Origin of the sequence: Photorhabdus sp. RM322S, from assembly GCF_042879395.1 — a bacterium.
GTDB classification, from domain to species: domain Bacteria; phylum Pseudomonadota; class Gammaproteobacteria; order Enterobacterales; family Enterobacteriaceae; genus Photorhabdus; species Photorhabdus khanii.
In genome coordinates, this window is sequence record NZ_JBHFKW010000014.1 from 1 (window position 1) to 57,671 (window position 57,671).

The 57,671-nt window shown below is 42.4% G+C and carries 57 protein-coding genes, 1 tRNA gene and 1 other RNA gene (1 of these 59 running past the window's edge); 32 read left to right on the forward strand and 27 right to left on the reverse strand.

The features are described from left to right. On the forward strand, positions 1-275 hold a 275-nt coding region (locus tag ACGF63_RS10115), incomplete at its 5' end, for a hypothetical protein (RefSeq protein ID WP_387630480.1). A gap of 4 nt (positions 276-279) precedes the next feature. Beyond that, on the forward strand, positions 280-474 hold the full coding sequence (locus ACGF63_RS10120; RefSeq protein ID WP_112879693.1) for an AlpA family transcriptional regulator: 195 nt from the start codon (positions 280-282) through the stop codon (positions 472-474). 55 nt (positions 475-529) lie between these two features. On the opposite strand, the gene ACGF63_RS10125 is transcribed toward ACGF63_RS10120, so the two are convergent. Next, positions 530-606, reverse strand: a tRNA-Arg gene (locus ACGF63_RS10125). Positions 607-801: 195 nt separating this feature from the next. Between ACGF63_RS10125 and folD the strand changes: the two genes are divergently transcribed. Together folD and ybcJ are read left to right on the forward strand one after the other, a co-directional pair. Further along, positions 802-1,677, forward strand: coding sequence for a bifunctional methylenetetrahydrofolate dehydrogenase/methenyltetrahydrofolate cyclohydrolase FolD (gene folD, locus ACGF63_RS10130; protein WP_152962498.1), 876 nt, complete (start codon positions 802-804; stop codon positions 1,675-1,677). Further along, positions 1,677-1,889, forward strand: coding sequence for a ribosome-associated protein YbcJ (gene ybcJ, locus ACGF63_RS10135; RefSeq protein WP_036842558.1), 213 nt, complete (start codon positions 1,677-1,679; stop codon positions 1,887-1,889). Before folD ends, ybcJ begins: the two co-directional genes overlap by 1 nt. Before the next feature lie 69 nt (positions 1,890-1,958). Here the strand turns inward: ybcJ and cysS are convergent, their stop codons facing one another. Continuing rightward, positions 1,959-3,344: a cysteine--tRNA ligase gene (cysS, locus tag ACGF63_RS10140; protein WP_036842556.1), complete on the reverse strand. Its 1,386-nt coding sequence runs from the start codon at positions 3,342-3,344 to the stop codon at positions 1,959-1,961. Between the two features lie 269 nt (positions 3,345-3,613). Here cysS and ppiB point away from each other — a divergent pair, with 269 nt between their 5' ends. The 4 genes from ppiB to purK all read left to right on the forward strand — a co-directional run bounded on the left by ppiB (position 3,614) and on the right by purK (position 6,584). Next, positions 3,614-4,108, forward strand: coding sequence for a peptidylprolyl isomerase B (gene ppiB / locus ACGF63_RS10145; protein WP_036842553.1), 495 nt, complete (start codon positions 3,614-3,616; stop codon positions 4,106-4,108). A 10-nt stretch (positions 4,109-4,118) separates the two neighbouring features. Continuing rightward, entirely contained in the window at positions 4,119-4,841 is a 723-nt protein-coding gene (lpxH, locus tag ACGF63_RS10150) for a UDP-2,3-diacylglucosamine diphosphatase (protein ID WP_036842551.1), read from the forward strand. A 148-nt stretch (positions 4,842-4,989) separates the two neighbouring features. Continuing rightward, the gene (gene purE, locus ACGF63_RS10155; protein WP_152962502.1) at positions 4,990-5,520 is read left to right on the forward strand and encodes a 5-(carboxyamino)imidazole ribonucleotide mutase; all 531 of its coding nucleotides are present in this window, start codon (positions 4,990-4,992) and stop codon (positions 5,518-5,520) included. Then, the gene (gene purK / locus ACGF63_RS10160; RefSeq protein WP_036842547.1) at positions 5,517-6,584 is read left to right on the forward strand and encodes a 5-(carboxyamino)imidazole ribonucleotide synthase; all 1,068 of its coding nucleotides are present in this window, start codon (positions 5,517-5,519) and stop codon (positions 6,582-6,584) included. Before purE ends, purK begins: the two co-directional genes overlap by 4 nt. Before the next feature lie 105 nt (positions 6,585-6,689). Here purK and ACGF63_RS10165 read toward each other — a convergent pair whose 3' ends face one another. Beyond that, positions 6,690-7,310, reverse strand: a complete 621-nt coding sequence (locus ACGF63_RS10165; protein ID WP_152962503.1) for a riboflavin synthase subunit alpha — start codon at positions 7,308-7,310, stop codon at positions 6,690-6,692. Between the two features lie 731 nt (positions 7,311-8,041). Here ACGF63_RS10165 and ACGF63_RS10170 point away from each other — a divergent pair. From ACGF63_RS10170 to ACGF63_RS10180, 3 genes are all read left to right on the forward strand, one after another. Then, on the forward strand, positions 8,042-8,929 hold the full coding sequence (locus ACGF63_RS10170) for an outer membrane protein OmpK (protein ID WP_021323820.1): 888 nt from the start codon (positions 8,042-8,044) through the stop codon (positions 8,927-8,929). 55 nt (positions 8,930-8,984) lie between these two features. Beyond that, positions 8,985-10,259, forward strand: coding sequence for a CynX/NimT family MFS transporter (locus ACGF63_RS10175; RefSeq protein WP_203448922.1), 1,275 nt, complete (start codon positions 8,985-8,987; stop codon positions 10,257-10,259). Between the two features lie 61 nt (positions 10,260-10,320). Further along, positions 10,321-11,376 carry an LLM class flavin-dependent oxidoreductase gene (locus ACGF63_RS10180; protein ID WP_387630488.1) on the forward strand — a complete coding sequence of 352 codons (1,056 nt, stop codon included), beginning with the start codon at positions 10,321-10,323 and terminating at the stop codon, positions 11,374-11,376. Between the two features lie 108 nt (positions 11,377-11,484). Here the strand turns inward: ACGF63_RS10180 and ybbP are convergent, their stop codons facing one another. Beyond that, a complete protein-coding gene (gene ybbP, locus ACGF63_RS10185; protein ID WP_387630490.1) occupies positions 11,485-13,917 on the reverse strand; it encodes a putative ABC transporter permease subunit YbbP in 2,433 nt (810 codons plus the stop codon). Further along, positions 13,914-14,600, reverse strand: a complete 687-nt coding sequence (gene ybbA, locus ACGF63_RS10190) for a putative ABC transporter ATP-binding protein YbbA (RefSeq protein WP_132355832.1) — start codon at positions 14,598-14,600, stop codon at positions 13,914-13,916. Before ybbA ends, ybbP begins: the two co-directional genes overlap by 4 nt. On the opposite strand from ybbA, the gene tesA reads away from it, so the two are divergent. The 5 genes from tesA to ACGF63_RS10215 all read left to right on the forward strand — a co-directional run bounded on the left by tesA (position 14,571) and on the right by ACGF63_RS10215 (position 18,365). Then, positions 14,571-15,203, forward strand: a complete 633-nt coding sequence (tesA, locus tag ACGF63_RS10195; protein ID WP_192903230.1) for a multifunctional acyl-CoA thioesterase I/protease I/lysophospholipase L1 — start codon at positions 14,571-14,573, stop codon at positions 15,201-15,203. The genes ybbA and tesA overlap by 30 nt on opposite strands. 50 nt (positions 15,204-15,253) lie before the next feature. After that, the gene (locus ACGF63_RS10200) at positions 15,254-16,039 is read left to right on the forward strand and encodes an SDR family oxidoreductase (protein ID WP_036842528.1); all 786 of its coding nucleotides are present in this window, start codon (positions 15,254-15,256) and stop codon (positions 16,037-16,039) included. 67 nt (positions 16,040-16,106) lie between these two features. Next, positions 16,107-16,964 carry a co-chaperone YbbN gene (locus tag ACGF63_RS10205; protein WP_387630494.1) on the forward strand — a complete coding sequence of 286 codons (858 nt, stop codon included), beginning with the start codon at positions 16,107-16,109 and terminating at the stop codon, positions 16,962-16,964. A 22-nt stretch (positions 16,965-16,986) separates the two neighbouring features. Further along, positions 16,987-17,907 carry an SPFH domain-containing protein gene (locus ACGF63_RS10210; protein ID WP_036842526.1) on the forward strand — a complete coding sequence of 307 codons (921 nt, stop codon included), beginning with the start codon at positions 16,987-16,989 and terminating at the stop codon, positions 17,905-17,907. 2 nt (positions 17,908-17,909) lie between these two features. Further along, positions 17,910-18,365 carry an NfeD family protein gene (locus ACGF63_RS10215; protein ID WP_036842524.1) on the forward strand — a complete coding sequence of 152 codons (456 nt, stop codon included), beginning with the start codon at positions 17,910-17,912 and terminating at the stop codon, positions 18,363-18,365. On the opposite strand, the gene cueR is transcribed toward ACGF63_RS10215, so the two are convergent. Next, positions 18,359-18,757, reverse strand: coding sequence for a Cu(I)-responsive transcriptional regulator (gene cueR, locus ACGF63_RS10220; protein WP_036842522.1), 399 nt, complete (start codon positions 18,755-18,757; stop codon positions 18,359-18,361). The two genes, ACGF63_RS10215 and cueR, sit on opposite strands and share 7 nt — an antisense overlap. Before the next feature lie 142 nt (positions 18,758-18,899). Between cueR and copA the strand changes: the two genes are divergently transcribed. The 3 genes from copA (at position 18,900) to ybaK (ending at position 23,351) form a co-directional block, all read left to right on the forward strand. After that, complete coding sequence (gene copA, locus ACGF63_RS10225) at positions 18,900-21,644, forward strand: copper-exporting P-type ATPase CopA (RefSeq protein WP_387630499.1); 2,745 nt, start codon at positions 18,900-18,902, stop codon at positions 21,642-21,644. 232 nt (positions 21,645-21,876) lie between these two features. Further along, the gene (locus ACGF63_RS10230) at positions 21,877-22,692 is read left to right on the forward strand and encodes a TraB/GumN family protein (protein WP_387630502.1); all 816 of its coding nucleotides are present in this window, start codon (positions 21,877-21,879) and stop codon (positions 22,690-22,692) included. Positions 22,693-22,874: 182 nt separating this feature from the next. Next, positions 22,875-23,351: a Cys-tRNA(Pro)/Cys-tRNA(Cys) deacylase YbaK gene (gene ybaK, locus ACGF63_RS10235; protein ID WP_152962511.1), complete on the forward strand. Its 477-nt coding sequence runs from the start codon at positions 22,875-22,877 to the stop codon at positions 23,349-23,351. A gap of 59 nt (positions 23,352-23,410) precedes the next feature. Here the strand turns inward: ybaK and ushA are convergent, their stop codons facing one another. Then, positions 23,411-25,069, reverse strand: coding sequence for a bifunctional UDP-sugar hydrolase/5'-nucleotidase UshA (gene ushA, locus ACGF63_RS10240; RefSeq protein WP_387630506.1), 1,659 nt, complete (start codon positions 25,067-25,069; stop codon positions 23,411-23,413). A gap of 253 nt (positions 25,070-25,322) precedes the next feature. Between ushA and ACGF63_RS10245 the strand changes: the two genes are divergently transcribed. Further along, the gene (locus ACGF63_RS10245; protein WP_152962513.1) at positions 25,323-26,540 is read left to right on the forward strand and encodes an MFS transporter; all 1,218 of its coding nucleotides are present in this window, start codon (positions 25,323-25,325) and stop codon (positions 26,538-26,540) included. A 241-nt stretch (positions 26,541-26,781) separates the two neighbouring features. Beyond that, positions 26,782-28,488 (forward strand): YbaL family putative K(+) efflux transporter, encoded by a 1,707-nt coding sequence (ybaL, locus tag ACGF63_RS10250; protein WP_387630509.1) that lies wholly within the window; start codon positions 26,782-26,784, stop codon positions 28,486-28,488. 206 nt (positions 28,489-28,694) lie between these two features. Here the strand turns inward: ybaL and ACGF63_RS10255 are convergent, their stop codons facing one another. Beyond that, the gene (locus ACGF63_RS10255; protein WP_036842502.1) at positions 28,695-29,306 is read right to left on the reverse strand and encodes a LysE family translocator; all 612 of its coding nucleotides are present in this window, start codon (positions 29,304-29,306) and stop codon (positions 28,695-28,697) included. Positions 29,307-30,406: 1,100 nt separating this feature from the next. Here ACGF63_RS10255 and ACGF63_RS10260 point away from each other — a divergent pair. Together ACGF63_RS10260 and ACGF63_RS10265 are read left to right on the forward strand one after the other, a co-directional pair. After that, the gene (locus tag ACGF63_RS10260) at positions 30,407-31,282 is read left to right on the forward strand and encodes a LysR family transcriptional regulator (RefSeq protein ID WP_239002360.1); all 876 of its coding nucleotides are present in this window, start codon (positions 30,407-30,409) and stop codon (positions 31,280-31,282) included. Then, positions 31,215-31,550, forward strand: a complete 336-nt coding sequence (locus ACGF63_RS10265) for an EamA family transporter (RefSeq protein WP_387630513.1) — start codon at positions 31,215-31,217, stop codon at positions 31,548-31,550. Before ACGF63_RS10260 ends, ACGF63_RS10265 begins: the two co-directional genes overlap by 68 nt. A gap of 450 nt (positions 31,551-32,000) precedes the next feature. Here ACGF63_RS10265 and ACGF63_RS10270 read toward each other — a convergent pair whose 3' ends face one another. The 12 genes from ACGF63_RS10270 to apt all read right to left on the reverse strand — a co-directional run bounded on the left by ACGF63_RS10270 (position 32,001) and on the right by apt (position 44,047). Then, a complete protein-coding gene (locus ACGF63_RS10270; protein ID WP_239002362.1) occupies positions 32,001-32,348 on the reverse strand; it encodes an AfsA-related hotdog domain-containing protein in 348 nt (115 codons plus the stop codon). 51 nt (positions 32,349-32,399) lie between these two features. Beyond that, positions 32,400-32,591, reverse strand: a complete 192-nt coding sequence (locus ACGF63_RS10275; RefSeq protein ID WP_239002363.1) for a hypothetical protein — start codon at positions 32,589-32,591, stop codon at positions 32,400-32,402. 23 nt (positions 32,592-32,614) lie between these two features. Continuing rightward, complete coding sequence (locus tag ACGF63_RS10280) at positions 32,615-33,223, reverse strand: hypothetical protein (RefSeq protein WP_387630517.1); 609 nt, start codon at positions 33,221-33,223, stop codon at positions 32,615-32,617. A gap of 355 nt (positions 33,224-33,578) precedes the next feature. After that, a complete protein-coding gene (locus tag ACGF63_RS10285; protein ID WP_152962515.1) occupies positions 33,579-34,889 on the reverse strand; it encodes an inosine/guanosine kinase in 1,311 nt (436 codons plus the stop codon). 98 nt (positions 34,890-34,987) lie between these two features. Then, entirely contained in the window at positions 34,988-36,091 is a 1,104-nt protein-coding gene (wzz(fepE), locus tag ACGF63_RS10290) for an LPS O-antigen length regulator Wzz(fepE) (protein WP_036842496.1), read from the reverse strand. Between the two features lie 170 nt (positions 36,092-36,261). Then, positions 36,262-37,245, reverse strand: a complete 984-nt coding sequence (hemH, locus tag ACGF63_RS10295) for a ferrochelatase (RefSeq protein WP_036843446.1) — start codon at positions 37,243-37,245, stop codon at positions 36,262-36,264. A 177-nt stretch (positions 37,246-37,422) separates the two neighbouring features. Beyond that, a complete protein-coding gene (gene adk / locus ACGF63_RS10300; RefSeq protein WP_152962516.1) occupies positions 37,423-38,067 on the reverse strand; it encodes an adenylate kinase in 645 nt (214 codons plus the stop codon). A gap of 184 nt (positions 38,068-38,251) precedes the next feature. After that, positions 38,252-40,144, reverse strand: coding sequence for a molecular chaperone HtpG (gene htpG / locus ACGF63_RS10305; protein WP_387630580.1), 1,893 nt, complete (start codon positions 40,142-40,144; stop codon positions 38,252-38,254). 282 nt (positions 40,145-40,426) lie between these two features. Further along, positions 40,427-41,032, reverse strand: a complete 606-nt coding sequence (gene recR / locus ACGF63_RS10310) for a recombination mediator RecR (RefSeq protein WP_152962518.1) — start codon at positions 41,030-41,032, stop codon at positions 40,427-40,429. After that, positions 41,032-41,361, reverse strand: coding sequence for a YbaB/EbfC family nucleoid-associated protein (locus tag ACGF63_RS10315; protein WP_036842491.1), 330 nt, complete (start codon positions 41,359-41,361; stop codon positions 41,032-41,034). Before ACGF63_RS10315 ends, recR begins: the two co-directional genes overlap by 1 nt. Positions 41,362-41,416: 55 nt before the next feature. After that, a complete protein-coding gene (dnaX, locus tag ACGF63_RS10320; RefSeq protein WP_387630523.1) occupies positions 41,417-43,399 on the reverse strand; it encodes a DNA polymerase III subunit gamma/tau in 1,983 nt (660 codons plus the stop codon). Between the two features lie 96 nt (positions 43,400-43,495). Further along, the gene (apt, locus tag ACGF63_RS10325; RefSeq protein ID WP_387630526.1) at positions 43,496-44,047 is read right to left on the reverse strand and encodes an adenine phosphoribosyltransferase; all 552 of its coding nucleotides are present in this window, start codon (positions 44,045-44,047) and stop codon (positions 43,496-43,498) included. 144 nt (positions 44,048-44,191) lie between these two features. Here apt and priC point away from each other — a divergent pair, with 144 nt between their 5' ends. Further along, complete coding sequence (gene priC / locus ACGF63_RS10330) at positions 44,192-44,734, forward strand: primosomal replication protein PriC (protein ID WP_387630529.1); 543 nt, start codon at positions 44,192-44,194, stop codon at positions 44,732-44,734. Between the two features lie 21 nt (positions 44,735-44,755). Next, entirely contained in the window at positions 44,756-44,923 is a 168-nt protein-coding gene (gene rsmS / locus ACGF63_RS10335) for a pleiotropic regulatory protein RsmS (RefSeq protein WP_070974618.1), read from the forward strand. Positions 44,924-45,041: 118 nt separating this feature from the next. Here rsmS and ACGF63_RS10340 read toward each other — a convergent pair whose 3' ends face one another. Beyond that, positions 45,042-45,479 (reverse strand): DUF1284 domain-containing protein, encoded by a 438-nt coding sequence (locus ACGF63_RS10340; RefSeq protein WP_152962521.1) that lies wholly within the window; start codon positions 45,477-45,479, stop codon positions 45,042-45,044. A gap of 129 nt (positions 45,480-45,608) precedes the next feature. Between ACGF63_RS10340 and ACGF63_RS10345 the strand changes: the two genes are divergently transcribed. Then, positions 45,609-46,373, forward strand: coding sequence for a hypothetical protein (locus ACGF63_RS10345; RefSeq protein ID WP_387630532.1), 765 nt, complete (start codon positions 45,609-45,611; stop codon positions 46,371-46,373). 31 nt (positions 46,374-46,404) lie between these two features. Beyond that, the gene (locus ACGF63_RS10350) at positions 46,405-47,310 is read left to right on the forward strand and encodes a DMT family transporter (RefSeq protein ID WP_036842480.1); all 906 of its coding nucleotides are present in this window, start codon (positions 46,405-46,407) and stop codon (positions 47,308-47,310) included. Here the strand turns inward: ACGF63_RS10350 and ACGF63_RS10355 are convergent. The 4 genes from ACGF63_RS10355 to acrR all read right to left on the reverse strand — a co-directional run bounded on the left by ACGF63_RS10355 (position 47,307) and on the right by acrR (position 50,345). Next, complete coding sequence (locus ACGF63_RS10355) at positions 47,307-47,855, reverse strand: biotin transporter BioY (protein ID WP_036842477.1); 549 nt, start codon at positions 47,853-47,855, stop codon at positions 47,307-47,309. The genes ACGF63_RS10350 and ACGF63_RS10355 overlap by 4 nt on opposite strands. Before the next feature lie 38 nt (positions 47,856-47,893). Further along, positions 47,894-48,523, reverse strand: a complete 630-nt coding sequence (locus ACGF63_RS10360) for an energy-coupling factor transporter transmembrane protein EcfT (protein WP_036842475.1) — start codon at positions 48,521-48,523, stop codon at positions 47,894-47,896. Then, positions 48,520-49,194 (reverse strand): energy-coupling factor ABC transporter ATP-binding protein, encoded by a 675-nt coding sequence (locus ACGF63_RS10365; protein ID WP_036842473.1) that lies wholly within the window; start codon positions 49,192-49,194, stop codon positions 48,520-48,522. Before ACGF63_RS10365 ends, ACGF63_RS10360 begins: the two co-directional genes overlap by 4 nt. A gap of 509 nt (positions 49,195-49,703) precedes the next feature. Further along, positions 49,704-50,345 carry a multidrug efflux transporter transcriptional repressor AcrR gene (acrR, locus tag ACGF63_RS10370; RefSeq protein WP_036842471.1) on the reverse strand — a complete coding sequence of 214 codons (642 nt, stop codon included), beginning with the start codon at positions 50,343-50,345 and terminating at the stop codon, positions 49,704-49,706. 129 nt (positions 50,346-50,474) lie between these two features. On the opposite strand from acrR, the gene ACGF63_RS10375 reads away from it, so the two are divergent. From ACGF63_RS10375 to ACGF63_RS10390, 4 genes are all read left to right on the forward strand, one after another. Next, positions 50,475-51,668 (forward strand): efflux RND transporter periplasmic adaptor subunit, encoded by a 1,194-nt coding sequence (locus ACGF63_RS10375; protein ID WP_036842470.1) that lies wholly within the window; start codon positions 50,475-50,477, stop codon positions 51,666-51,668. Positions 51,669-51,686: 18 nt separating this feature from the next. Further along, entirely contained in the window at positions 51,687-54,836 is a 3,150-nt protein-coding gene (locus ACGF63_RS10380; protein WP_387630539.1) for an efflux RND transporter permease subunit, read from the forward strand. A gap of 770 nt (positions 54,837-55,606) precedes the next feature. Then, a complete protein-coding gene (locus tag ACGF63_RS10385; protein WP_239002405.1) occupies positions 55,607-55,681 on the forward strand; it encodes a hypothetical protein in 75 nt (24 codons plus the stop codon). Positions 55,682-55,884: 203 nt separating this feature from the next. Continuing rightward, the gene (locus ACGF63_RS10390) at positions 55,885-56,088 is read left to right on the forward strand and encodes an HHA domain-containing protein (RefSeq protein WP_011147992.1); all 204 of its coding nucleotides are present in this window, start codon (positions 55,885-55,887) and stop codon (positions 56,086-56,088) included. Between the two features lie 82 nt (positions 56,089-56,170). On the opposite strand, the gene ffs is transcribed toward ACGF63_RS10390, so the two are convergent. Together ffs and ACGF63_RS10400 are read right to left on the reverse strand one after the other, a co-directional pair. Further along, positions 56,171-56,267: signal recognition particle sRNA small type (gene ffs, locus ACGF63_RS10395), an RNA gene on the reverse strand. Between the two features lie 131 nt (positions 56,268-56,398). After that, entirely contained in the window at positions 56,399-56,845 is a 447-nt protein-coding gene (locus ACGF63_RS10400; protein ID WP_152962523.1) for a YbaY family lipoprotein, read from the reverse strand. A 251-nt stretch (positions 56,846-57,096) separates the two neighbouring features. Between ACGF63_RS10400 and tesB the strand changes: the two genes are divergently transcribed. After that, on the forward strand, positions 57,097-57,671 hold the 5' portion of the coding sequence (gene tesB, locus ACGF63_RS10405; RefSeq protein WP_036842466.1) for an acyl-CoA thioesterase II. The gene runs 289 nt beyond the window's last position; only the first 575 of its 864 coding nucleotides appear in the window; it begins with the start codon at positions 57,097-57,099; the stop codon falls past the right edge of the window.

The following is a 57,671-nucleotide window of genomic DNA, read 5'->3' on the forward strand; positions in this document are numbered from 1 at the left end:
CCTCAGTCTGGGGTGATCTATCTGACATTACAGACGCAGTGTTTGAAGCAGGCTATAGAAAACCCAAGATGAACATCGAAGAAGCGGTATTACTTACTATTGATGTGATGAACGGGGTACCTGATGAGGTACCCTACCCTGAAAGACCAAGAGATTTAAACGATATTCTCAGTACTGAACTGAGCAACATTATATTTGATGCGACATGGGACGACGCAGTAACTCCGGCATCAGTAGCTAAAGTGGTATTAGATGCTGGTTATAGAAAGGAATAAGTGAATGGCAACAAGATATATTGGACTTAAAGAAATGTGCCAGTTAACAGGAAAAAGCCACCCCACGTTGTGGAGAATGTGGGCGAAAAGGAAAGAATTCCCCAAGCCTGAAAAAACTTTAGGTGGAACATTCCTTGGATGGCCCGAAAATGTATACGAACAATGGGTAAGAGAGCAAAATTCTAACGACACCCGTTAGAACACCTACTTTTCTAACGACACCCGCAGGAATGCGGGTAACTCTTTGATTTTTCTGGTACGCCCTACAGGATTCGAACCTGTGACCTACGGCTTAGAAGGCCGTTGCTCTATCCAGCTGAGCTAAGGGCGCATCTTGGGAGATGAGCTGCATCAGTAATGCTCTGATGCGGGGTGAGATTATACGGGGACAAACCCTTGAGTCAATGGCTTTTCTGCTTATAAATTTCCATCTGGCTATTTTCTGATTATCAATAAAACTGACAGCACGCTCATGTTCTGACAAAATAGGCGTATCCCAATGTTTGATTTATGGATTTATTAGTACATGCCAGCAAAAATTATTGACGGGAAAACGATTGCGCAGACAATCAGAAGAGAAGTCGCAGAACGTGTTCAACAACGTGTCGCAGCGGGAAAACGTGCCCCCGGTCTTGCCGTTGTTTTAGTCGGGGAAAACCCCGCTTCTCAGATTTATGTCGCAAGCAAACGCCGTGCCTGTGAAGAAGTCGGGTTTATCTCCCGTTCTTATGATCTGCCAGATACTACCAGTGAAGCAGAGTTACTGAACCTTATCGATCAGCTTAATAACGATTCAGAAATTGATGGAATTCTGGTGCAGCTCCCTTTACCTGCCGGTATCGATAACGTCAAAGTTCTGGAGCATATCCAACCCGATAAGGATGTTGATGGCTTCCACCCCTATAATATTGGTCGTCTGTGTCAACGTGCTCCCAAGCTGCGCCCCTGTACTCCTCGCGGGATCGCAACGTTGCTTGAACGCTGCGAAATCAATACTTATGGTCTGAATGCCGTCATTATCAGTGCTTCAAATATTGTTGGTCGTCCAATGAGTCTGGAACTGCTACTGGCTGGCTGTACCACCACAGTTACTCACCGCTTTACCAAAGATTTACGTCACCATGTGGAACATGCGGATCTGCTCATTGTGGCTGTCGGTAAACCGAACTTTATCCCCGGCGAATGGATTAAACCAGGTGCTATCGTTATTGATGTAGGTATTAACCGTCTGGAAGACGGAAAGGTCATTGGAGATGTTGATTTTGAAACTGCATCAGAGCGGGCAAGCTGGATTTCGCCTGTTCCAGGGGGTGTTGGTCCAATGACAGTAGCCACGCTTATCCAGAATACCTTGCAAGCCTGCGAGGAACACCACAACGTGGAAAAAACTGAAGGTTGTTAATGGAAATTTTTCATTTAGAAGGCCATCCTCATGTGGAGCTGTGTGCTCTGCTGAAGTTTCAAGGATGGAGTGAAAGCGGTGCTACCGCCAAAGCAGTTATTGCTGAAGGTCTGATTGAAGTTAATGGTCAAACAGAAACGCGCAAACGCTGCAAAATTATTGCTGGGCAGGTTGTTACCTTCAACGGTGACTCTGTTTGCATCAAAGAATAACTAAAATAGGCTCCCAAAAAGGGAGCCTTAATCATGAAAGTCAGTTCAGTGACTCAAAATATATTTAACTTACTTACGACGCCAACTCGTTCCCTGTGGGCCGTCTTCCAGCTCAATTCCCATTTCATTCAACTGATTACGGGCAGAATCTGCCAGCGCCCAATCTTTGTTTTGACGGGCATCATTACGCTGCTTAATCAGAGCTTCAATTTTGGTAATTTCTTCATCATCAGCCTGAACGCCACTATGCAAAAATTGTTCCGGCTCTTGTTCCAACAAGCCTAAAATGCCTGCCAGTTTACGTAACTCAGCCGCCAGGCCATTCGCCGCAACCATATTTTCTGATTTCAACCGGTTGATTTCACGTGCTATATCAAACAGTACTGAATAAGCCTCTGGCGTATTGAAATCATCATCCATCGCTTCCTTGAAACGCGCCTCAAACACTTCACCCCCTGCCGGTTGTACAGAAGCATCCGTGCCACGCAAAGAAGTATATAGACGCTCAAGCGCAGTACGCGCCTGTTTCAGGTTTTCTTCAGTGTAGTTAAGCTGACTACGATAATGGCCTGACAGCAGGAAGTAACGTACCGTCTCCGCATCGTAATATTCCAGTATGTCACGGATAGTAAAGAAGTTGTTCAGCGATTTGGACATCTTCTCTTTATCCACCATCACCATGCCAGAATGCATCCAATAATTCACATACGGGCCATCATGGGCACAGGTAGACTGAGCAATTTCATTTTCATGATGCGGAAACATGAGATCAGCACCGCCACCATGAATATCAAAATGGTTGCCTAACTGTTTGTTGTTCATGGCAGAACATTCAATATGCCAACCAGGACGACCAGCTCCCCACGGCGATTCCCAGCTTGGTTCACCCGGCTTAGACATTTTCCACAATACGAAATCCATTGGGTTACGCTTGACATCAGCTACTTCTACTCGTGCACCTGCCTGTAACTGGCTGAGATCCTGACGGGAAAGTGATCCGTAATCCGGATCACTCTCGACGGAAAACATGACATCACCATTATCCGCCACATAAGCATGATCACGTTTTATCAACGATTCTGTCAGTTCAATAATCTCTGGAATATGACAGGTCGCACGTGGCTCCAAGTCAGGACGTAAAATATTCAGCACATCAAAATCTTTATGCATTTCTGCCAGCATACGGCTGGTCAGATCATCGCAACTTTCACAGTTTTCCGCCGCACGCTTGATGATTTTATCATCAACATCGGTCACGTTGCGCACATAGGTCAAATCGTATCCCAGATAGCGCAGGTAACGGGCAACCACATCAAAGGAAACAAATGTTCTACCGTGGCCAATATGGCACAGGTCATAAATCGTGATACCACACACGTACATCCCTACTTTTCCTGGATGGATTGGCTTAAATTCTTCTTTCTGGCGACTGAGGGTATTGAAAATTTTTAGCATCGGGATTTTCCGTAAATTCACTGTACGCGTGATTAAAAATAACGAATTGATAATTCTGGATTTATGTCCTTATCTCATAAATAAGTTCTCGATATGGCATAGTCCAATAAGATATTGAAACCTGATATTAAGCGCTTTGCAAGGTTGACGAGCAAGATAGCTTACTGAAATTAATAGGTACTGACTCATTATGGTAGATGTGATATAAAAGCCGCCTGGTCCAAATGCCCTAAACCGGGTTAATCAAAACTATTATTAGGATTTCAATTATGGTGACTTTCCATACCAATTTTGGCGATATCGTAATTAATACTTTCGCTGACAAAGCTCCTGTAACTGTTGAAAATTTCTTGAACTACTGCCGCAATAACTTCTACGATAACACTATCTTCCACCGTGTTATTAACGGTTTCATGATTCAAGGTGGTGGGTTTGAACCTGGTATGAAACAAAAATCGACTGACGCGGCTATCAAAAACGAAGCCAATAATGGTCTGAAAAACAATCGTGGCACTCTGGCTATGGCACGTACCAATGATCCACACTCCGCGACTGCACAGTTCTTCGTCAATGTTGTTGATAATGATTTCCTGAACTTCCGTTCTGAGCGTCCTGATGGCTGGGGTTACTGCGTATTTGCAGAAGTGGTCGAAGGTATGGATGTTGTTGATAAAATCAAAGGCGTATCTACCGGCCGCAGCGGTATGCACCAAGACGTACCACGCGAAGACGTTATCATCGAAAAAGTGACTGTCAGCGAGTAATTCACTACGTATGTGCACACTTTTTATCGCAGATTTACATCTCAGCGAACACGAACCGGCAATCACTGCCGGTTTTCTGCGCTTTCTGCATGAGGATGCTATTCAGGCGGATAGTCTCTATATTCTCGGTGATCTGTTCGATTACTGGATTGGCGATGATGATCACAACCCTCTCCACCATGAAATTGCTGCTGCATTAAAAATACTGAAAAAACAAGGTGTTACCTGTTATTTTATTCATGGTAACCGTGATTTTCTGATCGGTTCCCGCTTTGCTGAAGAAAGCGGAATGATACTGTTACCACAGGAAAAAATTGTGGAATTGTATGGTAAGCGAGTGCTTATCCTGCACGGAGATACTTTGTGTACTGATGACGAAGGTTATCAACAATATCGTAAACGGGTTCATACCCCGTGGATCCAGCGCCTATTTTTATTATTACCTCTGTTTATCCGTCAAAAAATCGCCAAAAAAATGCGGGCAAACAGCCAATCTGTCAACAGCAGAAAATCCGCAGCAATTATGGATGTCAACCAACAAGCCGTTATTGATGTTTTTGAGCAATATCAAGCTGACTGGGTGATTCATGGACATACTCACCGCCCGGCTGTACATAAAACTCTTCTGCATAACAAAATCATCTACCGTGGTGTGCTTGGTGCATGGCACCATCAAGGCTCAATGTTCAAAGTCACAGACAAATCAATCGATCTTATCTTTTTCCCATTCTGATTGATGGGGGAGCACTCACATCCAGGTAATACAATCAAAGTATAAAGCAACGCAATCGTTTTCCTTAGCTTGCGACCATGATATGATCCGCGGCCTTAAAGCGCTATTTTCGTTCTGGTGGACGTTAAAACACAGGAGCATTTGATTTATGATTGCCCGGCCTGATTCAGCAGGAACAACTCAACACAACGCCAAAATTGCCATCGTCATGGGGTCCAAAAGCGACTGGGCGACTATGCAGCACGCGGCGGATATTCTCACTGCCCTTGATGTCCCCTTTCATGTTGAAATTGTTTCTGCCCACCGTACACCAGATAAACTATTCAGGTTTGCCGAACAAGCTGAACAAAATGGTTTTGATGTCATTATCGCTGGCGCAGGTGGTGCTGCCCATTTACCCGGAATGCTGGCAGCTAAAACGCTGGTCCCGGTTCTGGGCGTACCCGTACAAAGTGCGGCACTTAATGGTGTAGACAGCCTTTATTCAATCGTACAGATGCCAAAAGGTATTCCCGTCGGCACTCTGGCGATTGGGAAAGCAGGTGCAGCAAACGCAGCCTTGCTGGCAACGCAGATTCTGGCTCGTCATGATAAAGATTTGCTGAAGCGTCTTACCTATTGGCGTGAAACACAAACTCAGGATGTACTCGATAATCCCGATCCACGGGAGGAAGCATGAAGCCAGTTTGTGTATTAGGTAACGGTCAGCTCGGCCGGATGTTACGTCAGGCGGGTGAGCCTTTAGGTATCACGGTTTATCCGGTTGGCCTGGATGCAGAACCCGAAGCTGTTCCTTACCAAAATAGTGTTATCACCGCCGAAATTGAGCGCTGGCCGGAAACCGCCCTCACCCAAGAACTCGCCCGCCATAAGGCTTTTGCTAATCGGGATATTTTCCCCCGCCTGGCAGATCGTCTGCCACAAAAGCAATTAATAGATAGCCTTGGGCTTGCAACTGCTCCGTGGCACTTACTGTCTGATATCCGCCAATGGCCACAACTATTTGCAGAACTCGGCCATTTCGTCATCGTTAAACGCCGTATCGGCGGTTACGATGGCCGTGGACAATGGCGCATCCACCCCGGAGATGAAACAGCGTTACCGACCGATATTTATGGTGAATGTATTGCCGAACAAGCGATTCCTTTCTCTGGTGAAGTGTCATTGGTAGGTGCACGCAATGAAAGTGGTGATTGTGTGTTCTATCCATTGACTCACAATCTGCATCAAGATGGCATTCTGCGGGCCAGTATTGCCTTTCCTCAGGAAAACTGCCATCTACAACAGCAGGCCCAGAACATGTTGTCAGCCATTATGCATGAGCTGAAATATGTCGGCGTAATGGCAATGGAGTGTTTTATCGTCGATGATCATTTACTGATTAATGAACTGGCGCCACGGGTTCACAATAGTGGTCACTGGACTCAGAACGGTGCTTCCATCAGCCAGTTCGAATTACATCTCCGCGCTATTCTGGATTTACCCATGCCTCAACCAGAAGTTACTGCGCCATCAGTCATGGTCAATTTGATTGGCACAGAGGTAAATAATCAATGGCTCAGTTTGCCATTAGTACACTTGCATTGGTATGAGAAAGAAGTTCGTCCGGCACGTAAGGTCGGTCACCTTAATCTTTCTCATTCAGATAAAAACAAATTAAAAAATACGTTGCAAAAACTAATCCCAATGCTGCCACCTGAATATCAGAGTGGTCTGGAATGGGTGCAGGAAAAATTAAATTAGTTGTTTATCAGCTAATAGCCCGGAGTTAAATGTGGAAGCGGAAGTAAAATAATTTACCGCTCCACACTTCCACTTTTTTATAATTATTTTATATTCCTTTAATTATTATGTTAATTTATTAGCATTAATAGCCCTGGATACAGTATCTACAATAGTTCTCGTTGTTTGATCTATTTCATAATTCAGTAAATCGCCAATTTTAATATCACTAAGATTAGTGGCTCTTAATGTTTCCGGAATTAAATTCAATTCTATAGTTTTATTTTCTTCATTTATGCCATTTATTGTTAAACTACAACCATGAAGACCAATAAAACCTTTATGGAAAAAATATTTGATATTATCTTCAGGAATACTAATAATTAATCGATAGGTTTCTCCAGTTTCGATAAAATCAACGACTTTTGCTACGCCCTCAATATGTCCATATAGACTATGCCCACCATTTTCTTTATGCATTTGATGTGATCTTTCAATATTAACTTTATCTCCCACATCTAAAAATTTTAATGTGGTCACGTCAGCAGTAAAATCAGAAATATCAAAAGAAACAATATCATTTTTAAATTGTGTCACAGTCAAGCATGTGCCATTAATAGCAACACTCGCACCCACAGCAACATCATCAAAGAAGTGGTTAATATTACTTACCGTTAATGTACTAAATCCATTTCTTTTATCAAGAGATAATACTGTTTCTTTTCCTTGTACAATTCCAGTATACATAATCACCCCATTATATTTAAGTAAAAAAACCATTGAATAATAACCTTCATGTTATCTTGAAATATATTTTTGGTAAAGGGTTATTAACGGTATTTTCACGACTTATTTTATCAAGTTTTTATATATTTATGATTTTAATATATAAAAATCTCACAAATAAAAATTTAATTACTTAATATAGTAATCTTTAATTATATTAAATTTATGCGCATTTATTGTTAAACAAACAACTAAATATAAAATAAGATTTGTAATTTAACTTAATGATAATTCTAAAATAGATAAATATTCCGCAAATAATAGCAGGCCACATCTTATAAAAGATTTCACATAGCAACTTACAATATTTAAATTATAATTCACTACTTGCCTTAATTCCACTATGATATAGAAAACATTAATTCATTGTTGTCATTTCTATGACTATCTATCATTATAAATAAAATCATAAAATTCAGTGACCTAAGTCACAATTGTACAAATATTTCCACACAACAATAAATTAACAATATTCTTTCCGATCTGGAACATAAAGTTAAACAAAAAAACATCGCTAACTAAATAATCAATATATTAGCGATACTAAAAAATAACTAAAGTTAGAATAATCTTATCTTTCTACACAGTTCGCCATTCATCAATAAAATCAAATCTTCCTTTGACAAAACCGACTCATTAGATCAATGCTATCGCTATTATTAGTTCGATAACGTATGAAAAGGGGAACCCTCGTGTTACTTGCCGGGAAAGCCCACCATCCTAAAAGCTGCCCACCGTTTTTTTTCACTTTAGGGCTCTCTTCTCCATTTTCTTGTGCTGCTTATCTGGCAATGGCCTGGTATTGGATCAGCACCAGATTAAAACAGAGAGAATTATCTTCAATATTGTTATTACTACCGGCAATCAATCAAGCTCAGGCAAGTGATTTTGTTAATTTTCAATCTGTTGATACCAGCCTTTATATGCAATTTGAAAACCGGGTCGATCCCAGAAAAACGATCTCACCCATTTTAGAGGCTTTCGGTGACTACAGTATCGGAGATATGTACGTCTACAGTATTTGGCAAAATTCACTGCAAAGCGATTATACCGGTGATAAAAGCACCTACTATTATAAATTTGTACCAAGAGTGAGTTTTAGTAAAGTGACTGGTCATGACATTTCTTTTGGGCCGTTAAAAGATATTCTGTTCGCTCAATGGGTTGCTAAAACCAAAGGTATGGATTACGACTACTTTCCAGGTATCAGCATTGACTGGCAAGCAGACTGGATTAGCTGGTTACGTACAATTTTTTATTTTGAGAATAATGACAAAGGGAGCTGGAATGATCAGCGAATCCATGTTGATTATGGAATTCCCTTCAATAATCGTTTAGGTGATTTCCGGGTTGTCGGGACTTTTGATTATACATTAGGCTTACATGGACAACCCGAAACTATCGATTTCAAACCCGAGTTGCACTATGATTTAGGAAAATTCCTAGGTAATCAACCAGGTCACTTATGGACTGGCATTGTCCTGAACCCAATAAAAAATAAATACAAAATAAAAGATACCCCTTATTATCGAACGGATCAATTTAGCTACGGGATCTTTATTCGATATAGTTTTTTCTGATACCGAAATAAAATATCAGAAATTTTTGATGACCTTTATCCATTATGGAGTCAAGATGCCCATTCAACACGACAGGTTCGGACGTACTTATCAGTGGCTTCTGCTGATACTTTTGGGTCTGGTTTATTTTCTGGTCACCGCAACGACATTTACCTCATTGGGCGTTGTGTTACCCAGCATGATCAAGGAATTACGCTGGAGTTGGACTGATGCAGGTTTGGGATTCACTTTACTTGGCCTGTCATGTGGGCTGTCCAGTTACCTTCCGGCGATGCTTATTCGTCATACGAGTGTCCGAGCCACTTTGCTGATCGGTACGCTAATCTTCATCACCGGTTTTTACATCCTCTACAACACCCACAGTATCACCGCCTATTTCACCGGCACAACACTGCTGGGGATCGGTTTTAGCCTTATGGCTACCGTTCCCGGAACTTATGTCATTAGCCGGCTTTTTGAAAAACAGTCGCTGGCCTTTGGTATCTATTTCACCATTGGTGGATTAGGTGGAGTGCTTGGCCCATGGATCTATTTCCTGGCAACCGCATTCTGGGGAAGCTGGCGTATGCACTGGGCGATTTCCGGGGTATTACTGACCCTGTTCAGCCTGTTGACTATTTTAGTGATGCGCGAAGGCAAAAAGGAAAGCGCCCATGCTGAACAAGTCAGTAAAAATCAACAAGATCAAACCCCTTCCAGCATCTATCGCACCAAGGAAATCTGGAATGCCCGGCAAGCACTGCAAACGTGGCAATTCTATGCCATTGCGGCAGCTTATACCTCTTTCTTACTGTGCGGAATAACCGTTAACAGTTTTGCTGTAGCCCACATCACCGAAAATGGATTCAGTGAGTCTGTTGCCGCTTCCTCGCTCAGTATTTTGGCTTTTATCAATGCGTTTTCAAGATTTGCCGGAGGAGCTGTTGGTGAATGGCTCGATCCCAAAAAGCTTCTTATCGGCAGTCTGTCAATAATTATCTGTGGTCTTATCGCACTAAGTGCTGCCTCTTCATGGACATTTTTAATCCTGTTTACTTTATGTATTGGCATCGGTTATGGCATGACCTTTCTGGCATCCAGCCTATTACTGTTCAATTACTTTGGGCGTAAGCCTTACCTAGAATTGTTCTCGGTGGTGAACCTGATCTCCACTATCGCGTGTTTCGCCCCTTTCTTAGTAGGAGCGATTAAAGATTATTCAGGTAGTTTTACACCCGCATTCTTCATTATTGCCATACCCGTGCTTACCATTCTGATTATCACATTCACGATGCAACCACCTTCACAAATAGTGAAAAAACACTCTGATAACAGTACCTTGCTTAACTGAATTTAAAAATAAAATGGACCTGAAAAGGTATTCCTTACAACATAAAAACAAGGAATTAATAATGGCAAAAAAAGAATTCGGTGTATTTCTGCCCATAGCTAAAGGTGGGTGGATTATTTCTAAAAATACACCACCACTAGATGCTTCTTATCAGCAAAACCGTGAAGCCGCTATTCTGGCTGATCAAATTGGCCTGGACTTCATTATGTCCATGAGCAAATGGCGTGGCTTCGGCGGTGAAACCGAACATTGGGGTTGTTCGCTGGAATCCGTCACGATGATGGCTGGTATCGCTGAAGTGACTCATCATGCCAAACTTATCGCGACCATGCACGCTGGACTGCATAATCCTGCCGTGACAGCTAAGATGATCGCCACATTGGATCAGATTAGTCATGGACGCGCCGGGTTGAATATTGTCTCCGGTTCATTCAAAGATGAATTTGAACAAATGGGAGAATGGGATAGTGATTTAGATCACGATCAGCGTTATGCAATGACTGAAGAATGGACCCAATTGATCAAACGGCTTTGGTGCGAGAAGCAGGTTAATCACCAAGGAGAGTTCTTTAATTTGAAGAATTGTGTTTCTGAACCTAAACCTGTTTCCGTTCCACGTCCTTATTTGGTCTGTGCCGGTCAATCAGAATGTGGGCTGCGCTTTAGTGTACGTAATACTGATGTGTGTTTCATTGGCGGTAAGGATGAAGAAGAGACACAGCAAATAAGCCTAATGGCCAAACGTATTGCGGCAGAATACGGTACAACCACCAAGACCTTTTGTATGTGTACGATTATCTGCGCCGAAACAGATGAAGAAGCTGAAACTCTGGCTCAGTTCTATCGAGATGGCCTGGATATCGGCGCAGTTAAGAACATGATGCATAGTTTCGGCGTCGATGTTGGTGAAAAAAGCAATGCTATGGTTGAACGATCCCAAAATGCCTTTATGACTCACACGGCTATCGGCAACCCAGAAACTTGTCGCAGGCAATTGTCAGATTTACTGCGTGAATGCGAGCTGGATGGCGTTATGTTGATCTTCCCTGATTATGTCGAAGGTCTCACGACTTTCAGCGCAAAAATCCTGCCACAACTTAGAGCCGAATTTGCTTAAACAACGATAAACAGATCAGCAAATTAATGTGGCTTCGACTCCCAGGAAGTGGGTTCACCACGTCTCGACGAGCTTACCCATTTCCTGGATGTTACAAATATCGCCTTTTTACCCCTGCACCCGACGGTGCAATCCCGTTCCCCGTAACAACCTGCCCCCTAACCAACTACCACACGACGAAAGTAACAGGCTACTAATGATTGGCAGTAAGAGCCACATTTGCCACTCTGGTTGCCATGGAAAATCAAACACTTTTGTCTGCAACAACCAAAGCGCCACTTCAGCACCTAATGCCGCGGTAAAACCCGCCATTAGCCCAAGCAAAGCGAATTCACTCCAGAGAGTACGACGCAGTAATGGCTTACTGGCACCCAAGGTACGGTAAACCACCAGCTCAAGTTGTCGTTGATGCATCCCTACCTGAACCTGAGCCAACAGGAGTAATGCGCCACATACCATAACCAGCCCAACCATGACCTCCAACGCCCTGCCTACCTGCTGCAAAATACCCTGAATTTGCTTAATCATCGCACCGGTATCAAGCAAGCTCAACGTTGGAAACTGGCGATTAAGACTGGTTAGCAATCGGCCATCCCCTTGATAATGGAAACTGGTCAACCAGGTTTGTTGCTGATTTTCCAATGCCCGTTTTGGGAAAATAAAGAAGAAATTTGGCCGAAAACTTTCCCAGTCCACCTGCCGGATGCTGCTTACTGTGGCGCTAAATTGCTGCGTATCGCCACTGAATGTCAGTTTATCGCCGATTTTGATTGCCAAACGTTCAGCAACCCCCTTCTCAATAGAAACTTCATCCTCTTTGGGTGGCCAATTGCCCTCTACCAGAGCATTAAATGGTGGCAATTCCTCTTTCCATGTCAGGTTCAATTCCCGTCGTACAGTGTTGCTGTCCGGTTCTCTGGCATCTGCCCACGTTATTGCTGACTGACCATTAATCTCCGTCAAGCGGGCTAATACCACCGGATAGAATTCCGCCGGTTTAACCTGATACTGAGCCAGCAAATTTTCCACTTGTGGAATTTGCTGTCCAGTCATATTAATCAGAAAATAGTTTGGACTGTCCGCTGGCAGTTGTTGTTGCCAGCGATCAAGCAAATCTCCCCTGACTACCAACAACAAAGCAAATAACATAAATGATAAAGAGAAAGCCGCCAATTGCGTTACCGTCTGCAATGGCTGCCGCAGTAATCGGTTAACCGCCAGACGAAAACTGAGCTGGCGGAATTTCAGATGACGTAATAGCCACAATCCCCCCCAACCGAGCACGGCCAGTGATACCGCAACAATCATCATGCCGGCAAGTAACGCCCATAACATAGGCTTAGTTTCAGCCAGCAGACTCAGCCCGCTAATCACCACCAGCGCCACCAACGGTAGGTAATAGCGCAACGGCCAGATGGGCGCGATAATATCATCACGCAGTACCCTTGATGGTTGGGTTGCCATTAACTGTTTGTACGGACGTATCCCCACCAGCAAAGCGATAACCGATAATGCCCCTAATGCCCATATCCACGGCCAGAATCCCGCTTGTGGTAACGTCTTCGGTAGCATAGCCGCCAGAATCTGCACCAGCAGATATTCAAACATCAATCCAAGAAGCGCCCCCACCAGTGCTGCCGCACTCAATATCACCAGCCATTGACCAATCACCCATTTACGTAACGCCCAACGTCCCGCACCCAGTGTTTTAAGCACCGCAATCAAGTCATAGCGGCTACGGCAATAGTGAGTCATTGATACGGCTACCGCCGCGACAGCAAGTAATAATGTGAGCAAAGCCGATAACAACAAGAATTGCTGCGCCCTATCAATAGATTTTGCCAGCGCGCCACTATCCTGCTTCAAGGTATTCCAGCGCTGATCAGCCTTAAGTTGGGGATCAATTAGCTGTTGATATTGATAAACCGCTTCTTTATCACCAGAAAACATATAACGGTAAGTCAGACGGCTGCCAGGCTGAATAGCGCCGGTAGATTGCGCATCATCAAGATTGATCAAAATCCGTGGCGCAATCTGGAATGGATTAAAACCACTGTCTGGCTCCTGAATTAATTCTCCACTCACCCTGAGCGTGGTATCCCCCACATCCAGATTATCGCCAACTTTAATTTTCAATAGTTCAAGCAAACGAGGTGCTACCAGCACCGTGCCTTTTTCTGCTTTCAAACCCGGAGGATGGGTTACCAGCTCACCATATAGCGGATAACGACTGTCCGCGGCTTTGACACTGGCAAGTTGAGGAATGTCCCCAGCATAGGTCATCGTGGAGAAAGAGAGCTGGCGGCTCAACTTTAGCCCAAGGTTTTTCGCCTGCTGTAACCACCCTTCATCTACTGGATAAGAGGCACGCAGAACTAAATCACCCGCCAGAAAATCCCGGCTCTGGTAATGAACACTTTGATCAATGCGATCACTGATCCTTCCCAATGCCAGCACACAAGCCACTGCCAGCGTCAGAGATAACCAGACAATCAATAAAGAAGGCGTGCGCCACTCACGCCAAAACCAGCGCCAAATCATTTTTCTTCCCTCAATTTGCCATCAACCAACCGCAAACAACGCTGGCAACGTGCCGCAAGCTGGCTATCATGAGTGACCAGAATTAATGTTGTGGCGTAATCACGATTGAGAGAAAACAGTAAATCAGCAATACGATCTCCCGTTTGCCGATCCAGATTCCCTGTTGGTTCGTCAGCAAACAAAATCTTAGGTTGGCTACTGAATGCCCGTGCCAACGCCACCCGCTGTTGTTCACCACCAGAAAGTTGTGCCGGCATATGTTTTAAGCGCTTCCCCAATCCGAGTTGCTCTAGTAATTCAACCGCCCGTTTCTTGCTGTTATTTTCAGACTCGCCACGTAATAGAGCCGGAAGCTGGACATTCTCCAATGCGTTTAACGTCGGAATTAACATAAATGACTGAAAAACAAAACCGACATTTTCAGCCCGCAGTTGTGCCCTTTGTTCTTCATTCATCCGGCTTAAATTATGCCCCAGCAGCCGAACCTCTCCGTCACTACCATCATCCAACCCGGCAATAATGCCAAGCAACGTGGATTTACCGGAACCCGATTCGCCCACCAGAGCAATCGTCTGTGCAGGCTCGACAACCAACCCGACTCCCTGCAATATAGTGATCCTATGTTCCCCCTGACCAACGTGCTTACTGAGATGCTGAACTTCAAGAATATTCCCCGTTACCATTTACTCTTCCTTTTACTGGTGGTGCTATTCAGCGCCAGAGCGACTGCCGCTGATACTCTTTTGATTCTGGGTGATAGCCTTAGCGCCGGTTACCATCTGCCAGTTGAACAGTCATGGCCTGTTTTGATGGACAAAAAGTGGCAGAAATCCGGCAATAAAATCACTGTTATCAACGGCAGCATCAGCGGTAATACCGCGGCTCAGGGCCTTGAAAGGCTGCCCGAATTACTTAAACAGCATAAACCCCGTTGGGTCCTGATAGAACTTGGCGCCAATGATGGATTACGCGGTTTTCCTCCACAACAAACAGAACAGGATCTGCAACAAATCATCACCTTAGTGAAACAAGCCAATATTCAGCCTTTATTGATGCAGATCCGTCTGCCACCAAACTATGGGCGACGTTATACCGAATCTTTTGCCGGGATTTACCCCAAACTGGCAGAACACAATCAAATTCCCCTGCTCCCGTTTTACATGGAACAAGTCGCTATTAAACCAGAATGGGTACAACAGGATGGATTACATCCCAATCTGGCTGCTCAACCGTTTATCGCCGACTGGATATCTGACATATTATTAGTACACCTTAATCATTCTTAAGTAGTAAACCATCAGTTTTTACAAATTGATGTATATAAGCAGGTAAAGTTATGCAAAAGTCAGTTCTTATCACCGGCTGTTCCAGTGGAATTGGTCTGGAGGCGGCCAAGACACTCCATCAACGGGGCTATCGAGTATTAGCCGCCTGCCGGAAACCCGAGGATTTACAACATATGCGCGAATTAGGGCTGGAACCTATCGCATTGGATCTTGATGATAAAATCAGTGTCGAACGTGCCGCTGCCGAAGTGATCCGATTAACCAATGGTCGCCTTTACGGACTGTTTAATAATGGCGGCTTTGGTATTTATGGTCCGCTAAATACTATCAGCCGTGAACAACTGGAACGCCAATTCTCTACCAATTTGTTTGGTACACATCAACTTACCTGTTTATTACTTCCAGCAATGCAACTGCATGGTGAAGGCCGTATTATCCAAACCAGTTCAGTCATGGGGCTGATTTCAACCCCAGGCCGCGGTGCTTATTCTGCCAGTAAATATGCTTTAGAAGCATGGTCAGACGCATTAAGAATGGAATTGGCGGGAACAGGAATTAAATCCTGCTTGATTGTACCTGGCCCGATAAAAACACGTTTTGCAGAAAATGTGAATCAGACTCAACGCGATAAACCCGTGGTAAATTCTAGAATTGCCCGCCATTTCACCCTGACTCCCGAAGCCGTTGTGCGCAAACTGATTCATGCTTTAGAAAGTCCGAATCCTAGATTACGTTATCCGGTTACTTGGATAACCCATGCTGTAACCATTATGCGCCGAATTTTGCCGGGAAGATTAATGGATAAAATACTGAGTAAACAGAGTGGTACAACTTGAAAGTCAGGAAAATAACCTCATCTGTTTAATAAGACCCTACGACAACCGAATTTAAGAGACTAATTATATGCTATCAACCACAACTGGAATTAACGTTAACGAAAGTAATCTGCAACAAACTGTTGAACAGTCTATGACTGTACCTGTTTTATTTTATTTTTGGTCTGAACATAGCCCCCACTGTCAAGAATTGGGCGTAATTCTGGATAAACTGGCAGCAGAATATGCAGATCAATTTATATTGGCAAAAGTAGATTGCGATAAAGAACAAATGGTCGCTTCACAGTTTGGCTTACGGGCCATTCCTACTGTCTATATGCTGCAACAAGGCCGACCAGTAGATGGTTTTCAGGGGCCACAACCTGAAAATGCGATCAGAGAGATGCTTTCCCGCGTATTGCCCAAGCCGGAAGAGTTGAAAGCCGCCCAAGCCGAAGAACTTATCGCGGAAGGAAAACTCCAAGAAGCACTGCCACTGTTAAAAGAAGCCTGGCAATTAGCCCCTAAAAACAGTGAAATTGCATTAATGTTGACCAAAGTGCAAATTATGCTCAATAATATAGAAGAAGCTCAGGAAATTCTGAATCTTATCCCATTACAGGATCAAGACACGCATTATCATAGTTTACTGGCTCAAATTGAGTTACAAAAGCAAGCAGCAGATACACCAGAGATCCAGCAATTGCAACAGGAATTCTCCACTCAACCGGAAAATGCAGATCTGGCTGTTAAGCTGGCTCTGAAATTGCATGAAGTAAGCCGTAATGAAGAAGCTCTGGAACTATTATTGGGCTTCCTGAAAAAGGATCTTTCTGCCGCTAATGGTGCAGTACGGAAAACAATGATGGATATTATGTCTGCAATGGGAACCGGTAACGCTCTGGCGTCGAAATACCGTCGCCAAGTTTATTCGCTGCTTTACTAATTTATTTGATTAAGGAATTGCTATGGACTTATTTGCTTTTGGTGCCGTCCCTATTCTGATATTCATTGCAGTGGTGGTTGTATTTACTTGCGTAAAAACAGTGCCACAGGGTTATCAATGGACGGTAGAACGCTTCGGCCGTTATACCCGGACTTTATTACCGGGCCTGCATATTATTATCCCTTTTATCGATCGCATTGGCCGTAAGATTAACATGATGGAACAAGTGCTGGATATTCCTTCACAGGAAGTTATTTCCCGCGATAACGCCAATGTGACTATTGATGCAGTCTGCTTTATTCAAGTTGTCGATCCTGTTCGGGCCGCCTATGAAGTCAGCAATCTTGAGCTCTCCATCATTAACCTGACTATGACGAACTTCCGTACCGTTTTGGGTTCAATGGAACTGGACGAAATGCTGTCGCAGCGTGATTCCATCAACAGCCGTCTATTGCATATTGTTGATGAAGCCACTAACCCGTGGGGCGTGAAAATTACCCGTATTGAAATCCGTGATGTGCGCCCACCGAAGGAATTAATTTCCGCCATGAACGCCCAGATGAAAGCAGAACGTACCAAACGTGCTGATATTCTGGAAGCGGAAGGTATCCGTCAGGCGGCGATTTTGAAAGCCGAAGGTGAAAAACAGTCTCAGATTCTGAAAGCCGAAGGGGAACGTCAGTCCGCGTTCCTTCAGGCAGAAGCGCGTGAGCGTGCCGCTGAAGCAGAAGCTCGCGCAACCAAAATGGTTTCTGACGCGATCTCTGACGGTAATATGCAAGCCATTAACTACTTTGTTGCCCAGAAATATACCGATGCACTGACCAGTATTGGCGCCTCCGGTAACAGCAAGGTGATTATGATGCCGCTGGAAGCCAGCAATCTTATGGGGGCTATTGGTGGTATTGCTGAACTGATTGGCGAGAGCAAAAAAGGTAAATAACCATGATTGCACAGATTGCGGCTCAAACAACCTGGCTTTGGTTCTCTTTCGGCGGTTTACTGTTAATCGCAGAGCTTCTGGGAACCGGCGGCTATCTGTTATGGACCGGTATAGCCGCTATCGTTGTTGCGTTTATCACCTGGTTACTACCTGGAATAGACTGGGAATTACAAGGTATTCTGTTTGCAACTCTGACGCTGCTCTCTGCGGTGCTATGGCGCTACTGGTTACGTAGCCGCCCGTCAAAAGGCAGCGATACGCTGAACCAGAAAGACCACCAGCTCATCGGTACCCGGGCTAAACTGATTGCGAATACCGAAAATGGTTACAGCCGGATCAGGCTTGCTGATGGAAGCTGGCGAGTTCATTGTAACAGTGAACTACCCGCCAATACCGAAGTAGAAGTCATCGCTGTTGATGGCATTACACTGAAAGTAAAACCCGTCGATTCTCAATGAGAACAGCAACCAGACAAATGATCTATGATGGGGCACGCCGCCCCATCATCTCCTGGGCACTCTTCCGCCAAAGCTAACAACTTACTTCTGATTTCCTGTAACTCTTTAATCGTCTTTTCTATCTGAGCCACTTTATGCAACGTTGCCGCTTTTACATCGGCACTGTGACGGTTGGGATTTCGAAATAACACTAAAAACTCACGACACTCCTCAAGCGTAAAACCGACCTGCTTCGCCTGACGCAACAGCGTTAACTCATCAATATGTTTCTGCTGATAATAACGGTAGCCATTATCACCTCTTTCCGGCGGTGTGATCAGATCCTTTTCTTCATAAAACCGAATAGCTTTACTGGTCAGGCCGGTTCTTTGGGCAATTTCACTGATGTTCATTTTTTCCCCTTGACCTTACCCTTGAGGGAAGGTTTAACCTTCGCAACAAGTCAGAAATTCACTTGAACTGTGTAGATATCATCATCAATTATCATACCGATGTGAAGAATAATTATATCACTATGTGTTAGGAGATTTTTTTATGTCACATACCACTATTTTAACATTACAGGGACTCTCCTGTATGCACTGTGTTAACCGTGTGAAAAAAGCACTGGAAAATCGTGCCGATGTAGAGCAAGCAGATATTACTATTGATTATGCCAAAGTAACCGGCGAAACCGCTCCTGAGTCTTTAATCGAAACGATTAAAGAAGCGGGTTACCAAGCCACCATTGCCAGCCAGCCTGATGTCGAACTAGAACTTTCTGGCCTGAGTTGTATGCATTGTGCAGGTACTGCACGTAAAGCACTGGAAGCCGTAGATGGCGTTATCGCCGCAAATGTGAATACTGAAACCGCTAAAGTTTATGGTAAAACCGATACCTATACGTTGATTGCCGCCATTGAGCAGGCGGGTTATCACGCAAAACTGGCTGCCGGTCAAAACCTCCCAAAATCTAAGCCGCTGACAATACCTGCTTCACCTGCTTCAAACAGACCGGAACCTTTGGCAGCGGCAACCTCTTCTATTCCGGTCGAAAAAACTGATGTATTTCTGGTCAGTGACAGAGATGACAGTATCCAGTTACTGCTGGATGGTATGACCTGTGCCAGCTGTGTGAACAAAGTTCAAAAAGCATTGCAAAGTGTCGATGGCGTGGAAAATGCCAGAGTGAACCTTGCTGAACGCAGTGCTTTGATTACTGGCAGCGCATTACCCGACACACTGATTCAAGCCGTGGAAAAAGCCGGATATGGTGCAGAGCTGATCCAGGACGAAACTGAACGTCGTGAGCGCCAGCAACAAGTTTCTGAAGCCAATATGCGCCGTTTCCGCTGGCAATCGGCATTAGCCTTGGTTGTCGGTATTCCAGCCATGGTATGGGGCATGATGGGCGACAATATGATGCTCACCCCGGCAAACCATAACATCTGGCTAACTATCGGGATTATCACGCTTGCCGTAATGATTTTTGCTGGTGGTCATTTCTATCGCAACGCGTGGCAAAGCCTGAAAAACGGTAGTGCCACAATGGACACCCTAGTGGCATTAGGAACAGGTGCCGCTTGGTTTTACTCTACCAGTGTCAATCTATGGCCGGATGTTTTTCCCCCACAAGCCCGTCACCTTTATTACGAAGCCAGTGCCATGATTATCGGTTTGATAAACCTGGGACATGCTCTGGAACAGCGTGCCCGCCAGCGCTCCTCAAAAGCACTGGAACGCCTGCTGGATCTGACACCACCCACCGCCCGTGTGGTGACAGAAAATGGTGAAAAAGAGATACCTTTGGCTGATGTTAAACCGGGAATGACATTGCGTTTGACGACGGGTGATCGTGTTCCGGTTGATGGCGAAATCATTCAGGGTGAAGTCTGGCTAGATGAGGCGATGCTGACCGGTGAGCCGATTCCACAACAGAAATCCAGAGGCGATAACGTTCACGCGGGTACAACTGTGCAGGATGGTACCGTACTGTTTACTGCCGCCGCAGTCGGCAGCCAGACGACATTAGCACGAATTATCAAACTGGTACGTCAGGCACAAAGTAGTAAACCCGAGATAGGTCAGTTAGCAGATAAAATCTCCTCCGTGTTTGTTCCGGTTGTTGTGGCGATTGCCATGATTGCAGGCGCCATTTGGTATTTCGTTGGTCCGGCACCACAAATTATGTATTCATTGGTCATTATTACCACGGTGCTGATTATTGCCTGTCCCTGTGCTCTTGGGCTGGCGACCCCTATGTCGATTATCTCGGGTGTTGGCCGCGCCGCAGAATTCGGGGTTCTGGTACGGGATGCCGATGCCCTGCAACAAGCAAGCGCACTGGACACCCTTGTTTTCGATAAGACCGGGACGCTGACTGAAGGTATGCCACAAGTTACTGATATCCATACTTTCAACGGATATAGTGAACAAAATGTATTGATTTGGGCAGGCGCTCTGGAAAGTGGTTCTAACCATCCATTAGCCAAAGCAGTTCTTGCCAAAGCCGAAGGACTGGAATTACCGCAAGTTGAACAATTCCGCACTCTGGCTGGACTGGGTATCAGCGGTGAAGTGAATGGTACAGCACTGTTGCTGGGTAATCAGGCATTACTGGAACAAAATCAAATTGATACACAGGAATTAAAACCGCTGATTGCTCAACAGGCAGAAAAAGGTATCACGCCAGTTATTCTGGCGGCAGGCGGCAAAGCGGCGGCAGTGCTGTCAATTCGTGACCCATTGCGTGAAGACACCCTTAGCGCACTGAAACGATTACATCATCAGGGCTACCGTTTAGTGATGCTGACTGGAGATAACCCGGTGACTGCCAATGCAATTGCCAAAGAAGCGAGTATTGATCAGGTGATCGCGGGTGTGTTACCAGATGGCAAGGCCGCAGCTATTCAGAAGCTTCAGGCAGCAGGCCACAAGGTTGCTATGGTGGGGGATGGTATTAACGATGCGCCCGCACTGGCACAAGCTGATGTTGGGATAGCAATGGGCGGCGGTAGTGATATCGCTATTGAAACCGCAGCAATAACACTGATGCGTCACAGTCTGCATGGTGTGGCTGATGCGGTTGAACTGTCCAAAGGAACGCTGCGTAATATGAAACAGAACCTGTTGGGCGCATTTATTTACAACACATTAGGGATTCCAATTGCCGCCGGTGTGCTCTATCCCTTTACCGGAACATTGTTAGATCCGGTGGTAGCAGGTGCAGCGATGGCGCTTTCTTCAATTACGGTGGTAAGTAACGCTAACCGATTACTGAGGTTTAAGCCTAAATTCTGAATCACCAGAGAAATGAGTCTGCTTTGATGATGTTAATCAAGGAATGCCCCAATAACAGGGTCTTCGTGCTCAGCCCCTGCGGCTGGCAAGGTAAATGAAGGAGGGAGAGAAAATTTCCTTGTATGCTGATAACAGTAAAGGAATATTCAATGAAGATACAGCAGAAGTACAGCTATAGTATTAGCCTGAAATAGAGTTAGCCTAAAAAAATAAATGCTGAACTGGAGTTCAAATGGGACGACTGATTAAATACCTTACCAATATGCTGGGGCTGAACTCATCATGCCGTTATCCTTATCCAGCTTGTGATATTACACTGACTGGAGGCCGATATCTGCATCTGGTAGGCAGTATTCATATGGGCACGGAAAACATGTTTCCACTTCCAGAAATATTAATGGAGCAGCTTAATCAATCCGATACATTAATCGTAGAAGCAGATATTACTCAGGCAGATTTCCCATTTCATGATGATGAGTTTCAATCGTATTCCCGTATTGAACAACGTCTATCCTCTGAAATGTATCAAGATTTTCAGCGCTGCTGCCATGAGATCCGGCAACACGAAGAATGGCTCAATTTATTACCCTCATGGCAAATCGCTTTAATTTTACAGGCTGAACAAGCGCAGAATCTTGGATTATCCCCTCACTATGGTATCGATTATCAGCTACTGAATGCAGCCAAAGCACGGGGGAAAACAATTATCGAACTGGAAGGTGCTGAATCACAGATTAAGTTACTCAATCAAATACCGAATAACGGCCTGCCACTACTGGAAGATACATTAGCCCATTGGTACGCCAATGCTCGCGCTTTACAAACGATGATAAGTTGGTGGATGGATTATCAGCCCGAACAGCAAAAACATGCTTTACCAACAACTTTCAGTGAAGAAATATATCAACTGCTGATGACTGAACGTAATAAGCAATGGAATCAGCGCTTACGGGAATTACCTGCCGGCCGGTATTTGATCGCTGTCGGAGCTTTGCACTTATATGGTGAGGGTAATTTGCCTCAGATGTTGATGGAAGAGCAGAGTTAAAAAAAGGCCAATATTTCTATTGGCCAGTCAAAAGAGGAATAACCTATTATTTTCGTTATTCTTATTATTCGGAGTATTACCCGTTTGTATAGCAGGCAACAGAGCCGAAATCAGAATATCAATTTCACAATTCTATTTCATCCGTTATCCTAGATTACAAAATTATCCTCTGTAATGAAATTATGACACCGGCGATCATTTTATTAGAAAAACAAAAAGTTAACTTTACTCTTCATACCTATGAACATGATACCAATGAGCATAACTTTGGTGATGAAGCGGCTAAGAAGTTAGGATTAAATGCCAGACAAGTGTTTAAAACGTTGCTGGTCGCACTTAATGGTGATGCTAAAAATTTAGTAGTCGCCATTACCCCCGTTTCAGGTCAACTGGATTTGAAAAAGGTCGCCAAAGTCTTTAAAGCCAAAAAAGCAGATATGGCTGATCCATACATAGCCCAAAAAATCACGGGTTATCTGGTCGGTGGGATCAGCCCGTTAGGACAGAAAAAACACTTACCAACAGTTATTGATAATCAGGCGCAGCAGTTCCCAACTATGTTTATCTCTGGCGGTAAACGGGGATTAGATATTGAACTGGCGCCTGCTGAGCTGTGTTGTTTGTTGAAGGGTACTTTTGCCGATATAGCAAAAGTTTAATCTCAATCCAAAAGGGCCGCCAGATTGGCAGCCCTTTCAATTCATCACCTTGTCAGGGATTATTGATAAACAATTTCACCTTTTGGCTCATAATCAGCCGCTTTCAGTGGTGAGTGCTTTTCGATATAGCCTTTCAGAACTTCTGCATCAACAAAACCGGTGTTGACATAGGTTGGGTAATTATCAATACGTGGGTAACCATCACCACCGATAGCGTTAAAATCAAGCATTGCTATGCGGTAAATTTTATTTGGCTCCAATGGCTTACCACCAACTTTTACCTCTTTAACACGTTTACCATCAGCAACCAGGCTGACATTCACGAACTGAGCATAAGCGCCAGAATCAACTTTCATATTCGCAATCGTCGCCAGATATTGTTCAACTTCGCTGCCTTTCATCTCAACGTAAACCAATGTGTTAGCAAATGGATGCACTTTCAACACATCTTTATAAGTGATGTCGCCTGATTCAATTGAATCACGAATACCACCACCACTCATAATCGCGAAATCAGCATCAGCGCGTTCCATCATGGCAGAAAGAACAACATGGGCCATATTAGTCTGAACAAAACGAACTTTGCTGCGATCTCCTTCCAATTTACCCTCAACAGAACCCACTTTTATACCAAGCTGTTTATCACCTTTATCCTGATAAGGCGTCAGCAACTTGATCATTTCCGGGTTTTGAGCAATTTCATGAGTGTAGTAAACACGTTCAGCAGAACCATCTTCCTTTTGCACTTTCTTCTTGAGATTAATGGGGATCAACTGATAGTGAGTCAGCTTTAATTCACCATTACGGAACTGGAAATCAGCACGACCAACATATTTGCCCCACTCGTGAGCCTGAACAATCCAGGTGCCATTCTGGCGATCAGGCGAACATGGTGTTCCTGGTACATAATCAATCTGTTTGTAGTTTTTATTTTCCGCAGACATACAGACCGGATCTTGTGAGTGACCACCGACAATCATATCCAGATAACTGGCAGGCAAACTACGCGCCATTTCAACATCACCCGGTGCATTGGAGCCATAATTACCATTGTCATAGTGTCCCATATGCGTTGCCGCAATAATGACATCTGGTTTTTCATTTTTCTTCAGTTCCTCAACCACTATTTTGGCTTCTGTCGCGGGAACACGAAATTCAACATCTGGGAAATTAGTAGGGTTGCCGATTTTAGCCGTATCATCGGTGGTCAGTCCGATAACCGCAATCTTTACACCCTGCTTATCAAAAATGGTATAAGGCTTGAACAAACGCTTACCAGTGCTTGTCTTGTAAATATTAGCCGCAAGGAAGGGAAAATTTGCCCATTTTTCCTGTTGAAGCAACACTTGCAAAGGATTATCAAACTCATGGTTGCCCAATGCCATCGCATCATAGCCCACCAGGTTCATACCTTTAAAATCAGGCTCTGCATCTTGCAAATCGGACTCTGGTACACCGGTATTAATATCTCCGCCGGAGAGCAGTAACACACTACCGCCTTTTTTGGCGATTTCCTGACGGATTTCATCAACGACCGTTTTCTGAGCGGCCAAACCATATTCGCCGTAGTCGTTATGCCAAAAATGACCATGATGGTCATTCGTGTGCAAAATAGTAATGTCATAGGTTTTGTCTTTTTCCCATGCATTTGCTATTGCTGGAAGTAGTGTCATAGAAACAACCAAAGCGCAAGCTGAGGTCTTAAACGAAAATCTCATGGTATATCTCCATGTTTTTTTAGTGAATTGCCATGCAAAAACAGCTTAAGAAGCTAACAAGGCGGGATTTATTGATAATTCTATGGGATAGGTCACTTATGCGATTATTAGAACATGCTTAGTTTCATCTTTTCGAACATCTTATCAAACTATTCTCTGAGATAGTAAAAAATCAACTATCAGCCTAATATATATTTAAGTGCAACAAATAACCAATGAACTCACTTCCAAATAAGATAGGTTGGCAGTTAATATGAGCGAACAGAGCAACACCACCATAGTTCCACCTCATGCAAGAAAAACCAGGAATACCGTTTTTACTATTCTTGGTGCGATCAGTATTTCACACTTGTTGAACGATATGATCCAATCGTTGATTCTGGCGATTTATCCTTTACTGCAATCAGAATTCAACCTGAGTTTTGTGCAAATTGGTATGATCACACTAACCTACCAGATTACTGCATCTTTATTACAACCACTGATAGGTCTTTATACCGATAAACATCCACAACCCTATTCACTGCCCATTGGGATGAGCTTTACCTTATCAGGTCTGTTACTGCTGGCCTATGCTGAAAGTTTCCCGATAATCTTATTAGCGTCTGCATTAGTTGGCACCGGCTCTTCGGTATTTCACCCTGAATCGTCACGCGTAGCACGCATGGCATCCGGTGGGCGCCACGGGCTGGCTCAATCTCTTTTTCAAGTCGGCGGTAATTTTGGCACTTCCCTCGGGCCTTTGCTAGCGGCTGCGTTTATCGCGCCTTATGGTAAAGGCAATGTCGGCTGGTTCTCTCTGGCTGCATTACTGGGAATTGTCGTGCTGTTGCAGGTCAGTAAATGGTATAAGACCCAAAATCATACAAAAAAAAATCAAGCCAAAACTGCCCCTGTTGTTAAAGTTTTATCAAGAAAAACAGTGATCAGTTCTCTGTCTATTCTGTTGATCTTAGTATTTTCCAAATATTTTTATCTCACCAGTATCAGCAGCTATTACACTTTTTACTTAATGCACAAATTTAGCATTTCTGTACAAAATGCCCAGCTTCATCTGTTCATCTTTTTATTCGCAGTTGCGGCAGGGACCATCATTGGCGGACCTATTGGTGATAAAATTGGCAGAAAGTACGTTATCTGGATATCAATCCTTGGCGTTGCACCTTTTACATTGATTCTGCCTTATGCTTCTCTGTACTGGACAAGCATACTGTCAGTGATTATTGGTGTGATTCTGGCATCTGCGTTTTCTGCAATCCTGGTATATGCTCAGGAGCTTATTCCGGGTAAAACCGGGATGGTATCCGGCCTGTTTTTCGGACTAGCTTTTGGTATGGGAGGTATCGGCGCCGCGGTACTAGGTTACATTGCGGACAGAACAAGTATTGAACTAGTTTATCAGATTTGTGCTTTTCTGCCGTTACTTGGAATATTTACCGCACTATTACCTAATATAGAAGATAAGAACTAAAAAAATCGCCAAACAGCCCCACATAAAAGTTATTTTTTATGTGGGAGTAACCTTTATATACCTCATAAATGTTCAAACAGATCAATACAAATCGATGTTACGGGTAGTTTAATCCTTTCAATCCATATTTTTTGATGTTTTATTCATTTTTTTAGCGAATTTACCTCGAATTACCTATAAGATACGGTTACACCTACCTCTTCACTATTCTATTTAATAGCCTCAGCAAGAAGGAGTCTTAATGGAGCATTCGACACCACTTATCACCACTCTCGTTGGCGGGTTCGTCCTCGCTTATCTGCTTGGTATGCTGGCACAACGTCTGAAAATCTCACCACTGGTTGGTTATCTTACCGCCGGTGTACTCGCTGGTCCTTTCACCCCCGGTTTTGTCGCTGACGCATCACTGGCACCGGAACTGGCAGAAATTGGTGTTATCTTATTAATGTTTGGTGTCGGGCTGCATTTTTCACTCAAAGATCTGCTGGCAGTAAAATCCATCGCTATCCCCGGTGCTATTGCGCAAATATTGGTAGCAACACTACTTGGAGTAGGGCTATCAGCAATACTGGGTTGGGAATTATTTAGCGGTATCGTCTTTGGTCTCTGCCTGTCAACTGCCAGTACTGTCGTTCTGTTACGAGCGCTGGAAGAGCGTCAACTGATCGATAGCCAACGAGGTCAAATAGCTATCGGCTGGCTGATTGTTGAAGATCTGGCGATGGTCCTGACACTGGTATTACTGCCTGCGGCTGCCGGTATTCTGGGTAATCACGAAGCCAATGCTGGGCAGTTATTTATGGAACTCGCCATTACCGTCGGAAAAGTTATCGCGTTTATTCTGCTGATGATTGTTGTTGGCCGCCGTCTAATTCCGTGGGTACTGGCAAAAACCGCCAGTACCGGCTCCAGAGAACTATTTACCCTTGCCGTACTGGTTATCGCGCTGGGTATCGCTTACGGTGCCGTTACGCTATTTGATGCCTCATTCGCTCTAGGTGCATTCTTCGCCGGTATGGTACTGAACGAATCAGAACTCAGCCACCGGGCTGCTCAAGATACATTGCCACTCCGAGATGCTTTCGCTGTTCTGTTCTTCGTATCCGTTGGTATGCTGTTTGATCCGATGGTACTGATTCAGCAACCGCTCGAGATACTGGCAACGCTGGCAATTATTATTATCGGTAAATCTGCCGCTGCAATGTTGCTGGTAAAGATGTTCGGTCATTCACGCCGTACTGCGCTGACGATTTCGGTCAGTCTGGCACAAATCGGTGAATTTGCCTTTATTCTGGCGGGTCTTGGCGTTGCACTTGGCTTGCTTGACGGAAATGCCCGTAACCTTGTTCTGGCTGGTGCGATTGTTTCTATCATGCTAAACCCAGTTCTGTTTAGCCTGCTGGATCGTTATCTGGAAAAAACAGAAACAATTGAAGAACAACTACTGGAAGAAACTCTGGAAGAAGAGACGCAAATTCCTGTCAATATCTGTGATCACACTATTGTTGTCGGCTACGGACGCACGGGTAGCTTACTATGCCAACGCTTGCAGGAAAACGGGTTCCCTCTGGTTGTGATTGAAAATACCAGAGCCAAATTTGAGGAACTGGGTGAACAAGGTATCAGTGCAGTCATGGGTAACGCCGCCAGCAAAGATATAATGTCGCTGGCACGCTTGGACTGTGCTTGTTCCCTATTACTAACAATCCCTAATGGTTATGAAGCAGGTGAGATTGTCGCCAGCGCAAGAGAAATCCGCCCGGATATTAATATTATTGTCCGTGCTGACTATGATGACGAAGTTACCTATATTACGGAGCGTGGAGCTAGCCATATCATTATTGGCGAACACGAAATTGCCAAAACAATGGCAAATGTGCTGGTAAATGGTGAACAAGGTTATCCGGTTGAACCTCCCTCTGTATCGCCCTCTTCGCCATCGCTTTGAGGAAATGCCGCTGATAATGGAATAATTTCCTATCCATAACCGAGCTGGGTCATGACTTTTATCATATGAGATATCCCATGACCCATTTTACTCAATTTTAGAACAGAGAAAATCAAACACGAATTCGACAGTCTCCAGTATCTTTTTGGATAAATCTTCTTTTTTAAAAAAAAAATAGGAAAACAATATCAAATCTCAATATTATATCAGAGATATAAAATACCCTTGATTGAGGAGTAAAACATGGAGAATGAGAAAACGGATAGTACTAAAGAAGCAAAACGATAAAACAGATTAGGTTTTAAACGACCCGCTTCCTGTCCTTCCCGATATAGTATTTTTCCCACCCCCGTCCAAATCAGGGAAACGGGTAACAACGCACAAACAAAAGTCGTCATGGAAAAGATATAATCTACCCACTGAGTGAACGCAGTAAAAGGTAATACATATGTAGCAAATACAAAAGCTTTGGGATTAAGTAAAGTGGTAAATAACACAACGTTGAAACAGACTTTCACCCCATTTTTGCTTAATGAAAAATGCCAAACTTTAAAAGCCAGATAAGCAATGTATGTTGAAGCACAAAGCTTTAAAACTAATATCAACCATATGAAAGTCTGAGGAATTATGGATAACAATAATCCCCATAAACTAATTGCTATTAGATAACCCAACATCTCAGCCAATACCAGCCTGAGAGTGCTAATAAAACCATGTGAATATCCAGATAATACTAAAAGGGTATTTGTCGGTCCAGGCATCATTAAGACCATAGTCAACATGCCGGCAATTTTCACATAATCATAATAACTACTCATAGTATCCTTAGATAATAATTTATCATTTAAATTGTATATAGGAAATCCTTGGTATAAGTTCTATTATATACTTCTTTTTTTTCAAATTAACAATATAAAATCATGGTCATTAAATGCTATTACTTTCTCTTTCCAGCTATTAATTAATACCAAAAAGATATTTCTCAACCCTGAAACAACCAATCCCATAATCGCCACAAGGTCAGTTATTATATAATCACAAAAACGCCTAATAATATCATTAGACAATAACACACAATTCAAATTATATATAAACACCTTAGTAAGAGTTATACCATATAATTCTTTTTTATAAAATTAGCCATATAAAAATATAGTCATTAGGTGCTTTATTTTACCTTAGCAGCTATTAACTTCATCCTTTGTTCAAATGCTAATAATCTCAATGTATATTCAGATACATCCCAATGGTTTCAATCCAATAACAAACAAGACTGAAAAAATCTTGTATCAACATTAATATAAAAGTCAAAAAATTACGGCAGAAAAGCAATATCTCCCTGAATAATCTTTATAAATTATTAACCATATCTAAAGCTGTACCATCGAAACTAGAGTAGAAAAACTCTAATCTATGTATTGATACTATGCACAAAATATGAAATGGCGAATCGAATGATGGAATATTGCAGAAACATCTTACCTTCAATCCACATATAACTAATATTAGGTATTTTACTGATATAGTTAAAAATAGTCATCACCAAAATCACTTTTTTATGAAAGATGATAGTCATATCGCTTTAATGATGAAAAATTCCAAATAAAAAATTAAATGTAAAAATGCAGCATAAAAAATTTAATTATACAAAATTATTAGATAAAAAGATTAATATCAATATATCCCATCATAGCGACAATGTTACAGCGTCTTTAAGTGACTAAACTTAATTGTTCCACTACTACTGCCATGTTAAGTAAATTCGCCCATTGAATTAATTTAATAGTTAATTAATTCCAATTAATAACAAAGAGTAATTATTTCTCTTAATATAATACATAGATAAGATTAAGCTGATACCAATCACTATAATCGCTTCGATCTTATTACATCTTGGAAACGGTGCTGAAATATAAAAATGAATTATTTAAATAGAAAACTTCCTACAATTAAACAATTACAATGCTTCCTCGCTGTTGCTCATGAATTAAACTTTCGTCGGGCTGCTGAACGGATGCTCATGACTCAACCCCCATTGACTCGGCAAATCCAGTGCTTAGAAGAAATGCTCGATTGTTCTTTATTTACCCGAAATACTCATCAAGTTTATTTGACTGAGGTGGGCGTTCAATTTGAAAAACAAGCTAGAGAACTTATAAACCAATTGGGTCATTTGGTCAGAGAAATAAATAGAGAAAGTTGTACAGTAAAAATTGGAATCACACGTACGCTAGATTCCAGCCTCATTCCTTCCATTTATCCTGCCTTTAAATTACTAGACGATACAAATGTAATATCCTCTCATCAATTGATCTCAAAACAATTACTGCAAATGCTAGGAAGTGGGAAGCTGGATATTGCCTTAGTAGGTGAAAAACCTCTTAGCCATTTACAAGAATTTAGTTTTTACTGGCTTTATCGTGAACCGTTAATGCTAGCTCTTCCCTCCTTCCATCCTGCAAGCCTTAACGATAGAGTCTCACTAAAGGATGTAGCTGATTTACCTTTATATTGGTTTTCACGTAAAGCGAATCCTGGCTTCTACGGTAAATGCGAAGCCTATTTTCAAAAGTTACCATTTCCCTTGAAGCGAATACCAAAACCTGATGACTCATTGATCATGTTGGCTAATATAGCCAGAGGGAAAGGAATGGCACTGATGCCACAGTCAATGTGTGTATCAATGCGCAAAGGCCTGTGCTATCGCAAGTTAGATAAGTCAGACAATGATATTGGCTATTATTGCCATTTTTGTGGAATCACCGGTTCCTTCATTATTCTCAGGAAAACTTGAGAGTCATCTGGCGAGTGTCTACATGGGGATCGCCGGTTCCGTTTTTGCCTATCTTTTTTGGAATATAGGTATTGCTACTAGAGGACCAGGAAAAACAGCGATATTTTTCAATTTCGTTCCAATTTTTGCTCTTGGTATACAAGTAACGATGGGGGATATTCCAAGTTTAGCGCAAGTTATTGGAATAATTATCACCATTGCAGGGGAGCTTTTAGGACAGGGGGTGGTTACTTCGTGGTTTATATCTAAAGGATTGCCGGCAAAATAATAATCTACAATAATTAGTTGTTTGTTTTCTAGGGGGTTTGGGAAAATGGAGATATACTGCCCCCCCGTTTTCTCAAAACCTGATGGGTAACTGCTGTAATTAAAATGGTAATTCGCTGAAATTTAATTAGTTACCGTTGCTTTTCAAACACGGTTTGATGAATCGTTATCTCCCTGATTACCTGATAATGACAGAGAATACTCAAGTTATGCCAAACCGAGATTTAGTTGAATCAATAAAAACTATCCCTGAGATTCTAGCCTTGCTTGATATCCTCCCTTTCCTAAAGCATAGGTATCTACACAAATTTCGCCAAAAATGGTACCGATATTCAGTATGCATTCAATTTTTCCATCGCCGGGCTCAACGCCCAGCTCAACCGTCGATATCAATCTTTGGTTAAACAACCTATGACTTCTGCCACTTCCGATCTAAGTTTGGCCGTACTTTTCAGGCATACACATTTTCCTCAACAGCTTGTGTGCTTATGTATTGAGTCTGCAAAATAGCCTTAGTGATTTCGTTAGCCATGATGACATAATAAGACTGTCCTACTTTATCTGACATATAAAATTCTTCTGTCACAGCTATAAAAGTCTGACGGCAAGCCTCAATTAAAATCATCCCTTGAATATGTTGTCCAGTTTGGTGGTCAGCCATTAACTCACAACGTTCATCAATTAATAGTGGTAAAGAAAATAAATTTTTATTCACTTTCTCTGCAACACCTATCACCGTATTATGTGTTATTTTTTTATGGGAGTATTCATTTTTCCTCGAAACGGTTAACTGTTGCAAAGTAGTTAGGTCTATTTCGTTATTATGGCACTGGTTTCTCTTCTGATTATCTCATATTTTTTCTGCAAAATCATATCTTATTCCCTGACCAACAATAAACTGCTTATTTATATCAATAATATGAGCAGGGATTTGTGTAATAAGATCCAATTGGCTAATGGTAACGACATCTTTACCATTGGCAAATGCATTAAATTTGTCCCCTACAACGACTATTTTTTTACACTCTGCTGTATTTTTCATTTTCGCTACCAGATTTTAAAACATCAAGAAATAGAACGATAAATACGTGTATAAAGACCACCATTTCCACCTGTAATGTAGTTATCCCCAGCTTGCTGGATAATGTTCAGATAACGTTCATTGGTAAACACTTCTAAATAGCTTTCTTTATCTACATTAAATGCCGAAATAAACATAACACCAGGTTGACCACTAATCAGAGAGTGGTAGGCTTCAAAACTGGTAATTTTTTCTTTATTTTCCCGCACTACATTAAAGATTGTCTCTTCACGCCATTGACGGTATTGTTTATAATTTTCTGCCGGTACTTCTACATGGCGAAGTCGAATATATTCTGTAACAGGAAGATCATCTTCCGAGTCAATTGACGCTTCAACAAATTTTACCAATTCACGGCGAATATCTCCGCTTAATATTGAAGAAAAACTCTTAAATGCCGATTCTAATTCGTTTTCACTTTCGCTTATTTCATCAATAGATGAAAAAAAACGAAGTTCTAATAATTCATTAATTCCCTGTTCATCTGAAATAAAATATTTTTTATTATTTTTATTTTTCAATGTATTGAACTTATGAGTGTCAGTTTGTTCTTTTAATGGAAAACGTGTAATAATTACGTATTTCGCAGACATTTTAAATTATCTCGTTGTTTATATTGGTAGTCGCATAATAAAGATTTTATTAAGTTATGAAATTGTTATTTTTGTGATATATTTATTATATTAAAAGTTTCATAATATAATCTCTGTTCCATTTAAGAACGGTCATTCCGGGAGTCAGTAGATACGGCCGCGATGTCTTGAATATTCTATCTGAGAAATATTTTCTAGCATTACCCGATCCTAAAGAAGTCAGTCTTTTCCTGTCATTCCATTACGTATGTTAGTGATCAATGTAATCTATTCCGTTTAGAAAAAATACGACTGTAAACTACAGCCGTATTAAATTACGCAATGATGAATATAATGAGTTGATATTATTTAATCATTACCGTTCCCAGTAAGACTCTTCCAGACTATCTTCTTTTTCTGGTAAACCACGGCTTAATCTTGGTGAATGCTGACTCAATACCTGATAACTAACTCTGTTTGCATATTTACAAACCTGAGCAAGTGATGAATATGTTAGGTAAGTACGAATATGCTTACTGGAATTAGGCACATTCATTCTGTGATGGTTGTTAGCGGTTATATCATGTAATAAAGCAGATAAAGCACCATCGCCTGCACCATTAGTATTCATAATTTTTTCTGGCCCGCCCATATAAGGTTCAATATGGGAGTAAACTTTCATTGGGATTTGGCAATCAGATTTTCGCATAGCGCGGCTGAATTCATAACGGTTAAATTCAGCAATAGCACCTGGTAGCAGTGGGTGAGTTGTCTGACGCTTATAATCTTCTTCCGTATACCCCGCCATATATAATCCCGCAGGACCAGCGGTACACAAAACTAAATCAACCCAATCCAGAGCCATATCTGAAGCCAATAACGGATCACTGAAACCAGTAAGCTCATAAGCTTCATCTTCATTCATTGCCAGAACAGAAATATTCTCAACCAGGAAATCACGCCACCATTGTGGATCATCAGCAATAACATATTTTGTCCCCAAAGTCAGAACGACAGGTACATTGTGTTTTTTCGCATATTCGATGGCCTTCATTGTTGCTTTTGGCATCGGTTCCCCTGGCTTGCAACGAACCAAATAAGCGGTCAATACCAAGGCCGAAGCTTCAGCGATAATCTGCTCAGGAATATTCTCCGGTTTTAATTGATTCATTTGTCCAGGACTAATGGCAAAAGTCCGTTCACCATTTTCTGTTACCAGCGTAAAACAGCGGCCAATTGCGCCATCCACACCTTGTAAATAATTTAGATCAGTTCTGCTGGAAGTATTACATAAGTAGCGGTAAGCATAGCTGCCAATCTGAATGTTATTACACATTGTGCCCAGTAAGACGGAACGATCATCAGCCAAAACTGAATAATTATGTAAAGTATTTCCGATAGTGCCACCGGCAAATTCGTGGCTGATAAGATTGTTATCCGTCAGTTCCCTATACAAGGTTTCAGCTACATCATCTTCAATAACTAATGAGTGTCCCTGGCTGAGGTGATAACGCCGGATAAAATCTTCGTCTACTTTCGCTTCAATATCCACTAATATCTGATCGATACCAACAATATAAGCTCGGTTACTCTCACCATCCATCATTTCTTTAATTGGCTGGAGTAAAGGATCACGCAGACTGACGGGAAAATAGTGTTTTGATTTACGTTTACCAGGGAATTTCATATTTGATTGATGCTACAACGCGAAAAGATGCAGCATGTTAGCACAATAAAAACTGACAGGCAGCAAGTGTCATTACGACACCGGCTGCCAGAGAGAGATTAAGCTACTTTCTGACGACTGCGCGCCACGTGACGAATCAGAACAAACATTACCGCCAAGATCAAACCGATAAAGACACTGCCTACCAGAATAAGCAGACGTTTAGGCGAATCTTTCGCCGTTGGTTCATAAGGAGCCTGCATATATTTGAATGGCTGGAAGTTAACTTTATCTATTTTAAGTGATTTAAGTTCATTTATATAGAACATGCGGTTACGTAAATCACCATCAATCAAAGATGGATCTTTGATCTCTTCGGTAATTTGCAGCTTGCGTTGTAATGCATCAGCACCCAAAGCAATGGAATAATCTGGATCATCTTTGATCATTGCTCCTTCGCTGGAAATAGGCTTTTTAATTCCCGCTGAATTGGCGATAGATAATGAATATTTCAATCGTTCAATATTAGCTCTCTGTATATTATGAACACGGTTCAAATCAATTGCATACAAACCTTCAGAGTAGGCAAGCTTCTGTTTCACCATATCACTCAATTCACTTTCCAACTGATCATGAACAACAGACGACACATAGCTGATATAGCCATTTAGCAGGTTATATGCATCCTCAGCAGTTCCGGCACTGAAAGCCAGTTTAGTTTCACCACTCTCACCCTCTTTTTCCACTTTTGAAGAAGATGAAATATTATTATTCACAATCTTTTCAATCAGTTTTCTTTTTGCAAGTGGTGAGTGATCATCTGATTCAGCTATCAGATTTTTAAAATATTCTGTATTAACCAGATATTCTTCTCGTAAAACACGTGAATTAAAATTATTTACAAAATTATCATACAGTGATGATGAAGTTACCGATGATTGTAAGCTTAAAACCTCTAACTTAGTCAGGATATTTTTAAGTGGCTGTATTTCTTCAAGTTGAGGTTGAATAACTGAAGCTGAACTGGTCCATTTTTGTGGCATAAAAGATGCTGCTGTAAAACCAATAACAGCAAAAATGATAGTAACAGCAATAATCAATAACTTCGATTGAACTAAAACAGAGAATAACTCAAACAAATCAATTTCATCGTCTTGTTTTGAATTATAATAATTAAAATATTCTTCACTGGAGTTAGTGCTTTTAATCGGTTTAATACTCATTATTTATGTCCAAATTCAAATATGACTGTTGCTAACTATTCTACAAAACATCATCCCACTGAGCCCTTAGTTTATATCCTGAAAAACTGGGCGGAAACAGCTCGGATAGATAGACTCCCGCGTGAGAATATATCATTAAAGAGTCATTTAATCCTAATGATAGATTAATTCTATATACTATTCGTTTTGCTTCTGACAAACCTGCTCACCAACGCTTCCAGCAGAAAAAGATGATTACTATTGTCGTTAAGCGCAGGAATATATTCACATTTCTTCCCACCAGCATTCAGAAATATCTCTTTATTTTGCTGTTTTATCTCTTCCAGCGTTTCCAAACAATCGGACGAAAAACCAGGACAAAGTACCTGAATATGCTCTATTCCCTGATCAGGCAATGATTTCATAGTTTGATTAGTGAATGGCATCAACCAAGGTTCACGACCAAATCGCGACTGATAAGTCATCATTACCTGCTCTGCTGGATAGTTAATTGTTTGCTTTAGCAACTGAGTTGTTAGTTCACACTGTTCAGAATAGATATCACCTGTATCAACAAAACGCCGTGGAATGCTATGGTAAGAAAATAGTAATCTGTCCGGCTTGCCATGCTCACGGAAACTCTGCTCAATAGTCTCTTTCAATGCAGAAATATAGGCCGGATGGTCAGCATAGCTACGGATAAAGTGAATTCCAGGGATAGTGCGATATTTCTGCAATATTTTACTGACACCATCAAACACAGCCGCAGAGGTAGAACAGGAATACTGGGGATAAAGTGGCAAGATAATCAACTCTTCAACATCCTGTTTGAGCAGATTATCAACTGCCTGCTCAAGCGATGGAGAACCATAACTCATTCCCAATTCAACAGGAATATCTGCCAGTTTTTCTGCCAGCAATTTCTGCTGACGACGGCTATATACTAACAAGGGAGAGCCTTCATCAGTCCAAATTTTCTGGTACAACTTTGCCACACGTGAAGAGCGAAAAGGCAAAATAACGCCATATAGTATTGGAATCCAGATAAACCTGGAAAAATCGACAACTCTTTTATCACTCAGAAACTCAGCTAAGTAACGTTTTATAGCCGCAGTTGTCGGTCCATCAGGAGTACCAAGATTAACTAATAAAACGCCATACTTACCACTACTCATCATGCCGATTCCCTATTGCCTTCTCTGGTGAAAACCCTAACATAATAGAATACAGATGGAAATCATGTTTATCTATCAAAACAATAAATAAAAACCGACTGATTTACCTGAAAAAGTAAGGAAAAAAGATAATATAAGGCAGCTTATAAGCCGCCTTTTAAATATCAATGCAATTGATTAACCCAGAATGTTGGCTAATTCTTCGCTAACTTCAGATACCTTGCGAGTGCCATCAATTCTGAAATACTGGGTATTACCTGTTTCAGCTTCTTTTTGGTAATAAGATACCAAAGGAGCAGTCTGTTGATGATATTCAACTAAACGTTTACGCACGATATCTTCATGATCGTCTTTACGAATAGTCAATTCTTCACCGGTAACATCATCCTTATTTTCCACTGCCGGTGGATTAAATTTGATGTGATAAACACGGCCAGATGGCGCATGTACACGGCGTCCAATGATACGTTCAACAATCAGTTCATCAGGAACATCAAATTCCAAGACATAATCAACATTAATACCGGCTTCTTTCATTGCATCAGCCTGAGGAATGGTACGAGGGAACCCATCCAACAAGAAACCATTGCGGCAGTCATCTTGTTGGATGCGCTCTTTTACCAAAGCAATAACCAGTTCATCAGTAACCAGCTTGCCATTGTCCATCAACTCTTTTGCTTTTAAGCCCAATTCTGTGCCAGCCTTAACCGCAGTACGCAGCATATCGCCGGTAGAAATCTGAGGGATCCCATATTTCTCCATGATAAATTGCGCCTGAGTCCCTTTACCGGCGCCCGGAGCGCCCAGCAGAATAATACGCATTGCGTAAGTCCCCTTGCTAGTTAGTTTTTATATTTGTAAGAAAACGAGTCACCATACCATTTGGGACGGGGTTCGCTCAAGAAAACAGGGAAACGATTTCGTGATATTTTTTTGCAAAAAATAAACCACGCCTCATTTCACTATCGGAGGCGTGGTTTACAATCGTTACCAAGAAATAATTAAATCAAGCTTTTTCAGACAGTAATAGCTGATTCATACGGCGAATAAACTGGTTCGGATCTTCCAATGTGCCACGTTCAGCAAATAATGCCTGATCGAGCAACAGTTCAACCCAATCCGCGAATTGAGCTTCATCACTGACATCAGAAGCCAGTTTTACTAATTGATGATCAGGATTCAGTTCAAAATTGTATTTAACATCCGGCACTTGTTGACCCGCCGCAGCAAACAATTTCGCCATCTGAGTGCTCATTTCATCCGCATTTGTTGTCACAATTGCCGGAGTGTCCGTCAGACGGTGAGTCAATTTAACCTCTTTTACCCGATCGCCAAGTAATGTTTTCACACGCTCAACAAACGGCTCAAGTTGTTTTTCAATTTCTTCCTGTTCAGCTTTGTCTTCATCTGCCAGTTTATCCAAAGATTCATCAGCTTTACTGACTGATTGGAATTTCTTACCATCAAAATCAGTAAGGTATCCCATCATCCATTCATCAATGCGCTCTGACAGCAGCAGAACTTCAATACCTTTCTTACGGAACAGCTCCAGATGAGGGCTATTTTTCGCCGCAGCATAACTGTCTGAAGTGATATAGTAGATTTTATCCTGACCTTCGGTCATCCTACTGACATACTCTTCCAAAGAAACTGTCTGTGCAGAACTGTCATTATGAGTAGAAGCAAAACGCAACAATTTAGCGATAGCTTCTTTATTCGTATTATCCTCTGCCGGACCTTCTTTCATCACCAGACCAAACTGCTGCCAGAATTGCTGATATTTTTCTGCGTCATCTTTCGCCAGCTTATCCAGCATCTGCAATGCACGTTTAGTCAACGCATTACGTAAATTACGGGTAATAGAATTATCTTGCAGAATTTCGCGGGAAACGTTCAGCGGCAAATCATTGGAATCAATCAGGCCACGAACAAAGCGCAAATAGTTTGGCATAAACTGTTCTGCATCATCCATGATAAACACGCGCTGAACATACAATTTCAGCCCGTGCTTATGCTCACGGTTCCACATATCCCACGGAGCCTGAGAGGGAATATAGAGCATACTGGTATATTCCTGTTTACCCTCTACGCGGTTATGGCTCCAGATCAACGGATCAGTAAAATCATGAGAAATATGTTTGTAGAACTCTTTATATTCTTCATCTGTAATTTCAGATTTACCACGAGTCCACAAAGCCTGAGCTTTATTAATCTTTTCCCAAGTTACTGTATCTTCTTCACCCTCTTCTTCGCTCTTATTTTTAGTTTCAATTTCAACTGGCAGAGCAATATGGTCAGAGTATTTACTGATAACAGAACGCAAACGCCAGTCATTCAGAAAGTCATCTTCCCCTTCACGTAAATGGAGGGTGATCTCTGTACCACGAGTTTCTTTTTCAATATCAGCGACAGTATAATCGCCTTCACCAGCGGATTCCCAGAATACGCCCTGATCAATTGAAGCACCGGCAGCACGGGTACGTACCGTGACTTTATCAGACACAATAAAGGCAGAGTAAAAACCAACACCAAATTGACCAATTAACTGGCTGTCTTTAGCCTGATCTGAACCAATAGATTCCAGAAAAGCTTTTGTTCCTGATTTAGCAATAGTGCCAAGATTATCAATGACTTCATCACGGGTCATACCAATGCCATTATCACTGATCGTGATAGATCTCTTTTCTTTATCAAAAGAGAGGCGAACCCGTAGTTCACCATCATTTTCATAAAGTGCTGGAGCGGATAATGCGCGAAAACGTAATTTGTCAGCCGCATCGGAAGCATTTGAGATTAACTCACGAAGGAAAATCTCTTTATTGGAATAAAGTGAATGGATCATTAATTGCAGAAGTTGTTTTACTTCAGACTGAAATCCACGGGTTTCCTGACCTTTCATACTCATTTGTTACCTCAATCTAAATCCAGTTCAGACAGATAAAATCAGACGATAGTATGCAGATGGGGATAAATAAGCCGAGTTTCAAGTTTGATTATTCAAAAGAGTATCAAATAACGCGAATAAGTTAGATATTTAAATAGGTTATAACCATAGCGGAATGGATTGAGAGGCGAGCGCCACATAAATGCAGCGCCTCAACATCTTTACGATTTGATCTATACAGGGTATACAACCGTATTCTTTTCCAGCCAGATAAAACGGCAAGACATTGACAGAAAATCAATAAGTAATCTTCTGCCGCCCAGCAAGTGAATGCGACAAAGTTGTACCATCTACCATTTCAAGCTCACCACCAACCGGTACACCATGCGCAATGCGGCTTGCTGTTACACCATACTGAACGCATATTTCTGCGATATAATTGGCCGTTGCCTCTCCCTCCACTGTCGGATTAGTCGCCAGAATCACCTCTAAAATCTCTTCAGTGGAGAGGCGTTCTTCAAGACAATCCAAACCAATATCCATCGGACCAATACCATCCAATGGAGATAAATGCCCCATCAACACAAAGTAGCGCCCAGCAAACTGCCCAGTTTGTTCAATAGCATGAATGTCCGCAGGGCTTTCAACCACACAAATTTGACCATTTTGCTGACGACGTGGATTAGCGCAGATCGTGCACTGTTCCTGCTCGGTAAAAGTCCGACAATATTTACAGTGTCCAATTTCCGACATCGCCTTTGTCAATGCCTGAGCCAAACGCATTCCACCACTACGATCACGCTGTAACAGATGAAAAGCCATCCGCTGCGCAGATTTAGGACCAACTCCTGGCAAGCAGCGCAATGCTTCCATCAAGGATTCAAGGAGAGGACTGGTTTGCATCAGAATGGCATCTTAAAGCCCGGCGGCAGTTGCATTCCGCTGGAAACGCTTGCCATTTTCTCTTTCTGAGTTTCTTCAATGCGGCGGGCTGCGTCATTGAATGCAGCCGCAATCAGGTCTTCCAGCATCTCTTTGTCATCTTCCATCAGGCTTGGATCAATCTCAACACGACGGCAATTATGAGCACCATTGATAGCCACTTTAACCAGACCTGCACCAGATTCACCCGTCACTTCCAGATTGGCGATCTCTTCCTGCATTTTCTGCATCTTGTCCTGCATTTGTTGGGCTTGTTTCATCAAATTGCCCAAACCACCTTTACCAAACATAGTTTTCTCTCTTCGCTATGGCTACATCGTACAACAGGTACAGATTGCAGCGCGGTTAGACCGGCCGGATACTCTCTTCATCCAGTTCAGCATCAAATACCTGCCGCAATGTCTGAATAGTTTTATCCGCAATAATTGATTGGCGAGCTTGTGCCAATTTTTCTTCATAAATGGCTTGTCGCCACTCCAGTGGAGTTTTCTCCTCCGGATTATCATCTTCAATAATGCTGAATTCAATCGTTACACCGTACAACTCGCTTAAAGCCTCCGCTAATGATTTTTGTGCAAAAACGGAATTAAGATGACGCTGACTTGAACGCAAGTGTAGACAGATATTATTAACACTAATCTGCTCTTTAAACGCATTTAATGCTAATTGTTGCACCAGTTTAGGAATTTTAAGTTTATCAACTTCCGCTGCCCATGCATCTCTTTGTTTGGATTCTTCAGCTAATTTTTCTGCCAACTCCGGCGTTTTCTCATGCTCCAGAGCCGTTCTTAACGCCTTTGGCGTAGCAACATGGGTTTCTGGTTTTTCTTCAATATTCTTGGCTCGCCAACGGTAGGCCTCTTTTTTCTCAGGTTTTTCTTCCTGCATTTTAGCTATTGATGACTGAGGTCGCTGCCCTGACACTACGGCAATCCGCTCCAGTGCCGAGGTTGCCGGCCTCGCCTGAACAGGCGTAGCCGGTTTAGGCTTTTTTGGTGGCGTTTGCTCTTGTTGCCGGGATAACACACTCCTTGCTTTCAGCAACTGCGCTGTTGGACTTGATGCAAGTGCCTGAGGTATCTGAGGTTCCGGCTGAGAAACGCTGCCCACTGATACTTGCTCATCAATAGGGTAAGCGGATGGCGTATTGCCCTGATGATTATGTTGCGACTGTGCTGCAATTGATGGGATAGCCGCAGGATGTCCATGCACAACCGGTGCAGTAACCTCTTCAATGACTGCTTTTGGATGAAATGCCAAAGCTCTGAGCAGCGTCATTTCAACACCCATCCTGCGTTCCGGTGCATACGGCAGATCTCTACGACCAATCAGTAGAGTTTGATAATAAAGTTGCAAATCTTCCGGTGAAATTGCTTTTGCCAATATCCGCAAACGGCCTTCAATGGAAGAAGAAGCGATTTCTGGTTGAGAAGGTAATAACTGGATCATTGCAATACGATGCAGTAATGAAAGAATCTCTACCAGCAAATTCTCCCAATCAACCCCCCGTGAAGCGGCTTGTTCCACCAATGCCATAACCTGCTGACCGTCAGCCCGAATCAATGATTCTATAATTGATAACGGCTGTTCATCATCCAACGTTCCTAACATCAGGCTGACTATTTCAGTTGTTACCTCGCCTTGCCCCATCGCGATAGCCTGATCTGTCAGACTCAAAGCATCACGCATACTGCCATCAGCAGCACGGGCCAGAAGCTGACGGGCACGGCTGTCACTCTCCAGATGTTCAGCTTTAAGAATATGTTCGAGCTGATCGCTTATCTGATCAACATTCAGCACTTTGAGGTGAAACTGCAAACAACGGGAAAGGATAGTTACCGGCAATTTTTGCGGATCAGTGGTTGCCAGTAAAAATTTCACATGCTCAGGTGGCTCTTCCAGCGTTTTCAATAATGCATTAAAGCTGTGGCGGGAAAGCATATGCACTTCATCAATCAGGTAGACTTTGAAACGCCCACGTGCTGGAGCATATTGCACGTTATCCAGCAATTCACGCGTATCTTCAACTTTAGTACGGGAAGCAGCATCAATCTCAATGAGATCGACAAATCGCCCTTGCTCAATTTCAAGGCAATTAGCACATTTACCACAAGGCTTATCAGTAATACCTGTTTCACAATTTAGCCCTTTGGCAAACAAACGGGCGATTGTCGTTTTCCCGACACCTCTGGTACCGGAAAACAGGTAGGCATGATGGAGCCGGCTATGGGAAAGACCATTAGCCAGCGCAGTCAAGACATGTTCCTGACCAATCACATCAGAAAATATTTGTGGGCGCCACTTACGGGCAAGTACCTGATAGCTCATTGATACCGGGAAAATTGAATATAATTGGGTACCATGCTAACACAGCCCCACTATAGACAGCGAGGCCGATATGTCAGTAATACGAAAATAAGCAGATTAATGGCCTGGGAATTCCAATAGAGTGAAGCTGTTCACGCCTTGTTTTTGCAGACGCTCACTCCCTCCCAAATCAGGTAGGCCAATAACAAAGGCAGCTTCAGAAACTTCACCATCTAAATGACGGATTAAGCGAACAGTTGCCTCAATAGTACCACCCGTTGCCAGCAAGTCATCAACAACTAACACCTTATCACCTTCTTTGATGCTGTCCTTATGTATTTCCAGTGTATCGGTGCCATACTCTAAATCGTAAGTTTCACTCAATGTTTCACGAGGTAATTTACCTGCTTTACGGACAGGGATAAAACCAACACCGAGACGCAACGCAACTGGAGCTCCAAATAGAAAACCGCGCGCCTCAGTACCCACAATTTTTGTGATTCCTTTGTCCTGATATCGTTCTACCAGAAAATTAATTGTTGCCTGGTAGGCAAGAGGGTTATCCAATAAGGTCGTGATATCACGAAAAAGGACCCCAGGTTTAGGATAATCAGGAACAGTTTCAATACTGTCTTTAATAAATTGCAGTTGCTGCGCGTTTGCGGTCATAATCAGTGCCAGTGAGTAGAACAACGAGAGTGCTAAAATCTATGCAAACTGATAAAAAAAAGCAACTGATGAACATGCATCAGCCTATTTTTTGTCGTTCCAAGTTAATTCTGCTTCGCAAAACATAATCATCGCAGGGTATAAATGAGTACACAACCGTTATTAAATTTACTCGAAAAACAGGTCAATATACTGGCAGAAGAGCTCACACCTCTGGCAGATATCCCATTTTCCACTGCCCGATTTGATCAAACTTTGTTCAATCGACGCAGCGATAAACTCCGGGGTTACCTGCAAGAAGTCAGGCATAACATGGAACAACTCAAAGAGTGTGTTCAGGATAACCGAACGGAACAAGTCGCATTTCTGACCGAGCGTTTAGTTGCTCAAATGGAAGCATTAAAGCGTGAATTGTCTACTCAATCACTGAGAAAAAAAGAGCACAGGTTCGAACATAAACAACAAGCTACTGACCTGTATCACAAGCTGGCTGAACATCAAGATTATGAACGCCGTCTGCTCGCAATGATCAATGATCGAGAGCTAAGATTGAATCAACAAACTACACTGAGTAATCAACAAAAAATACAGAAAGAGATCGCAGCATTAGCCGGAAGACTAGCGCGTTGCCGCCAATCTCTGACGCGAATTGAAAAATCAATCGAATATAAAGAGAACATGGATTAACGACTCAGATGAGGAAGTTTTATGTCAGTCGAACACGCACCACCTGAAGTTCAGCTTGCTGTTGATCTGATCTATCTATTGGAATGCAATGAAATCGCACCTGAAATTGCACTCGCTGCACTGGAAATAGTCAAACACGATTATCAAGCAAAATTAGCGAAGCAGGCACAATCTGCGAAGGAATATTGAGCGGTTTATTGCAAACATCTCGTAGAGACTCCGTCGATACCATAAAAGATCTACATTAGTTAGTCTTAAAGTTTGCTCTCACGCATTCGATCAACCGTTGCAAAATGGCTTGATGTTGTCATTTATTCCTTCCATTGCTGAATTTAAGAAACGTTGAGGCATAATCGTCCGCAGCAATTCGAGTGCAAAGCTGCTCCCATTCACAGCCTACACAGGCAGATCTTACGATCCTACGGTTAAAAGCCCATCGAGCCTGTTTTAAATAGGTTTCGTCGAGCCTCAGTATATGACCCACCTCAACTGGTCGGCCCATAAGAGCACCAATAGCCTCCAAAGCATGACTATCCCGGACGATGACACTCTTGCCCAAACAATGAGGATCATCTTCTCCAAGCAAAGGAGCACAAATATCATCTGGCCCTTCCACAATCAGGATATCTTCGTTCTGAATTCGGGGAATAATCTTATTGTAGTTTTCAATAAAACTAGGGGAATATCCGTTGCCCGCGTAGGTAAGAATACACAGGAGGTGATGACCTCTCAGAGATATTGTCATTGTTGCGTTCCTGAGTGTGGAGTACAGCCAAGTGTTGCATTATTATACAAACAATGTTATATGATTGACACTGACCTTCAATAGATCAATTTTTCTAATGAAAAGAAAATAAACTAGGAATCGGCAATCATGTCGTCAAGGTGGGCATCCAAAGAGCTTATCAAATTATCATCAGAAAGCTTGCAAGCAATCATAGATAACAAGATTCCGGCGGTAATGATAGATGATTTTGCAACTACAGAGGAATCAGTACAGCTTTCTACAGCAATACTGAGCATGAAGGCAAAGCAATATGAATTCGGCAGGCCAGGATTTTACCTGGGAAATCCACTCTCTCATTACCGTGATCGCCCAAAAGAAGAGTATTTTTCTCAAGTTAGCGCCGCTGAACAAGAGCGTACTCAAGTGATCAATCAAGCTTTTGATCCAATTGTTCGGTTCATGCGACACATCAATCACGATACAGATTTCAGCATTTCGATCGCGGAAGAACCGGGGTTTGGTCCCTACTTTGCCGGTATCGTCCGTATCATCTCCGGTGGTTCAGATCTACATGTGGACTACGCCCCTACTTTTGCGAAAGGCAATTTATCTATCGGAGATATATCAACTCAGCTCGCCTGGAACCTCTATGTTTCGTCTCCTTCACAAGGAGGGGAAACAGTAATCTATAATCAGCCATTCAAGAGTACTGTTGTTGATAAAACATATAAGCCATATGATAGTTCTCTATTAACTGATTGCGAATCTTTCACTTTCCGGCCTCAAGTTGGTTCTGTCGTCATTTTTAACACCAGTAATCCTCATATCGTCCTGCCAGCGAACGGTAATCGGATTGCAACAGGCTCCTTCATCGGTCTGTTAAATGAAAAAAATCTGATCTTATGGTCGTAATCCATTTCAATAAGATGTTTGGAATCTGAGCATGAAGACCGCCTTTTCTTACTCTACCGTTGTTCTATATGTCGTGACGATCATTACGGGGGGAACATCGTGGTATGCGGCAAAATTGCAATTAACTGATGTTTCACCTGTAATATCCCTGATTTACCGTTTTGGATGTGCGTCGGTATTGCTGCTTCTGATTACTGCAATTTCTCGGGAAAGACTCACATATACCTGGCGCGAACACCTCTCTTTCGCTGCACTTGGAGCATTCGGGTTCGCTGTCGCATTCTTACTGATTTACAAGGCTGCGGCCTTAATCACCACCGGTTTAATCGCCCTTACCTACTCTTCGGTCATATTATTCAACTCTGTGAATGCAATTCTCTTCCTACGGCAATCAATTTCATGGACAGTTCTGGTCGGTGCTATGGTCGGTCTGACTGGGATAATTTTGGTCTTCAGCCCAGAATTTTTAAATAATGAATGGAATTGGGCGGGATTCGGTTACGCTATCACAGCAACCCTCGCGTTCTCATTCGCCAACATTTGCGCAGTTCAGTTACAGAGAAAGGGGGCCACTGTTCTCCCAATGACAGGCATTTCTATGGGATATAGTGCCATATTCTTGCTCGGCTATGCCCTTTTAACTAAACAAACGTTTAACTTTGATCCATCACCAATCTACGTAACATCTCTATTCTATTTGATCCTGTTTCCTTCAGTGATTGGGTACACAACGTATTTCGCCGTCGTCGGTCGTTTAGGTGCGGGACGAGGGGCCTATACTATGCTTCTCGTTCCGCTTGTAGCCTTAGCGATCTCCAGCGTCACAGAGGGCTATCGCCCAACCGTTTGGGCCATAATCGGCACAATAATGACGCTTAGCGGCAATTATTGGGTAATCACAACCAAATATCAGCCCGCAGTAAAGACCGATACTTAAGAACGTGATTCAAGAGTCGGGTAGGCCCGGCGAACGGTTTTCGCAATTAAGATAACCAGTACGATTTTAATAATATCTCCTGGAATAAATCCAATCGAACCTATGGCTGCTTGCCAGAAGCTGATATTGGCAAATGCCGCAACCCATGGAATACCTATCACGTAGACAATCACAATTCCACCAAAGACAAGAAATACAGCTTCTTTAAAGGTATTTAGTTTTGCAAGATTCCACTCATACAAGTAGCCGATAACAAAAGCGGCAATCGGCCACGCCAAAACAAAACCGCCGCTTGGACTGAAAAATACCCCCAATCCTCCCATACCTCCCGCCATTACCGGTAATCCAACTGCAACAAGAACACAAAAGAGCAATAATGCTAACCCCCCTCGTTTCGCACCAGCAATAGCGCCAGCAAACATCGCTCCCATTGATTGGGCTGTTATCGGAACGCCTATAACAGGAAGAGCCAATGGTGGGAATAAACCCAGTGTTGCGGTTAGCGCGGCAAATAGTGCTATATAAACAATATCTTTCGTGGACATTTAATCCCCCCTTTTTCAATAAAGCCACAAACTAGGTTTTATTTGCTGCTCAATTTCTTTCTCTCAAACCCTGGATCGTAAGACCGAGCTTCAATAGCAGCAGAAATATCATCTGCCATTTTGAGAGTTCGCACGATAACGGGTACGGCAATTGCTATGACACTCTTATCGAGACCTCTTGCTTTCTGCGCCTCCCGTACTTCTTCTGTAATTGACGCGAGAACAGGAATAAACCGCAAGGCAAGAGATAGAGCCAGGCTCACTTTTCCTGGATTGATTCTAAAATAATACAACCACCAAAGACCCTTTTCCAATGCGTCGATCATGTCTGAGGAACGAGTAGTAAGGGTGACAAGCGAGGCCAACAGCAAAAGTGAGGCAAGACGAACGACTACAAGTACACCGGCAGTCCAATGATGTAGAAACACTTGGACTATAAAAATAAGCGCGAAGATCCACATAGCAGGTCGTAGTTGCGCCCAAGCAGTTCTTAATGAGATTCTGGCTAACAAGTATAAAAGTACGATACCTGCCAACGCTGCCATAGAAAGATCGATACGCGGAACGATAAAGAGTAATGTCCCCAGAATGAGCAAAGAAATAATTTTGAACCCAGGGCTAACTCGATGCACAAGTGATGAACCAGGATCATATCCAGACAGGCTCATGACATCATCCTTACATATTCAGGAATAGCAACAGAGGGAATGTCATCAACAACCACACGACCATCATCAAAAACGAGCACGCGGTCAAACCCCGCCAAAAACTCAAGATCATGAGAAACTATGATCACAGTTTGAGATAAGTTATCGATTGCTTCAGCAACACGACGCTTGTTGCGTAAATCCAGTAAAGTCGTAGGCTCATCGAAAATGATGTAAGCAGGTTCCATCACGAGAACACCAGAAATTGCCAGGAGTTGTTTCTGACCGCCACTCAAAAGATGGGCTGGATACTCCCTAAACTGAAGTAATCCATATCGTGAAAGTACCTCCTGCGTTCTTTGCTGAATTGTCTCCTTGGTAAAACCGAGATTTTTCATTCCAAAAGCCAAATCCTCTTCCACAACTGGAAAGACAATCTGATTATCAGGATTCTGGAATACAAAACCAACCTTGCGCCGGATCGCTTTACCCTCCGTTCTGGTATTCAGGCCATCCACCAAAACATCACCACATTTCGGTACCAGTAATCCATTAAGAAGACGCGCAAATGTACTCTTGCCGCAACCGTTGCTACCTATGACGGCAATTCGCTTTTCGTTCAACTGCAAATTTAAGTCTTTCAATACCACACGCTCTCCGTAATCATGTGTTACATTTCGTATTTCCAGCATAGATGGTTATCCCTCAACAATTGTGACTAGCTACATAACACGGCACCAACTTAGCACTCTATCTGACTGCAAAATCCATAGGGAAAATTCAACCAACGTAATGACCCCAACACCACAAAATAAATATAACTTATTGATATAAAATAATTTAATCTCTTAGGGTCTAATTCCCCGCCCCTTGGGGCGAACTACTCTGTAGTTGGCCATTGGTTTGATACCCCGCTGCTTGCGGCGGGGTTGTTCATTAAATTTTCACTGAATTTAAATAATACATTTTTCTCAGACAGAATCTTCGGCATTTGTTTTAAGTTATAGTTTTTCTTTGGTCACTATCCTACAAGGCCAGCAGCAGCAATATCCGATATTAGAAATAATTTCGGCTCAGTTCCTAAGTTTTATTCCTTGTATATAGCAGTAGATAAACAAAGAGCATAAGATAATGACTTTTGACCATTAGCCGCATTGTTAGCAATTACCAAAATAGAATTTACCTCTATTATTCTGGTTTTTCATTTTTCTGTGACTTTCATATGCTCACTATATTTAAGCATATCGATAAAACTATCCACTAACGGTTCAGCTTCTTTCTGAATATCAAAACTGTCTGGTGCAAATAACCAATTCTCCAGCAAACCCGTTATCAACCCTCTCAGCATGATAGCAGCTCGCCGCAGATTAAGATTATAAGGAAGCTGACCTGGTGCAATACAGTCGGAAAGCGACTCTTCAATACGAACATAGTCTGCAACACACAGTTCCTGACGAACTGCCACCAAAGCAGACATTTCACCAACAAACTCACATTTGTGGAAAAAAATCTCCATCAATAGCCGGTTTTTCGGATCGTCAACGACCGACATCAGGATATGAATTATTAAAGTTCTTAAAATCAGGAGTGGATTATTAGGATATTTTCCTTGATACTCTTTTTCTAATTCGTCAATCTTAGAATCTGTTATTCTACAAGCTTCGGAAAACAGGTCTACTTTATTTTTAAAGTGCCAGTAGATTGCACCTCGGGTTACTCCAGCCGTTGTGGCAATATCTGTCAGTGAAGTAGCAGAGACACCGCGCTCAGAAAACTCTTTTATAGCTGCGTCTATAATCTGTTGCCGGGTCTCCTCAGCCTGTTGTTTAGTTTTTCGTGCCATATACTCTGTTTTTAACCTGAAGCTGATTTACATACATTCATGTATGTTTGTATTATAGCATGCTGCTATTAATGGAGTAGTGGTTTTACGTATTGAAAGGTCAACATCTAAAAATATTGAGGTTTACTTATGCGAATAAACAGGGGAGTTTTGCCTCTGGCTACAGTACTGGTACTCTCAGGCAGCTTAGCTCTTTCAGGATGTAACGACAAAGACTCTCAGCAAGTTGCTGAAAATCAACAGGCCCCTGAAGTCGGTATCGTGACGCTGAAAACTGAACCTCTGATGGTCACAACTGAACTGCCAGGCCGAACATCAGCCTTCCGTATTGCGGAAGTTCGTCCACAAGTAAGTGGCATAATTCTGAAACGAAACTATAAAGAAGGAAGTGATGTAAAAGAGGGGACTTCTTTATACCAGATAGATCCAGCAACTTACCAGGCTGCCTATGACAGTGCTAAAGCTGATTTAGCTAAAGCTCAGGCCAATGCAGAGATAGCACGCCTGACAGTGAACCGCTATAAGCCACTGTTAGGTACAAACTATGTTAGTCAGCAGGAGTTTGATAAGGCCAGCGCTGACTCCGCACAAGCGAATGCTACGGTACAAGCAGCAAAAGCGGCTGTAGAGACTGCCCGTATTAATTTGGCATACACCAAAGTTACAGCACCGATTAGCGGTCGTTCCGGCAAATCGACTATAACTGAAGGTGCTCTGGTTTCTGTTGGTCAACCAACAGCACTGACAACCGTTCAACAGTTGGATCCAATTTATGTGGATGTCACCCAGTCAAGTGATGATTATCTGCGCCTTAAAAATGAAATCACCAAAGGTATTGTGCAGAAAGAGGGGAGTAAAGCTAAAGTTCACCTGGTTATGGAAGATGGTAAAAATTACAGTGAAACAGGCTATCTGGAATTCTCCGATATCACTGTAAATGAAACAACGGGTTCTATCACTATCCGTGCGATATTCCCTAACCCAAATGAAAAATTGCTACCAGGTATGTTTGTTCGCGCAAAACTGGAAGAAGGTATTCGTCGGGATTCAATACTGGTTCCCCAGCAAGGAATTACCCGCACACCTCGTGGCGAAGCTACTGTCATGGTGGTCGGTAAAGACGAAAAAGTCGAACCACGCGTTATCACGGCAAGCCAGGCTATTGGTGACAAATGGCTGGTAACTTCCGGTCTGAAAACAGGTGATCGGGTTATCGTTACTGGTTTGCAAAAAATTCAACCTGGCATACCAGTTAAAGCAGAAGAAGTGGATTTAAATGCAAAACCTGCTACGAACCAAGCTGAACCTGCAAAAAAGTCTTAATTAAGGAGTCGGTGATTCATGCCTAAGTTTTTTATAGATCGGCCAATCTTTGCATGGGTAATCGCAATTATTACCATGCTGGCTGGGCTGCTGGCAATTATGAAATTACCCGTGGCGCAGTACCCAACTATTGCACCACCGGCGATTTCTATCTCCGCAACTTATCCCGGCGCAGATGCCACTACTGTGCAAAACACAGTTACTCAGGTTATCGAACAGAATATGAATGGTATCGATAATCTGGTTTATATGTCTTCTAACAGTGACTCTGCTGGCAACATGAATATCACGCTCACCTTTGAAGCGGGTACTAATCCTGACATCGCACAGGTACAGGTACAGAACAAGCTGCAACTAGCTATGCCTCTGTTACCACAAGAAGTACAGCAGCAAGGGATTCATGTGGATAAGTCCACCAATTCGTTCCTGATGGTTGCAGGGTTCATCTCTGAAGATGGATCCATGTCACAGGAGGATATCGCTGACTATGTTGGTGCAAATGTCAAAGATCCGTTGAGCCGTGTAACTGGTGTGGGTGATACAATGCTGTTTGGTAACCAATATGCAATGCGCATTTGGTTGAATCCTGACAAGCTCGTTGACTACAAAATGACGACTCTGGATGTAATCAATGCAATCAAAGCACAAAATAACCAAATAGCCGCCGGTCAGTTAGGGGGAACCCCTCCAGTTCCAGGTCAACGGCTGAATGCTTCGATTATTGCCCAAACACGTCTGACCTCACCGGAAGAGTTCAGCAATATTCTTCTGCGCGTTAATACTGATGGTTCTCAGATCCGTCTGAAAGATGTGGCAAAAGTGGAGTTAGGGGCAGAAAGTTACAATATCATTGCCCGTTTTAACGGTAAACCGGCTGCTGGCGTCGGTATCAAACTAGCAACAGGTGCTAACGCTCTGGATACGTCAAAAGCGGTAAAAGAAGCGCTAAAAAATATGGAGCCTTTCTTCCCTCATGGGCTGAAAATCGTCTATCCATATGACACCACTCCATTCGTTAAAATCTCTATTAACGAAGTAGTGAAAACACTGGTTGAAGCAATTATGCTAGTGTTCGTGGTTATGTACCTATTCCTACAAAACTTCCGAGCAACACTTATTCCAACCATTGCGGTTCCAGTCGTACTACTCGGAACATTTGCAATACTCGCCACATTTGGTTATTCAATAAATACATTAACTATGTTTGCCATGGTTCTCGCGATTGGCTTACTGGTAGATGATGCCATTGTTGTGGTGGAAAACGTTGAACGTGTTATGCAGGAAGAGGGCCTGTCGCCGAAAGAAGCAACCAGGAAATCAATGGGGCAAATCCAAAGCGCCTTGGTTGGTATTGCCATGGTGCTGTCTGCTGTATTTGTCCCAATGGCCTTCTTCGGCGGTTCAACCGGTGCGATTTATCGTCAATTCTCGATCACTATTGTATCTGCAATGGTACTGTCTGTACTGGTAGCATTAATCCTAACACCTGCTCTGTGCGCCACCATGTTGAAACCCATTGCTAAAGGCAGCCACGGTAAACAGACTGGGATCTTTGGCTGGTTCAACCGCATATTTGATAAAAGTACCCACCACTATACTGACAGTATCGGCCGTATTCTGCGCAATACAGGCCGCTATCTGGTGATTTATGTATTGCTGGTTGCTGGTATGGCTGTCATGTTCACTCGTCTGCCATCCTCCTTCCTTCCTGAAGAAGATCAAGGGGTATTGCTGACAATGGTTCAATTACCTTCAGGTGCAACACAGGAACAGACACAGGAAGTTCTGGATAAAATAAGTGACTACTTCAATACAGAAGAAAAAGATCTTGTAGTTTCTGTATTTACAGTAAGTGGCTTTGGTTTCAGTGGTCAGGGGCAAAACACTGGTCTAGCATTTATAAGCCTGAAAGACTGGAGTGAGCGTTCTGATGCTGAAAGAAAAGTACCTGCTATTGTTGCCAGGGCAAGTGCTCACTTCCAGAAAATCAAAGAAGGTATGGTTTTTGCGTTTAACATCCCGGCAATTGTAGAGTTAGGTTCAGCAACCGGCTTTGATTTCGAATTAATTGACAAAGCAAACCTTGGACATAATAAACTGACCGAAGCACGTAACCAATTGCTTGGCATGATACAACAACATCCAGATATGTTAGTGGGTGTTCGCCCTAATGGTCAGGAAGATACCCCTCAGTATCGGGTTAGAATTGATCAGGAAAAGGCAGAAGCTTTAGGTGTTTCCATCTCTGATATCAACTCGACACTAAGCACGATGTTTGGTGGCAACTATGTGAACGACTTTATCGACCGTAGTCGTGTCAAAAAAGTTTATGTTCAATCAGAAGCACCTTATCGTATGCTGCCAGGTGATATCTACAAACTGTATGTCCGTAACAAACAGGGTGAAATGGTTCCATTATCTGCTTTTGCAGATATGTCTAAAGAACCATGGACCTATGGCTCGCCACGTTTGGAACGTTATAATGGTTTGCCATCAATGGAAATTCTGGGTGAAGCAGCTCCAGGTAAAAGTACCGGTGATGCAATGGCTCTGATGGAAAAATTAGCATCCCAGTTACCAAATGGAATCGGTTTCGACTGGACAGGCATGTCTTATCAGGAACGCCTGTCAGGTAATCAGGCACCTGCACTTTATGCACTGTCATTGATAGTGGTATTCCTCTGTCTGGCTGCACTGTATGAAAGCTGGTCAATTCCATTCTCAGTTATGCTGGTAGTACCACTGGGTATCGTTGGAGCCTTGTTAGCAACAACATTCCGAGGCTTGGATAACGATGTTTACTTTAAAGTCGGCTTGTTGACTACCATCGGCTTATCGGCAAAGAACGCAATCCTAATCGTTGAGTTCGCTAAGGACCTGATGGAAAAAGAAGGAAAAGGGTTGATAGAAGCTACACTAGATGCCGTAAGAATGCGTCTTCGTCCAATCCTAATGACATCACTGGCATTTATGCTGGGTGTTATCCCTCTAGTACTGAGTAATGGTGCAGGCTCCGGCTCTCAAAACGCAGTGGGTACCGGAGTATTGGGCGGAATGATTGCTGCAACCTCGCTAGCTATCTTTTTCGTACCGGTGTTCTTTGTAGTTATCAAACGACGTTTTAGTAAGAAAGCGGAGGAGATTGAACCCGCGTCAGAATCTCACTAATGCAACTAAACAATAATCAGAAGGCCGTTAAAACGGCCTTCTTAAATATAATAGTTGCCCGCATCAGGCAGGATTCTGAACACTAATCTGCTCGCTTAACTCGCGCATAAATTCGTTAAAATTTAATTAAAATTACCACTTATGAGTAGAAAATACCTTTAAAAATCCAAGCATTACTAACTTTAATAAAATTAACGATAAAATTGTTGGACAAAATTTGCTTTATCTTTTTTTACACTAAATGACAAAAAACAATACCAGCGCATAGTGACTTATGTAATAATGATGTTATATTCATTGATTATTGTAGCCATCAGGCTATAATCTGCTGTTACGGGTATCTGAGGATAATACTGTTTTATATAAGCCGACATATTAACTCTCATATACTAGCCGATATTTATAGTTTATTACGTTAAGGCATGAGTTTTTGTTTAAGAGGAGATTCTGATTTACTAAAAGCAAATCGGAGTTGCCTGTAAAAAAGATAAATAATCCCAAAGAACGATTATAGACACATAATAATAATCTCTCGAAAGAAATTTTCTATAATACGTGCATATGTTTAGTGTTTGACTCAAATTAAGTAATGCCATACATATACGGGGAGATACATAGCATGGATGAATATTCACTAGGATAACGTGACATTGCTGAATTAAAATACTGATGTGAGAATCTAAGGCAAAAGGCACCTCTAGTGACAGAGTACATTGAGACTGGTTGTGTAAATAACTCTTACGTCTCAGAATAATTTAAAGCTAAATGAATTGATTGAGTACATATCAATTTTAGTTTGGCACTTTAAAATAAAATATTCTGATGATTTCAGCCTTCTCACTTGAATTGATAAATTTTTTGATAATACATATACTTATACTTTGTTTGGAAGCGAATTAAGATTAGCTTTTCTGAACTTACGGAATGGTAAAAACTAATGAATATTTAACCAGTATCCTGTTACACGATTTAAATTGCTCCCTGAGCAAAATTTGATTGAATATTTCACTAAATAATTTTTTATATATATTAAATAAGAAAGGCGACTATGACTAAAACTGATTATCTGATGCGTTTAAGAAAATGCACCACGATTGATACACTGGAACGTGTGATTGAAAAGAATAAATATGAACTTTCAGGAGATGAACTTGAACTATTCTACTCTGCTGCGGATCACCGACTAGCTGAGCTGACCATGAATAAACTATACGATAGAATTCCACCTTCAGTGTGGAAATACGTTCGCTAAAATAGTTTTCATCAGGTAGAAAGTGATCCGGGCCGGTAAAGTTCTATCGGCTTAATTGGATTACCAATAAAATTGGTGAGGGCTCTGCCAGCGACATCCCGGCACACACATCCCCTGCTATGGCTGCTTCCTTCCGGACCTGACCAAGTTAACAAGTTAGCGTTGCGGGAGAACCAACAGAGCCCCCATTGACGTGTTGCTTTAACTTCAAAGCGGCGCCATTATCATTCATACCTATCTAAATAGCAAGATAAGCAGACCCGAATGATGCTTTATTGCACATTGTGAGGTAAATACATAAGAAAATGTATCATCTGACAGCTTTCAACGTAATTTCGATATCTTTAGTCTGTCCGTTATTAATCACTTCATATGCAGTATCTGTAACAAACATCAAACGATTATGCAGCGAAACAGAAGCGCTGACAACAATACGTGCATGTGGCTTAATTTCGCTTGGCCGGTAAGGCAGAACAAAATGGAAAGGTGATTGTTTCCCACCTAAACGTTCTATCTTTTTAGACAGAGTAACTGAAGGTGCATCAGCCAAAGATATATCAGATAAAGTCACTGTCAGAACCGCATCCTCTGGCAACGCTATACGCTGCAATATATTAATATTGCCTTCAACAAAAGAGCGTTTTACTGGATTTTCAATCTCTTCCACCTGAGTATCTACTATCTCAGGACCTTTACCATTACATCCAACCAAAGCAACCGCCAGTAATACGCTCGCAGGGAGCTGCCATAATTTCATACACATTCCTCCACTATTAACTAATCTATGTAAATAATAAAATAAATTGAAATATCAAGCCGTTAAATCTAAACCGCCTGGATTATAGATTAAAAACTTGAATATAAAACTCCAATTAATCTCATATTCTTTATTGCACTACTATCAGGACTTAAAACATTTACAATTTAGTTATTTATTTATCATCTATTAATGGGACAATAATCATCTCTTGTACTCTCTGATAACCAAATAGAAAACAAAGGTATATTATGAGCAAGTCATTAAAGAATCTGATAAATTTGATGAACTTAGAAAAAATTGAGGAAGGTATTTACCGGGGGCAAAGTAAAGATTTGGGCTTTCCTCAGGTTTTCGGGGGACAAGTGATTGGTCAGGCACTTTATGCTGCCAAACAAACCGTTGTTGATGACCGGATGAGCAACTCTTTCCATAGCTATTTCTTACGCCCCGGTGACAGTAGCAAACCCATCGTCTATGATGTCGAGATCCTGCGCGACGGAGGAAGTTTCAGTGCCCGGCGAGTCAGTGCGATTCAAAATGGTAAGCCTATCTTTTATATGACCGCCTCATTCCAAAGTCATGAAGAAAGTTTTGAACACCAAAATATGATGCCAGATGTCCCCTATCCAGAAGAACTTATCCCTCAGGACGAAATTGCAAAAAAAATGTCGCATCTACTGCCACAGAAGATGCAGAATATTTTTCTCCGCCCCTGCCCGTTAGAAATGAGACCAGTAAAATATTACAGCCCATTCAATTACCTACCAGAAGAACCTGTACGCTATGTTTGGTTCCGTAGTAATGGCGATATGCCAGCTGATCC

Bases quoted from the DNA above. Each gene is read 5' to 3' on its own strand.
- ACGF63_RS10120 (WP_112879693.1), top strand. From the start codon at position 280: ATGGCAACAAGATATATTGGACTTAAAGAAATGTGCCAGTTAACAGGA.
- folD (WP_152962498.1), top strand. From the start codon at position 802: ATGCCAGCAAAAATTATTGACGGGAAAACGATTGCGCAGACAATCAGA.
- ybcJ (WP_036842558.1), top strand. From the start codon at position 1,677: ATGGAAATTTTTCATTTAGAAGGCCATCCTCATGTGGAGCTGTGTGCT.
- cysS (WP_036842556.1), bottom strand. From the start codon at position 3,344: ATGCTAAAAATTTTCAATACCCTCAGTCGCCAGAAAGAAGAATTTAAG.
- ppiB (WP_036842553.1), top strand. From the start codon at position 3,614: ATGGTGACTTTCCATACCAATTTTGGCGATATCGTAATTAATACTTTC.
- lpxH (WP_036842551.1), top strand. From the start codon at position 4,119: ATGTGCACACTTTTTATCGCAGATTTACATCTCAGCGAACACGAACCG.
- purE (WP_152962502.1), top strand. From the start codon at position 4,990: ATGATTGCCCGGCCTGATTCAGCAGGAACAACTCAACACAACGCCAAA.
- purK (WP_036842547.1), top strand. From the start codon at position 5,517: ATGAAGCCAGTTTGTGTATTAGGTAACGGTCAGCTCGGCCGGATGTTA.
- ACGF63_RS10165 (WP_152962503.1), bottom strand. From the start codon at position 7,310: ATGTATACTGGAATTGTACAAGGAAAAGAAACAGTATTATCTCTTGAT.
- ACGF63_RS10175 (WP_203448922.1), top strand. From the start codon at position 8,985: ATGCCCATTCAACACGACAGGTTCGGACGTACTTATCAGTGGCTTCTG.
- ACGF63_RS10180 (WP_387630488.1), top strand. From the start codon at position 10,321: ATGGCAAAAAAAGAATTCGGTGTATTTCTGCCCATAGCTAAAGGTGGG.
- ybbP (WP_387630490.1), bottom strand. From the start codon at position 13,917: ATGATTTGGCGCTGGTTTTGGCGTGAGTGGCGCACGCCTTCTTTATTG.
- ybbA (WP_132355832.1), bottom strand. From the start codon at position 14,600: ATGGTAACGGGGAATATTCTTGAAGTTCAGCATCTCAGTAAGCACGTT.
- ACGF63_RS10200 (WP_036842528.1), top strand. From the start codon at position 15,254: ATGCAAAAGTCAGTTCTTATCACCGGCTGTTCCAGTGGAATTGGTCTG.
- ACGF63_RS10205 (WP_387630494.1), top strand. From the start codon at position 16,107: ATGCTATCAACCACAACTGGAATTAACGTTAACGAAAGTAATCTGCAA.
- ACGF63_RS10210 (WP_036842526.1), top strand. From the start codon at position 16,987: ATGGACTTATTTGCTTTTGGTGCCGTCCCTATTCTGATATTCATTGCA.
- ACGF63_RS10215 (WP_036842524.1), top strand. From the start codon at position 17,910: ATGATTGCACAGATTGCGGCTCAAACAACCTGGCTTTGGTTCTCTTTC.
- cueR (WP_036842522.1), bottom strand. From the start codon at position 18,757: ATGAACATCAGTGAAATTGCCCAAAGAACCGGCCTGACCAGTAAAGCT.
- copA (WP_387630499.1), top strand. From the start codon at position 18,900: ATGTCACATACCACTATTTTAACATTACAGGGACTCTCCTGTATGCAC.
- ACGF63_RS10230 (WP_387630502.1), top strand. From the start codon at position 21,877: ATGGGACGACTGATTAAATACCTTACCAATATGCTGGGGCTGAACTCA.
- ybaK (WP_152962511.1), top strand. From the start codon at position 22,875: ATGACACCGGCGATCATTTTATTAGAAAAACAAAAAGTTAACTTTACT.
- ushA (WP_387630506.1), bottom strand. From the start codon at position 25,069: ATGAGATTTTCGTTTAAGACCTCAGCTTGCGCTTTGGTTGTTTCTATG.
- ACGF63_RS10245 (WP_152962513.1), top strand. From the start codon at position 25,323: ATGAGCGAACAGAGCAACACCACCATAGTTCCACCTCATGCAAGAAAA.
- ybaL (WP_387630509.1), top strand. From the start codon at position 26,782: ATGGAGCATTCGACACCACTTATCACCACTCTCGTTGGCGGGTTCGTC.
- ACGF63_RS10255 (WP_036842502.1), bottom strand. From the start codon at position 29,306: ATGAGTAGTTATTATGATTATGTGAAAATTGCCGGCATGTTGACTATG.
- ACGF63_RS10260 (WP_239002360.1), top strand. From the start codon at position 30,407: ATGAATTATTTAAATAGAAAACTTCCTACAATTAAACAATTACAATGC.
- ACGF63_RS10265 (WP_387630513.1), top strand. From the start codon at position 31,215: ATGATATTGGCTATTATTGCCATTTTTGTGGAATCACCGGTTCCTTCA.
- ACGF63_RS10275 (WP_239002363.1), bottom strand. From the start codon at position 32,591: ATGAAAAATACAGCAGAGTGTAAAAAAATAGTCGTTGTAGGGGACAAA.
- ACGF63_RS10280 (WP_387630517.1), bottom strand. From the start codon at position 33,223: ATGTCTGCGAAATACGTAATTATTACACGTTTTCCATTAAAAGAACAA.
- ACGF63_RS10285 (WP_152962515.1), bottom strand. From the start codon at position 34,889: ATGAAATTCCCTGGTAAACGTAAATCAAAACACTATTTTCCCGTCAGT.
- hemH (WP_036843446.1), bottom strand. From the start codon at position 37,245: ATGAGTAGTGGTAAGTATGGCGTTTTATTAGTTAATCTTGGTACTCCT.
- adk (WP_152962516.1), bottom strand. From the start codon at position 38,067: ATGCGTATTATTCTGCTGGGCGCTCCGGGCGCCGGTAAAGGGACTCAG.
- htpG (WP_387630580.1), bottom strand. From the start codon at position 40,144: ATGAAAGGTCAGGAAACCCGTGGATTTCAGTCTGAAGTAAAACAACTT.
- recR (WP_152962518.1), bottom strand. From the start codon at position 41,032: ATGCAAACCAGTCCTCTCCTTGAATCCTTGATGGAAGCATTGCGCTGC.
- ACGF63_RS10315 (WP_036842491.1), bottom strand. From the start codon at position 41,361: ATGTTTGGTAAAGGTGGTTTGGGCAATTTGATGAAACAAGCCCAACAA.
- dnaX (WP_387630523.1), bottom strand. From the start codon at position 43,399: ATGAGCTATCAGGTACTTGCCCGTAAGTGGCGCCCACAAATATTTTCT.
- apt (WP_387630526.1), bottom strand. From the start codon at position 44,047: ATGACCGCAAACGCGCAGCAACTGCAATTTATTAAAGACAGTATTGAA.
- priC (WP_387630529.1), top strand. From the start codon at position 44,192: ATGAGTACACAACCGTTATTAAATTTACTCGAAAAACAGGTCAATATA.
- rsmS (WP_070974618.1), top strand. From the start codon at position 44,756: ATGTCAGTCGAACACGCACCACCTGAAGTTCAGCTTGCTGTTGATCTG.
- ACGF63_RS10340 (WP_152962521.1), bottom strand. From the start codon at position 45,479: ATGACAATATCTCTGAGAGGTCATCACCTCCTGTGTATTCTTACCTAC.
- ACGF63_RS10345 (WP_387630532.1), top strand. From the start codon at position 45,609: ATGTCGTCAAGGTGGGCATCCAAAGAGCTTATCAAATTATCATCAGAA.
- ACGF63_RS10350 (WP_036842480.1), top strand. From the start codon at position 46,405: ATGAAGACCGCCTTTTCTTACTCTACCGTTGTTCTATATGTCGTGACG.
- ACGF63_RS10355 (WP_036842477.1), bottom strand. From the start codon at position 47,855: ATGTCCACGAAAGATATTGTTTATATAGCACTATTTGCCGCGCTAACC.
- ACGF63_RS10360 (WP_036842475.1), bottom strand. From the start codon at position 48,523: ATGAGCCTGTCTGGATATGATCCTGGTTCATCACTTGTGCATCGAGTT.
- ACGF63_RS10365 (WP_036842473.1), bottom strand. From the start codon at position 49,194: ATGCTGGAAATACGAAATGTAACACATGATTACGGAGAGCGTGTGGTA.
- acrR (WP_036842471.1), bottom strand. From the start codon at position 50,345: ATGGCACGAAAAACTAAACAACAGGCTGAGGAGACCCGGCAACAGATT.
- ACGF63_RS10375 (WP_036842470.1), top strand. From the start codon at position 50,475: ATGCGAATAAACAGGGGAGTTTTGCCTCTGGCTACAGTACTGGTACTC.
- ACGF63_RS10380 (WP_387630539.1), top strand. From the start codon at position 51,687: ATGCCTAAGTTTTTTATAGATCGGCCAATCTTTGCATGGGTAATCGCA.
- ACGF63_RS10390 (WP_011147992.1), top strand. From the start codon at position 55,885: ATGACTAAAACTGATTATCTGATGCGTTTAAGAAAATGCACCACGATT.
- ACGF63_RS10400 (WP_152962523.1), bottom strand. From the start codon at position 56,845: ATGAAATTATGGCAGCTCCCTGCGAGCGTATTACTGGCGGTTGCTTTG.